Origin of the sequence: Dyella sp. 2YAF14, from assembly GCF_052114725.1 — a bacterium.
Lineage (GTDB): Bacteria > Pseudomonadota > Gammaproteobacteria > Xanthomonadales > Rhodanobacteraceae > Dyella.
Genome location: NZ_JBFRFH010000002.1, coordinates 229,934 through 286,110, shown reverse-complemented (window position 1 = coordinate 286,110; position 56,177 = coordinate 229,934). Strand labels below are relative to the sequence as shown.

Annotated in this window: 54 protein-coding genes and 1 tRNA gene (1 of these 55 cut by a window edge); 24 read left to right on the top strand and 31 right to left on the bottom strand. The window is 64.6% G+C overall.

The genetic code is table 11. The features are described 5' to 3' along the window. The 7 genes from AB4Y82_RS05920 to AB4Y82_RS05890 form a co-directional block, all read right to left on the bottom strand. On the bottom strand, window positions 1-515 hold the start of the coding sequence (locus AB4Y82_RS05920) for a tryptophan--tRNA ligase (protein WP_441604706.1). 853 nt of this gene lie to the left of the window's left edge; 515 of the gene's 1,368 nt are visible here — the first part of the coding sequence; the start codon lies at window positions 513-515; the stop codon falls past the left edge of the window. A gap of 34 nt (window positions 516-549) precedes the next feature. Further along, window positions 550-1,464, bottom strand: a complete 915-nt coding sequence (gene rocF / locus AB4Y82_RS05915) for an arginase (RefSeq protein ID WP_441604707.1) — start codon at window positions 1,462-1,464, stop codon at window positions 550-552. Window positions 1,465-1,500: 36 nt separating this feature from the next. Beyond that, complete coding sequence (locus tag AB4Y82_RS05910) at window positions 1,501-1,881, bottom strand: rhodanese-like domain-containing protein (RefSeq protein ID WP_441604708.1); 381 nt, start codon at window positions 1,879-1,881, stop codon at window positions 1,501-1,503. A 17-nt stretch (window positions 1,882-1,898) separates the two neighbouring features. Then, window positions 1,899-1,974: transfer RNA gene (locus tag AB4Y82_RS05905), tRNA-Thr, on the bottom strand. Window positions 1,975-2,020: 46 nt separating this feature from the next. Then, window positions 2,021-2,761, bottom strand: a complete 741-nt coding sequence (locus AB4Y82_RS05900; protein WP_441604709.1) for an SPOR domain-containing protein — start codon at window positions 2,759-2,761, stop codon at window positions 2,021-2,023. 38 nt (window positions 2,762-2,799) lie between these two features. Beyond that, window positions 2,800-3,558, bottom strand: a complete 759-nt coding sequence (locus AB4Y82_RS05895) for a type III pantothenate kinase (RefSeq protein ID WP_441604710.1) — start codon at window positions 3,556-3,558, stop codon at window positions 2,800-2,802. Further along, a complete protein-coding gene (locus AB4Y82_RS05890; RefSeq protein WP_441611158.1) occupies window positions 3,555-4,523 on the bottom strand; it encodes a biotin--[acetyl-CoA-carboxylase] ligase in 969 nt (322 codons plus the stop codon). The genes AB4Y82_RS05895 and AB4Y82_RS05890 overlap by 4 nt, the downstream gene beginning before the upstream one ends. A 247-nt stretch (window positions 4,524-4,770) precedes the next feature. On the opposite strand from AB4Y82_RS05890, the gene AB4Y82_RS05885 reads away from it, so the two are divergent. Together AB4Y82_RS05885 and AB4Y82_RS05880 are read left to right on the top strand one after the other, a co-directional pair. After that, window positions 4,771-5,079 carry a hypothetical protein gene (locus tag AB4Y82_RS05885; RefSeq protein WP_441604712.1) on the top strand — a complete coding sequence of 103 codons (309 nt, stop codon included), beginning with the start codon at window positions 4,771-4,773 and terminating at the stop codon, window positions 5,077-5,079. An 11-nt stretch (window positions 5,080-5,090) separates the two neighbouring features. Further along, window positions 5,091-5,858: a zinc-dependent peptidase gene (locus AB4Y82_RS05880; RefSeq protein ID WP_441604713.1), complete on the top strand. Its 768-nt coding sequence runs from the start codon at window positions 5,091-5,093 to the stop codon at window positions 5,856-5,858. 719 nt (window positions 5,859-6,577) lie between these two features. Here the strand turns inward: AB4Y82_RS05880 and AB4Y82_RS05875 are convergent. From AB4Y82_RS05875 to AB4Y82_RS05855, 5 genes are all read right to left on the bottom strand, one after another. Further along, window positions 6,578-7,942: an AMP-binding protein gene (locus AB4Y82_RS05875; protein ID WP_441601921.1), complete on the bottom strand. Its 1,365-nt coding sequence runs from the start codon at window positions 7,940-7,942 to the stop codon at window positions 6,578-6,580. Between the two features lie 187 nt (window positions 7,943-8,129). After that, complete coding sequence (locus tag AB4Y82_RS05870) at window positions 8,130-8,702, bottom strand: L-threonylcarbamoyladenylate synthase (RefSeq protein WP_441601920.1); 573 nt, start codon at window positions 8,700-8,702, stop codon at window positions 8,130-8,132. Continuing rightward, window positions 8,703-11,234, bottom strand: coding sequence for a DNA topoisomerase I (locus AB4Y82_RS05865; protein ID WP_441601919.1), 2,532 nt, complete (start codon window positions 11,232-11,234; stop codon window positions 8,703-8,705). It abuts the gene before it with no gap. A 124-nt stretch (window positions 11,235-11,358) separates the two neighbouring features. Then, window positions 11,359-12,486, bottom strand: coding sequence for a DNA-processing protein DprA (gene dprA, locus AB4Y82_RS05860; RefSeq protein ID WP_441601918.1), 1,128 nt, complete (start codon window positions 12,484-12,486; stop codon window positions 11,359-11,361). A gap of 81 nt (window positions 12,487-12,567) precedes the next feature. Further along, on the bottom strand, window positions 12,568-13,695 hold the full coding sequence (locus AB4Y82_RS05855; RefSeq protein WP_441601917.1) for a LysM peptidoglycan-binding domain-containing protein: 1,128 nt from the start codon (window positions 13,693-13,695) through the stop codon (window positions 12,568-12,570). 189 nt (window positions 13,696-13,884) lie between these two features. Here AB4Y82_RS05855 and def point away from each other — a divergent pair, with 189 nt between their 5' ends. The 4 genes from def to AB4Y82_RS05835 all read left to right on the top strand — a co-directional run bounded on the left by def (window position 13,885) and on the right by AB4Y82_RS05835 (window position 18,648). Next, a complete protein-coding gene (def, locus tag AB4Y82_RS05850) occupies window positions 13,885-14,394 on the top strand; it encodes a peptide deformylase (RefSeq protein WP_441601916.1) in 510 nt (169 codons plus the stop codon). Further along, window positions 14,391-15,311 (top strand): methionyl-tRNA formyltransferase, encoded by a 921-nt coding sequence (gene fmt, locus AB4Y82_RS05845; RefSeq protein ID WP_441601915.1) that lies wholly within the window; start codon window positions 14,391-14,393, stop codon window positions 15,309-15,311. The genes def and fmt overlap by 4 nt, the downstream gene beginning before the upstream one ends. A gap of 192 nt (window positions 15,312-15,503) precedes the next feature. Next, the gene (gene rsmB, locus AB4Y82_RS05840; protein WP_441602136.1) at window positions 15,504-16,802 is read left to right on the top strand and encodes a 16S rRNA (cytosine(967)-C(5))-methyltransferase RsmB; all 1,299 of its coding nucleotides are present in this window, start codon (window positions 15,504-15,506) and stop codon (window positions 16,800-16,802) included. Between the two features lie 115 nt (window positions 16,803-16,917). Beyond that, the gene (locus AB4Y82_RS05835) at window positions 16,918-18,648 is read left to right on the top strand and encodes an ArnT family glycosyltransferase (RefSeq protein WP_441611157.1); all 1,731 of its coding nucleotides are present in this window, start codon (window positions 16,918-16,920) and stop codon (window positions 18,646-18,648) included. A 721-nt stretch (window positions 18,649-19,369) separates the two neighbouring features. Here AB4Y82_RS05835 and AB4Y82_RS05830 read toward each other — a convergent pair. The 5 genes from AB4Y82_RS05830 to AB4Y82_RS05810 are packed head-to-tail and all read right to left on the bottom strand — an operon-like array spanning window position 19,370 to window position 24,475. Further along, window positions 19,370-20,491 carry a glycosyltransferase family 4 protein gene (locus tag AB4Y82_RS05830; protein ID WP_441601913.1) on the bottom strand — a complete coding sequence of 374 codons (1,122 nt, stop codon included), beginning with the start codon at window positions 20,489-20,491 and terminating at the stop codon, window positions 19,370-19,372. After that, complete coding sequence (locus AB4Y82_RS05825) at window positions 20,488-21,348, bottom strand: glycosyltransferase family 2 protein (protein ID WP_441601912.1); 861 nt, start codon at window positions 21,346-21,348, stop codon at window positions 20,488-20,490. Before AB4Y82_RS05825 ends, AB4Y82_RS05830 begins: the two co-directional genes overlap by 4 nt. Before the next feature lie 22 nt (window positions 21,349-21,370). Continuing rightward, window positions 21,371-22,300, bottom strand: a complete 930-nt coding sequence (locus AB4Y82_RS05820) for a glycosyltransferase family 2 protein (RefSeq protein ID WP_441601911.1) — start codon at window positions 22,298-22,300, stop codon at window positions 21,371-21,373. Beyond that, entirely contained in the window at window positions 22,297-23,247 is a 951-nt protein-coding gene (locus tag AB4Y82_RS05815; protein ID WP_441601910.1) for a UDP-glucuronic acid decarboxylase family protein, read from the bottom strand. The genes AB4Y82_RS05820 and AB4Y82_RS05815 overlap by 4 nt, the downstream gene beginning before the upstream one ends. Window positions 23,248-23,287: 40 nt before the next feature. Further along, window positions 23,288-24,475: an O-antigen ligase family protein gene (locus AB4Y82_RS05810; protein ID WP_441601909.1), complete on the bottom strand. Its 1,188-nt coding sequence runs from the start codon at window positions 24,473-24,475 to the stop codon at window positions 23,288-23,290. A 218-nt stretch (window positions 24,476-24,693) separates the two neighbouring features. Here AB4Y82_RS05810 and AB4Y82_RS05805 point away from each other — a divergent pair, with 218 nt between their 5' ends. The 4 genes from AB4Y82_RS05805 (at window position 24,694) to AB4Y82_RS05790 (ending at window position 28,671) form a co-directional block, all read left to right on the top strand. Next, window positions 24,694-25,509: a glycosyltransferase family 2 protein gene (locus tag AB4Y82_RS05805; protein WP_441601908.1), complete on the top strand. Its 816-nt coding sequence runs from the start codon at window positions 24,694-24,696 to the stop codon at window positions 25,507-25,509. Continuing rightward, window positions 25,506-26,555 (top strand): UDP-N-acetylglucosamine 2-epimerase, encoded by a 1,050-nt coding sequence (locus AB4Y82_RS05800; RefSeq protein WP_441601907.1) that lies wholly within the window; start codon window positions 25,506-25,508, stop codon window positions 26,553-26,555. The genes AB4Y82_RS05805 and AB4Y82_RS05800 overlap by 4 nt, the downstream gene beginning before the upstream one ends. Before the next feature lie 89 nt (window positions 26,556-26,644). Next, window positions 26,645-28,351 carry an ArnT family glycosyltransferase gene (locus AB4Y82_RS05795; protein WP_441601906.1) on the top strand — a complete coding sequence of 569 codons (1,707 nt, stop codon included), beginning with the start codon at window positions 26,645-26,647 and terminating at the stop codon, window positions 28,349-28,351. Then, window positions 28,348-28,671, top strand: a complete 324-nt coding sequence (locus AB4Y82_RS05790; RefSeq protein WP_441601905.1) for a hypothetical protein — start codon at window positions 28,348-28,350, stop codon at window positions 28,669-28,671. Before AB4Y82_RS05795 ends, AB4Y82_RS05790 begins: the two co-directional genes overlap by 4 nt. A gap of 139 nt (window positions 28,672-28,810) precedes the next feature. On the opposite strand, the gene AB4Y82_RS05785 is transcribed toward AB4Y82_RS05790, so the two are convergent. Then, window positions 28,811-29,692, bottom strand: a complete 882-nt coding sequence (locus AB4Y82_RS05785) for an LpxL/LpxP family acyltransferase (RefSeq protein WP_441601904.1) — start codon at window positions 29,690-29,692, stop codon at window positions 28,811-28,813. A 161-nt stretch (window positions 29,693-29,853) separates the two neighbouring features. Here AB4Y82_RS05785 and dtd point away from each other — a divergent pair, with 161 nt between their 5' ends. Both dtd and rpoD read left to right on the top strand, forming a co-directional pair. After that, window positions 29,854-30,294, top strand: a complete 441-nt coding sequence (dtd, locus tag AB4Y82_RS05780) for a D-aminoacyl-tRNA deacylase (protein WP_441601903.1) — start codon at window positions 29,854-29,856, stop codon at window positions 30,292-30,294. A gap of 163 nt (window positions 30,295-30,457) precedes the next feature. After that, the gene (rpoD, locus tag AB4Y82_RS05775) at window positions 30,458-32,317 is read left to right on the top strand and encodes an RNA polymerase sigma factor RpoD (RefSeq protein WP_441601902.1); all 1,860 of its coding nucleotides are present in this window, start codon (window positions 30,458-30,460) and stop codon (window positions 32,315-32,317) included. A 203-nt stretch (window positions 32,318-32,520) separates the two neighbouring features. On the opposite strand, the gene AB4Y82_RS05770 is transcribed toward rpoD, so the two are convergent. The 4 genes from AB4Y82_RS05770 to ftrA all read right to left on the bottom strand — a co-directional run bounded on the left by AB4Y82_RS05770 (window position 32,521) and on the right by ftrA (window position 37,196). Continuing rightward, the gene (locus AB4Y82_RS05770) at window positions 32,521-32,895 is read right to left on the bottom strand and encodes a SnoaL-like domain-containing protein (RefSeq protein WP_441601901.1); all 375 of its coding nucleotides are present in this window, start codon (window positions 32,893-32,895) and stop codon (window positions 32,521-32,523) included. 96 nt (window positions 32,896-32,991) lie between these two features. Then, window positions 32,992-34,596, bottom strand: coding sequence for a S10 family peptidase (locus tag AB4Y82_RS05765; RefSeq protein WP_441601900.1), 1,605 nt, complete (start codon window positions 34,594-34,596; stop codon window positions 32,992-32,994). A 656-nt stretch (window positions 34,597-35,252) separates the two neighbouring features. Continuing rightward, window positions 35,253-36,110: an EamA/RhaT family transporter gene (locus AB4Y82_RS05760; protein WP_441602135.1), complete on the bottom strand. Its 858-nt coding sequence runs from the start codon at window positions 36,108-36,110 to the stop codon at window positions 35,253-35,255. Between the two features lie 96 nt (window positions 36,111-36,206). After that, window positions 36,207-37,196, bottom strand: coding sequence for a transcriptional regulator FtrA (gene ftrA / locus AB4Y82_RS05755; RefSeq protein ID WP_441601899.1), 990 nt, complete (start codon window positions 37,194-37,196; stop codon window positions 36,207-36,209). Between the two features lie 78 nt (window positions 37,197-37,274). Here ftrA and AB4Y82_RS05750 point away from each other — a divergent pair, with 78 nt between their 5' ends. The 3 genes from AB4Y82_RS05750 (at window position 37,275) to AB4Y82_RS05740 (ending at window position 38,500) form a co-directional block, all read left to right on the top strand. Then, entirely contained in the window at window positions 37,275-37,667 is a 393-nt protein-coding gene (locus AB4Y82_RS05750; RefSeq protein ID WP_441601898.1) for a rhodanese-like domain-containing protein, read from the top strand. 1 nt (window position 37,668) lies between these two features. Beyond that, window positions 37,669-38,133, top strand: coding sequence for a GNAT family N-acetyltransferase (locus AB4Y82_RS05745; RefSeq protein ID WP_441611156.1), 465 nt, complete (start codon window positions 37,669-37,671; stop codon window positions 38,131-38,133). Window positions 38,134-38,194: 61 nt separating this feature from the next. Continuing rightward, window positions 38,195-38,500: a DUF1272 domain-containing protein gene (locus AB4Y82_RS05740; RefSeq protein WP_441601896.1), complete on the top strand. Its 306-nt coding sequence runs from the start codon at window positions 38,195-38,197 to the stop codon at window positions 38,498-38,500. Between the two features lie 25 nt (window positions 38,501-38,525). Here the strand turns inward: AB4Y82_RS05740 and AB4Y82_RS05735 are convergent, their stop codons facing one another. Continuing rightward, entirely contained in the window at window positions 38,526-39,857 is a 1,332-nt protein-coding gene (locus tag AB4Y82_RS05735; RefSeq protein WP_441611155.1) for an MFS transporter, read from the bottom strand. Window positions 39,858-39,994: 137 nt separating this feature from the next. Here AB4Y82_RS05735 and cyoA point away from each other — a divergent pair, with 137 nt between their 5' ends. From cyoA to AB4Y82_RS05710, 5 genes are read left to right on the top strand one after another with little or no spacing between them, the layout of a single operon-like run. Further along, the gene (gene cyoA, locus AB4Y82_RS05730) at window positions 39,995-40,978 is read left to right on the top strand and encodes a ubiquinol oxidase subunit II (protein WP_441601894.1); all 984 of its coding nucleotides are present in this window, start codon (window positions 39,995-39,997) and stop codon (window positions 40,976-40,978) included. A gap of 46 nt (window positions 40,979-41,024) precedes the next feature. Continuing rightward, complete coding sequence (gene cyoB / locus AB4Y82_RS05725) at window positions 41,025-42,998, top strand: cytochrome o ubiquinol oxidase subunit I (RefSeq protein WP_441602134.1); 1,974 nt, start codon at window positions 41,025-41,027, stop codon at window positions 42,996-42,998. Next, window positions 42,991-43,632, top strand: a complete 642-nt coding sequence (gene cyoC / locus AB4Y82_RS05720; RefSeq protein WP_441601893.1) for a cytochrome o ubiquinol oxidase subunit III — start codon at window positions 42,991-42,993, stop codon at window positions 43,630-43,632. The genes cyoB and cyoC overlap by 8 nt, the downstream gene beginning before the upstream one ends. Continuing rightward, window positions 43,629-44,018 carry a cytochrome o ubiquinol oxidase subunit IV gene (gene cyoD / locus AB4Y82_RS05715; protein ID WP_441601892.1) on the top strand — a complete coding sequence of 130 codons (390 nt, stop codon included), beginning with the start codon at window positions 43,629-43,631 and terminating at the stop codon, window positions 44,016-44,018. Before cyoC ends, cyoD begins: the two co-directional genes overlap by 4 nt. A gap of 34 nt (window positions 44,019-44,052) precedes the next feature. After that, window positions 44,053-44,820, top strand: coding sequence for an SURF1 family protein (locus AB4Y82_RS05710; RefSeq protein WP_441601891.1), 768 nt, complete (start codon window positions 44,053-44,055; stop codon window positions 44,818-44,820). 96 nt (window positions 44,821-44,916) lie between these two features. Here the strand turns inward: AB4Y82_RS05710 and AB4Y82_RS05705 are convergent, their stop codons facing one another. Beyond that, on the bottom strand, window positions 44,917-45,453 hold the full coding sequence (locus AB4Y82_RS05705; RefSeq protein WP_441601890.1) for a DUF2501 domain-containing protein: 537 nt from the start codon (window positions 45,451-45,453) through the stop codon (window positions 44,917-44,919). A 157-nt stretch (window positions 45,454-45,610) separates the two neighbouring features. On the opposite strand from AB4Y82_RS05705, the gene AB4Y82_RS05700 reads away from it, so the two are divergent. Continuing rightward, the gene (locus AB4Y82_RS05700; RefSeq protein WP_441601889.1) at window positions 45,611-45,976 is read left to right on the top strand and encodes a hypothetical protein; all 366 of its coding nucleotides are present in this window, start codon (window positions 45,611-45,613) and stop codon (window positions 45,974-45,976) included. Window positions 45,977-46,024: 48 nt separating this feature from the next. Here AB4Y82_RS05700 and AB4Y82_RS05695 read toward each other — a convergent pair whose 3' ends face one another. The 5 genes from AB4Y82_RS05695 to zwf all read right to left on the bottom strand — a co-directional run bounded on the left by AB4Y82_RS05695 (window position 46,025) and on the right by zwf (window position 51,506). Beyond that, entirely contained in the window at window positions 46,025-46,546 is a 522-nt protein-coding gene (locus AB4Y82_RS05695; RefSeq protein ID WP_441601888.1) for a hypothetical protein, read from the bottom strand. A gap of 84 nt (window positions 46,547-46,630) precedes the next feature. Beyond that, a complete protein-coding gene (eda, locus tag AB4Y82_RS05690) occupies window positions 46,631-47,272 on the bottom strand; it encodes a bifunctional 4-hydroxy-2-oxoglutarate aldolase/2-dehydro-3-deoxy-phosphogluconate aldolase (protein ID WP_441601887.1) in 642 nt (213 codons plus the stop codon). Window positions 47,273-47,309: 37 nt separating this feature from the next. Beyond that, window positions 47,310-49,127 (bottom strand): phosphogluconate dehydratase, encoded by a 1,818-nt coding sequence (gene edd, locus AB4Y82_RS05685; protein WP_441601886.1) that lies wholly within the window; start codon window positions 49,125-49,127, stop codon window positions 47,310-47,312. Between the two features lie 70 nt (window positions 49,128-49,197). Then, the gene (gene pgl / locus AB4Y82_RS05680; protein WP_441601885.1) at window positions 49,198-49,911 is read right to left on the bottom strand and encodes a 6-phosphogluconolactonase; all 714 of its coding nucleotides are present in this window, start codon (window positions 49,909-49,911) and stop codon (window positions 49,198-49,200) included. A gap of 134 nt (window positions 49,912-50,045) precedes the next feature. Beyond that, window positions 50,046-51,506: a glucose-6-phosphate dehydrogenase gene (gene zwf / locus AB4Y82_RS05675; protein WP_441601884.1), complete on the bottom strand. Its 1,461-nt coding sequence runs from the start codon at window positions 51,504-51,506 to the stop codon at window positions 50,046-50,048. Window positions 51,507-51,727: 221 nt separating this feature from the next. Between zwf and AB4Y82_RS05670 the strand changes: the two genes are divergently transcribed. Beyond that, window positions 51,728-52,480: a GntR family transcriptional regulator gene (locus tag AB4Y82_RS05670; RefSeq protein WP_121883188.1), complete on the top strand. Its 753-nt coding sequence runs from the start codon at window positions 51,728-51,730 to the stop codon at window positions 52,478-52,480. A gap of 182 nt (window positions 52,481-52,662) precedes the next feature. Here AB4Y82_RS05670 and AB4Y82_RS05665 read toward each other — a convergent pair whose 3' ends face one another. Beyond that, entirely contained in the window at window positions 52,663-54,762 is a 2,100-nt protein-coding gene (locus AB4Y82_RS05665; protein ID WP_441611154.1) for a hypothetical protein, read from the bottom strand. Between AB4Y82_RS05665 and AB4Y82_RS05660 the strand changes: the two genes are divergently transcribed. Then, complete coding sequence (locus AB4Y82_RS05660) at window positions 54,761-54,919, top strand: hypothetical protein (RefSeq protein ID WP_441611153.1); 159 nt, start codon at window positions 54,761-54,763, stop codon at window positions 54,917-54,919. The two genes, AB4Y82_RS05665 and AB4Y82_RS05660, sit on opposite strands and share 2 nt — an antisense overlap. Window positions 54,920-54,987: 68 nt before the next feature. Next, window positions 54,988-55,761 (top strand): class I SAM-dependent methyltransferase, encoded by a 774-nt coding sequence (locus AB4Y82_RS05655; RefSeq protein WP_441601882.1) that lies wholly within the window; start codon window positions 54,988-54,990, stop codon window positions 55,759-55,761. A 25-nt stretch (window positions 55,762-55,786) separates the two neighbouring features. Here the strand turns inward: AB4Y82_RS05655 and AB4Y82_RS05650 are convergent, their stop codons facing one another. After that, on the bottom strand, window positions 55,787-56,167 hold the full coding sequence (locus AB4Y82_RS05650) for a GtrA family protein (RefSeq protein WP_441601881.1): 381 nt from the start codon (window positions 56,165-56,167) through the stop codon (window positions 55,787-55,789). Window positions 56,168-56,177: the final 10 nt, after the last annotated feature.

The following is a 56,177-nucleotide window of genomic DNA, read 5'->3' as shown; positions in this document are numbered from 1 at the left end:
AAACGCTGAGCGATGTCGCGCGCCATTTCGATGTGCTGGATCTGGTCGCGGCCCACCGGCACCTTGTTCGCGTTGAACGCGAGGATGTCGGCCGCCATCAGCACCGGATACATGTACAGGCCGGCGGTGATGCCGGCATCGGCGTCCTCGCCGCTTTCCGTGTTCTTATCCACGGACGCCTTGTAAGCATGCGCGCGATTGAGCAAACCCTTCGCGGTGACGCAGGTGAGGAACCAGGTCAGCTCGGGTATTTCCGGAATATCGGACTGGCGATAAAACGTGACCTTCTGCGGATCCAGGCCCGCGGCCAGCCATGTGGCGGCAATTTCCAGGCGAGAACGCTCGATGCGCGCCGGATCGTCGCTCTTGATCAGCGCGTGGTAGTCGGCCATGAAGTAGAACGCATCCACGTCGTCGCGCCTGCTCGCGGCAACGGCCGGGCGGATCGCGCCGACGTAATTGCCCAGGTGGGGCGTGCCGGTGGTGGTGATGCCGGTGAGTACGCGGGTCTTCATGTGCTGGTTTCTTCGTATTGTTTGGTGTTGGCGATCAGCGGATCAGCGTGGACTTGCCGAACAGCGACTCCACCAGGTCCACGGCCAGGCGCGCGGTCTGGTTCTTCTTGTCGAAGGCGGGATTGAGTTCGACGATGTCCAACGAACTGACGCGGCCACTGTCCGCGATCATCTCCATGCACAGCTGTGCCTCGCGATAATTCGGGCCACCGCGCACGGTGGTGCCCACGCCCGGCGCGATGGTCGGGTCGAGGAAGTCCACGTCGAAGCTCACGTGCAGATGCGTGTTTTCGTCCACACCGGCGAGGGCTTCTTCCATCGTGCGCTTCATGCCCACTTCGTCGATGTGGCGCATGTCGAAGATGCTCACCTGCGACTCGCGCACGAGACGCTTTTCGCCCTCATCCACCGAACGGATGCCGATCTGGCGGAACGCCGCCGGAGAAGTAGCCGGCACATGGCCACCCATCTCGACCAATTCCTTCGGTCCATTGCCGCACAGGCAGGCCACCGGCATGCCGTGGATATTCCCCGACGGAGTGGCATCGGCCGTGTTGAAGTCGGCGTGCGCATCCAGCCACAGCACGCGCAGCGTCTTGCCCGTGTCGCGGCAATGACGCGCGATGGCGCTGATCGAACCGATCGCCAGGCAATGATCGCCACCCAGCATCACCGGCACGCGACCGGCGGTGAGTTCGGCGTAGATCGCCTCATGCACGGCCTGGTTCCAGGCCACCACTTCTGGCAGATGGCGATAGCCGTTCACCGGCGGCTGCCACGGATTGAGCGGTCCCTGCAGGTTGCCGCGATCGACCACTTCCAGCCCGCGCTTGGCCAGCCGGGCGGCGAGGTTTGCTACGCGCAGTGCTTCGGGTCCCATGGACGCGCCGCGATGCCCCGCGCCAATGTCCGTGGGAACGCCGATCAGGGAGAGTGCCTTGTTGACCATGAAAACCTGCAGTGTCAAAGCGGAATACGAGTCGTCCTAGTGTGCCAGAGGCAGACGACGTTGCCGCCATGTGTTCAAACTGCCGTCCAGCAGACGCACATGGGTATAGCCCAACGATGTAAGCGTTTCCTGCGCCCTGGCAGCGCGCTTCCCGGAGACGCAATACACCACGATCTCGCTGTCGCGGGGCACGCCGAGAACGCCGGCGCGGCTGGCCAACTGGTCGACGGGGATATTGAGTGCGCCTGCAATGTGGCCGTCGAGGTATTCGTCGGACCCGCGCACATCGACCAGCACCGGCGCCTGCCCGGCCTGCTGGCGTTGCAGCAGTTGCGAGGCGTTGATTGGCGCATCTGCCCCGATGGCGGTACCCATGCCCGCCAGCATCAGCAGTGCGGCCAGGTGGGCCTTGAGCATGCGGGAAACCCTCGATCTGGTGCCGGCAGCAGGAGTCGAACCCGCGACCTACTGATTACAAATCAGTTGCTCTACCAACTGAGCTATACCGGCGAAGAAGCGAAGTCTAACAGGCCCCCGCGGTGCAACGCCAAAGGCCTCAGAAGCAGCCGGTGCTATGCGAACCCACGCCGCGCACGCGATTGCGCCAGTCGGTGTGGCCGTTGTCGGCGATCACTACGTCCAGCCAGTACTCGGCCACGCTTTCGGTGCGTTCGGTCATCTGGGCCGGGAATCCGGCGGCGACCACTTGTTCGCGACGGCGGCGGGCGTTGGCGGGATCCTTGAACAGCCCCAGCGAAATCGTGTTGGACTGGTCACCGGCGCTGACCACGAAGTATTCGCCGACATTGGCCGCGGCCAGACGGCGGCCCAGCTCCAGCGCCTTGTCGCGGCTGCCACCGCCCGGCAGGTAGACCCACCACCCGGTGGTCTGCGTGGTTTGTTCCTGGCGCTGGCGCATGCGTGCCGCCTGACTGGTCAGCGCGCTGCGCGCGTTGCGCATGTCGGTTTGCGTGGCGAACGGGCCCAGGGCCATGCAGGTATAGGTGTTGGGTCGCGATGGCGGCGGCGGCGCGGGCGCGGGGGGCTGCGCCACCGGCGCGGCATTGGACGTCGGGCCTGCTGCGGTCGCCGCTGTCGCGGCGCCAATGGTCGTTGTCGGCGACGCCGGTGCCGGTGCGCTCGAGGGCGCCGGCGGGCGCTCGCTCAGCAGGTGCAGTTCGGGCACGCCGGCATCGGTGGCGCTGCGGCCGTGCACGTCGTCCTGGCCCAGCAACAGCCACGCGCCTACCGCAATATTGAGTGCGATCAGCAGGACAAAGAGCAGGCGCAGGAACATCGATGATCCGTCAGGCAAGCGGCGGGAGAGCTGGCATTCTAGGGAGCCTGCTCGATGGGTGAATGTGCGTCGGACCACACGGATAGTCCGCGCAGCACACTGTCCTGACTCAGCCGCGCCGGATGGGCGATCAATGGCGCCAGCGCCTCGGCATCGCCGCCCCCCAGGATCAGCTGCGGGGAACCGCCCAGCGATGCGGACATATGCGCGACGAAACGTTCCACCAGCGCCGCAGCAGCCTGCCAGCAACCCGATGCCACGGCATCGGGCGTGTTGTCGGCCACCTCCAGCACCTGGCCGGGGCGGTCGACCAGCACGCGCGCGGTCGCGCCCAGCAGCGACTGCTGCATCAACTGCGGTCCCGGCGCGATCAAGCCGCCGAGGTGGCGGCCATCGGCGTCGAGTGCATCGAGGGTCAGCGCGGTACCCACGCCAGCCATCACACACGGGGCCAACCCTTCGGCGCGAGCGGCCACCATGCCGAGGAAGCGGTCCACGCCCAAGCGGCCTGGTTCGGCATAGGCGTTGCGCACGCCACAGGCTTCCGCCGGCGTGCGCAGCCAGGTCGTGGTCCGCGCAAAACTGGTCGACACCACGGCGGCAATCTGCGCTTCGCGAGCGCCATCCACCACCGAAGCGCCGAATACATCGCCGGGTATCGACAGCTGCCGCCATGCCTCATGCAGCACCAGCGCAACGTCCTCGTTCCATGCGACGGCGCCCTGCTCGCGCCATTGCGTGCCCTCGCGCAGCGCCCACTTCAGGCGCGTGTTGCCCAGATCGAGCAGGAGCCTCATGCGCGACGCACCGTGACGTCGGCGCTGTCGATGCGATGCAGGCCATCCTCGGCCTGCAGCAGCAAGGCGCCGCGCGCATCCACGCCGGCGCCCACGCCTTCCAGCATGGCCTGCGGGCCTTGCACGCGCAGCGGCTTGCCACGCAGCAGGTCATGGCGTGCATATTCATCGACAAAGGCCGCAAAACCCTCTCGCTCGAACTGTTCGAGCCCTTCGGCCAACGCAGTCATCAGAGCCGCCGCCACGCGATTGCGATCCGGCGCCCGACCCGCCAGGGTGGCGAGATCATTCACGGGCTGACCCGCCTGTTCCTGCAGGGCCGCGGTGAGGCGCACGTTCAAACCCACGCCGACGATAGCCGCGCATGGCCCCTGATATTCGCCGCCGAGTTCGACCAGGATGCCGGCGAGCTTGCCGCCGTCGCTGAGCACATCGTTGGGCCATTTCAAGCCGGCGCCTTCGATGCCCAAGGAAGCGAGCGTACGCATCACGATGACGCCGACCGCCAGCGACAGTCCCGACAGCGCGGCAAAACCGCCATCGAAGCGCTTGAGGCAGGACAGATACACATTGAGGCCCGGCGGCGACAGCCATGACCGGCCGCGACGGCCGCGTCCGGCGGTCTGGGTTTCCGCCAGCACCATGCTCAGGTCGGGCAGATCGGCCTGGCGGCGCTGGATCTCACTGGAGGTCGAGTCGATCTCCCAATGCAGCTCCAGCGTGCCCAGGCGTTTGCCCAGCCTGGCAGGCAGCAAGTCACGCAGCGTGGGCAGGTTCAACAACTGCACCGGCCAGGGCAGGCAATAACCAGCCGTGCCGCGCGACTCCACCGGAACGCCGCGTGCACGCAACGCCTCGACCTGTTTCCAGATGGCTGCCCGGGTCACCCCTGTGCGCTCGGCCAGCTGGGCGCCCGACACCATGCCGCCGTCCGCCAAGGCCACGAGCAAGTCCTGTGGCTGCATCAGGCGGCATCCCGCGCCGATCGACCGCGTTGGCGGCGTCCGTGGCGAGCTGGGGACGGGATCAGGGAGCGTGACATCCAGCGATTCTAGCCTGCCGAGCCTGCCCTACGCCGCTCGCCACACCGCTCGGGGTCCGTGACTTCTGGGACTCGCAAGCCTTGCACGAGGGTTACGCAGGCACTGGTATCACCGCGATTTTTCTGCCAGCATCAAGCTCTTCGATTGCGGATCAAGGGGTTGAGCCGCCATGGGTGTCGCGAAGTTCTTGTTTGGCTGTGTTCTATGCGTCGGCGGCGTCAGTGCTGCATCGGCCATGGATGCGGACGGCCAGGATCTGAGCTCGATGCAGCGCACCGTGGACACCGGCTCCGGCAGTCACGACGGCGCGAGCGGCAGCGGGGGCGATGCCCTGGGTCTGTCGCGCGAGGCCAACACCGCCCCTGCCGCTTCTTCTTCGTCCAGCGACAACTGCCCCACCACGGCCCCGGCGCGTGCGCCGCGCAGCCGCCAGAACCACATCGGCTGGCAGTCCTTGTTGCCGGGCTCCATCCAGTAACGACCCAACTCGTGTCGGCTGCCTGGTGGCGGCGCTTACGCGCCTATGTCACGCCTCCCCCGCTTGCTGACGAACCCTGGCGCATCGCGCTGCAGGGTTGTCCGCTGGCTCAACGTCTCGATCACGCGCGTCAGAACGAATTGCGTCGACTCGTTGGTGTGTTCCTCGCACGCAAGCGCTTCCATCCTCTGGGCGGTGTCGAACTGTCTGACGCCGATTGCGCCTTGATCGCCATGCAAGCCTGCGTGCCCGTGCTACGCCAAGGCCCGCGCAACCTGCGCGGCTGGCGAGACATCCTGGTGTATCCCGGCGAGTTCCGCGTCAAGCGCAGCCATCACGACGACCGCAGTGGCGTGGTCACCGAAAGCGAGGACGTACTGATCGGCGAAGCCTGGGAACACGGCCCGCTGGTGTTGTCGCTCGCCGACGTGCAGCTCGACCTCGCCCATCCGTGGGACGGCTATAACGTGGTCGTGCACGAGATCGCCCACAAGCTCGACATGCTCGACGGGCCGCCTGATGGCGTGCCGCTGCTGCCTGCGAACATTCCACGACGACAATGGATTGTTGCGTTCCAGCGCGCGTTTGATTTGTTGTCAAATGACGTGGCGCGTGGACGGGACACCTTGATTGATCCGTACGCTGCCGAAAGTCCGGACGAATTTTTTGCCGTGGTGAGTGAGTTGCATTGGTCGCAGCCGTCGGTGCTGCGTCGGGCGGATGCTGCTGTCGCCGGATTGCTTGAGGCGTATTACGGGCCGTCGCCTGCGCCAGGTTGATGCTGCGTAAAAGCGGCCATCCGCAGCACATCACTGTGGGAGCGCACCCTGTGCGCGACTAGCCTACGGAGAGATACATCCCAGCGCTGCGGTCGCGCACAAGTGCGCTCCTACAAGGGTTACGCAGGTTCGTGGGTTGAGGATCAATCTTGCCGGTCGGCTCTTCTGTGGGAGCGCACCCTGTGCGCGACRAACCTACGGAGCGGTACACCCCWGCGTGGCCGTCGCGCACAGGGTGCGCTCCCACAGACAAGCCAAGCGCCAGGCGCGGCAYCAAGTGCGCCATCTGTGACCCACAGCCGATGCGCAGCGAGGCCCCGCTTTAAGTCCTCAGCGATTCTGGCGCGTTGCGCAGCGCTTGGAAGTATCCCCTGTGTACCCTCGGAGGTTGTCCCACAACAGCGCGCCTCAAGCGTTCGGGCTTATCCCAGCACGATGCTGCGGGCGTTATCAGGCCATTCTCTTTGGGTTACTTTCGACGCGAAGCTAGTCCCGAGGGATCTCTTGGGCCAGCAAGAGAAAAGTGACTCGGTCGGCGGCAGCCGATCGAAACGCCCGCCGCGTAGGCGGCACCCTTGCGGTAACGCGACAACCAGAAACCGAGGCTCTGGCTCCCGGCCTGCGCCGGGACGACGGCGAAGAAGAAACGTTCCCGCGAGCACCCGCCCCTCACCCCAGCCCTCTCCCCGCAGGGGAGACGGAGCAAAGCTAGAGCAAGGCTAGAGCAGCGCCAACAACGCGGCCCTCGGCAACTTCCCCGTCTCGTTGCGCGGCAACCCGGCCACCAACTTCAACGGCCGCGGCAAAAACACCGGATCCACCGACTGACGGAATGCGTCCAGGATGGTCTGCTCATCCATGTCCGGCGCCACCGCGAGCGCCGCAATGCGATGCACACCGAGCGCATCGCCGTTCTCCAGCTGGAACACCACGCCGTCCTTCACACCCGGGATCGCCTGCAGCCGACGGGTGAGATCACCGAGCGAAGCACGCTTGCCGGCAATCTCGAGCAAGTCCGAATGACGTCCGCACAAGCGGAAACGGCGTCCGCCGTCATGCAGCGTCACGATGTCGGCCAGCGTCATCGGCTCATCCAGCTGCGGTGCGCGCACCTGCGTGCCGTCGGGCTGGGGATGCAGCTGCACGTCGTCGTACAGCAGCCACGGCTCGTCATTGGCCGAACGGCGGCTGGCGAACACGCAGGTTTCCGTGGATCCGAACACTTCCAGCAGCGGCGCGCCGAAACGCGCCTCAGCCGCCTGCGCAAGCTCCACCGGCATCGGCGCGGTGGCGGACACCATGGCGTCGATCGGCGGCAACGTCACGCCCGATTCGATCAGCGCACGCAGATGCACCGGTGTGGTGATCAGCACGCGCGGCGCGGGTACCTCGGCCAACGCAGCCGCCACGTCCGCCGGCAGCAGCGGGCGGCCCGCATGGACGGCGATATGCCCGAGCAGGGGCAGCAGCACGGACATCTCCATGCCGTACATGTGCTGCGGCGGCACCGTCGCCACCACGTGGAACTGCGTGGCCACCGAGTCGTGCAGCATGCGCAGGTTGCCCGCATTGCTGGCGTTGAAGCTGCCCCAGGTCTTGGGGTTGCCCTTGGGCGTGCCGGTCGAGCCGGAGGTGTAGCCAATCGCCACGACCTGGTCGGCCGGCAGGGTCGGAATCGTCAGGTCTGCCTGCGACTCGGGGACGTCCATCAGGCTCGGCAGATGCCGGTAATGGCTCGGCGGCGCATCGAGTGCAAGTTCGCCCAGGGCATAGCTGCCGGGATGAGCGGCCATCACCTCGGCCACGGCCTGCGGTGCGCGCGAGGACGGCAGCAGGTTGGTCTGGCCACGCAGCGCAATGGCGCAGAAGGCCACCAGGAAGGCGTAGCGGTCTTCGCACAGGTTCACGGCGGCAGGGGCCACCGGCAGCTGCTCGGCGACCGCCAGCACGTGCACCAGGAAGCGCGCGGCGGTGACCGGCTCGCCATCGCGCCACACCAGCGGGCGATCCGGCGCGGTCGCTGCCAGCAACGGCAACTCGATGGCGGATCGTTCGAGCTGGACGTTTTCAAAAACGATGGCCAAGGTGTTCTCCGGCAACGGCAGTCTGCCCCTCGGTCCGGCCAGGCCGGTCCGACGTGCGGACGGAATAGAGAGCCCGCGATGATCCCCATCCTCGCGGTAGCCACTGAATCACTCCCTACTGAGAGCGCGTGGCATGCGGAAACCGTTCATCCTCGCTGACCCGGTCAGCAAGTCCTTGCGGCTTCACTCAGGCACGGATGATAGCGCCCGAGAGCGCATCGCGGATCACGGTGGGGCGTAGCTGATCGCCGGTCGGTGCGTCCAGCAGGCCGTCCAGCGCGGGTCCGAAGTAGCCGGCAGCTACGTCAGCGGTGCGCGCCGGCGGCTCGCCATGCGGATTGGCGCTGGTGGAAACCAGGGCGGCGCCATAGGCGCGGCATAGCGCAGCAGCAGGTTCGTGCGCCGTCACGCGCAGGGCGATGCCGGCGTGCGCGCCGGCCACCCAGGCCGGAACGTCCGCGGAGCGCGGAAAGATCCAGGTGTTGGGTCCGGGCCAGCTCTCGCGCACCTGCGCCAGCACGGCGGCGGGCACGGCGGACAGATCGATATAGCGCTCGACCTGGGCAAACTCCGACGCAATCAACAGCACGCCCTGGGTGGGTGGCCGTTGCTTGAGCGCAAACAGGCGCTCGAACGCGACGGGATTGTGCGGATCGCAACCGAGGCCGAACACGGCCTCGGTCGGATAGGCCAGCACACCGCCGCGGCGCAGCAGCGCGGCGGCGGCATCCAGGTCGGACAGGCTGAAGCGAGCCGTCACTCAGGCTTCCGTTGCCGCCTTCTTGGCGGCAGCTTTCTTGGTGGCGGTCTTGGCCGGAGCCTTTTTGGCCGCCGTCTTCTTCGTGGCGGTCTTCTTGCTCGCAGCCTTTTTGACGGTGGTCTTCTTCGCCGGGGCCTTCTTGGTGGCCGTCTTGCTGGCGGCCGCCTTCTTGGCCGCCGGCTTCTTCTCGGCGGCTGCCTTCTTGGCGGTCTTCTTGAACGCGCCGCGGCCCTTCTTGACCGGTGCGGCGGCGAGCAATTCGATGCACTGCGCTTCGGTCAGTTCCTTCGGCTCCTGGTCCTTGGGAATGCGCGCGTTCTTTTCGCCATCGGTGATGTACGCACCGAAGCGGCCGTTGAGCACCTGCACGCCGTTGCCGAAGTCCTGGATGATGCGGTTGGCGATCATCTCCAGTTTCTCCTGCACGATCTGCAGGGCGCGCGGCAATTCGATGGTGTACGGATCGTCTTCAGGCTTGAGCGAGGCGTACGTGCTGCCTTGCTTCACGAACGGACCGAAGCGGCCCACGCCCACCGACACTTCATCGCCGTTCTCAGCCTGGCCGAGCTTGCGCGGCAGCTTGAACAGCTCCAGCGCGTCGGCCAGCGTGATGGTGTGCATGCTCTGGCCCTGACGCAAGCTTGCGAACTGCAGCTTCTCGTCCGTGTCCTTGTCGCCGATCTGCGCATACGGCCCGTAGCGGCCCAGGCGCACCGACACCGGCTTGCCGCTCTTGGGATCGCTGCCCAGCTCGCGCGCGCCGGTCGCTTCGCTGCGATCGACGGTTTCGGTCTTCTCGTCCACCTGCTGCTTGAACGGCTGCCAGAAGCGCTCCATCAGCGGCACCCAGGCTTCTTCGCCACGGCTCACCGCGTCCAGCTCGTCTTCGAGCTTGGCGGTGAAGTCGTAGTCGACATAGCGGGTGAAATGCGCCGTGAGGAACTTGCTCACCGCGCGGCCCACGTCGGTCGGCTTGAAGCGGCGGCTGTCGAGGAACACGTATTCGCGGTTGAGCAGCACCTGGATGATGCTGGCATAGGTCGACGGACGGCCGATGCCGTGCTCTTCCAGCGTCTTGACCAGGCTCGCTTCGGAGTAGCGCGGCGGCGGCTCGGTGAAGTGCTGGTCGGCCAGGATGTCCTGCAGCGCCACTTTCTCGCCCACGTCGAGCTTGGGCAGGCGGCGGCCTTCGTCATCGTCGTCGGCGGTCTTCTGGTCGCGGCCTTCCTCGTATACGGCGAGGAAGCCCGGATCGACCACGGTGGTGCCGGTCGAACGGAACGAGGCATCGCCACCGTGCACGTGCGGCACGGCGAATTCCACCGACACGGTGTTGAGGGTGGCGTGGATCATCTGGCACGCAACCGTGCGCTTCCAGATCAGCTCGTAAAGCTTGCGCTGCTCATCGTTGAGATACGCCGACACGTCGCGCGGCGTGCGCATGGCCGAGGTCGGGCGAATCGCCTCATGCGCTTCCTGCGCGTTCTTGGATTTGGACTTGTAGGCCTGCGCATGATCCGGCAGCGCCTTGGTGCCGAAGTCGCGTGCGATCAACTCGCGCAACTCGACCACGGCGTCCTCGGACAGTGCCACCGAGTCGGTACGCATATAGCTGATCAGGCCAACGTTGCCCTCGCTGCCGATCGACACGCCTTCGTACAGACCCTGCGCGACCTTCATGGTGCGGCTGGTGGAGAAACCGAGCTTGCGCGCGGCCTCCTGCTGCAGCGTGGAGGTGGTGAACGGCGGGGCCGGGCGGCGCTTGCGCTCCTTGCTGCCAACCTCGCTGACGGTGAGGTGGCCGTGTGCCGCCTGCTTCAGCGCATGGCGAGCGGCCAGCGCATCGTGCTCGTTGGTGAGGTCGAACTGCTCGAACTTCTTGCCGTTGAGCTTGGTGAGGCGGGCGTTGAAATCACCCTCCGGGTGGCGCATCGCCGCTTCAATGGTCCAGTACTCGCGAGCGACGAAGGCTTCGATCTCTTCCTCGCGCTCCACGATCATGCGCAGCGCGGGCGACTGCACGCGGCCGGCGGAAAGACCGCGCTGCACCTTGCGCCACAGCACCGGCGAAAGATTGAAGCCCACCAGGTAGTCCAGCGCGCGGCGCGCCTGCTGCGCATCGACCATGTCCAGCGACAGCTGGCGCGGTGAGGCCACGGCGGCCTTGATCGCCTTGGGCGTGATCTCGGAGAACACCACGCGATGCAGCGTCTTGCCCTTGGTCAGGCCGCGCTCCTTGAGGATCTCGCTGATATGCCAGGAGATCGCCTCACCTTCGCGATCCAAGTCGGTCGCCAGATAGATGTCGTCGGCCAGCTTGGCCGCCTTGGCGATGGCGTCGACGTGTTTCTCGTTGCGGTCGATGACCTCGTAGGCCATGGCGAAGTTGTTGTCCGGGTCGACCGCCCCTTCCTTCGGGCGCAAGTCGCGCACGTGGCCATAGGAAGCCAGGACCTGGAAGTCCTTGCCGAGATATTTATTGATCGTCTTCGCCTTAGCCGGCGACTCGACGATAAGCAGGTTTTTTGCCATGAAGCTTGCTATCCGCCATCTATAGCCGACCTGTCCGGGCCGGCTTCCTATATTTAGTTAAAGGCATGGCGGCATCACGCCGTCAAGCTGAACCATGTGAAAGCGCGCTGCAGTTGGCCTTACGCTAGCCCGGCAAGCGTTGGTAGCGATTGCCTGGCAGCGCTTCGACCTGGCCGTCCAGCTCCAGCATCAACAACACAGATGTAAGGTCTGCGACAGTTTTGCCGGTGAAACCCGCCAGATCGTCGAGCGCGACCGGCCCGTAACCGAGCGCGTCGAGCAAGGCCCGGCGGGATGGATCGGCTTCGGACGCCGTCTCTTGAGGAGACGCGACGGCAAGGCCTTGTAACCGGCTTGCCAGCTCACGCCCCAGCGCGACAGCAACAGGAGCAAGCGCTTCCACGATTTCGGCAGCCGTTTCGACCAACCGCGCACCATCGCGAATCAGCCGATGGCAACCGTGAGCGAGGGGATTATGTATGGAACCGGGCAAAGCGAATACCTCGCGCCCCTGTTCGGCCGCCAGGCGGCCCGTGATCAGCGAGCCCGATTGCAGGCCGGCCTCGATCACCAGGGTGCCCAGCGACAAGCCGGCGATCAGGCGATTGCGGCGGGGAAAGTGATCCGCGCGGCCCGGCGTCCCCGGCGGAAACTCACTCACGAGCGCACCCTCGGCCGCCAGCCGCCGGGCCAGGGCCTGGTGCTTGTGCGGGTAGACGCGGTCCAGTCCGGTGCCCACCACGGCCACCGTAGGCAGCCCGGCCTCGAGCGCGGCCAGATGGGCAGCACCATCGATGCCCTCGGCCATGCCGCTGGTGATGGTGAAGCCGGCATGGCCCAGGTCCTGGGCGAAGGCGCGCGCGTCGGCGCAACCGCTCAGGGTCGCCGCGCGAGCGCCGACGATGGCCAACTGCGCGTGCAACAGCAGGCTGGCGTCGCCGGCGACAAACAGCACCGCCGGCGGCTGCGCAATCGCTTCGAGCTGCGGGGGGAAGTCCTCGTCGGTGTACAGCATCAGGCGATGGCCGGGCTGCGCCAGCCAGGCCAGATCGGCGTCGAGACGGCGCGGGTCGGGGCGCTGCAGCCAGCGGCGGGTGTCGGCGGGCAGGTCGGCCAGTCGTTGCTGGAGAGCCGCGAGCACGGCATCGACCTGGCCGTCATGGGCCGCCAGCTGTTCGCGCAGCGCGCCCGGCCCGAGGCGCGGCGTGCGCAGCAGGATCAGCCAGGTGCGTAGATGTTGAGGGTCGTTCATCGCCGTCCAGCCTAGGCACGGCGCAAAAAAAAACGGCGCGGTCGTGACCGCGCCGTTCTGTCGTCCTGTACCGCCGGGGTTTTAGTTCGGCAGTTCGAGCTTGTCGTGCCTGTGCACCGGGCGCAGGCCATCCATGATCAGGCCGTAGCTGACGCGGTCGAAGGTGCGGAACACCATCACGTGTCCCACGAACTCCTGGGGCAGCGTCACGTCCACGCCGGTGCCGCGATTCCAGCTGTTGTGGGCGACGTCGTCGTTGATGGTTTCGCCCGGCTGGTAGATCGAATAGGTCTGGCCGTTGTCCACGCCATCCTGCGAGCCGATATTCAACGCCACTACCTGATGCGGACCCACCGCATCGTAGGCATCGGCGAAGGCGATCACGCGCGCATTGCCCGGCAGCGACTTGGGCGCATGCGGGTAGTAGTAGGCGTCATACGGCTTGTCGTCGATCGGCAACAGGCGGTCGCCCTTGTTGATCTCCATGGTGCCGTTCAACAGCAGCAAGGTGGTCGGGTCGCCGGTGCGCAACACCTCGGCGGTGCCGATCACCATCACCTCGGTACCGATGTCCTCGCCATGGCCGTAGTGGCCGTCCGCGCGGAAATCTTCCTTCCACGGCGTCTGGACCAGCGACACATTGCTGTCCAGCGGATGGGCGACCAGATCCGAACCACTGTCGCGACCCTTCTTGCTGTCGAAGTCGCGGAAGGTCTGGGTGGGACGCACGATCGCAAAGCGCTGGCCCGGCTCGGACTGCAGGTTGCGGGCATAGACGTTCTTGCCCACCGTGCCGCGCAGATCCGCTTCCTCGAAGCCCACCACGTAAGGCAGTGCCTTGACCTGGTCGCTGTTGAGTACGCGCATTTCCTTGAGGAACGTCTGCAGCTGATCCAGCGGAATGGCCGGCACTGCATCGCCCTCGGCACGCACGCGGGGCTGCAAGCCCAGGCGCGGACCGTTGGCAAACGACAGATTCAGCACGTCACCCGGATAGATGAGATGTGGGTTCTGCACTTGCGGGTTGGCTTGCCAGATTTCCGGCCACAGCCACGGCTTGGACAGGAAACGTGCGGAAATCGCCCAAAGGGTGTCGCCCTTTCGAACCGTATAGGTATCCGGGTGATCGGCACGCAATTGCGCGCCCGCAGCGTAAACAGCCACCGTGACCAGCATGCCGGCCAGCAGCCCTATGGACTTTCTGATCATAAACGGGAATCCCCCATCCCCCGACGCTCGGGCGAGTGTAACCGAACAACTTGTTCACGCAACCGTGACCAGTTGGCAAAACAGCATGCCAGACGGGCGCTTGGCGGCGTACAATAAAGGTCATTCTAGATGCGCCCGGGGCTTGGTTTTCACCGATTCGCCCGCAGTTTCGGCGCTTGAGGTAAAGCCATGTCCGTACTGACCATCATCGAATTTCCCGATCCCCGCCTGCGTACCAAGGCCGAACCGGTGACCGTGTTCGACGCCGAACTCAAGCAGTTCGTGGCCGATATGTTCGAGACCATGTATGACGCCAATGGTGTCGGCCTGGCCGCTACCCAGGTGAATGTACACAAGCAGGTGCTGGTGGCCGACATGAGCGACGAGCGCAATGAGCCGCTGGCGCTGATCAATGCACGCATCATCGAGAAGGACGGCGCCCAGGTCTACCAGGAAGGCTGCCTGTCGTTCCCGGGCATTTACGCCGATGTCACCCGCGCCCTCAAGGTGAAGGTGAAAGCCAACGACGTGGACGGCAACGAGATCGAGCACGAGTTTGAAGGCCCGCTGGCCGTGTGCGTGCAGCACGAGATGGATCACCTCGCCGGCAAGGTGTTCGTGGACTATCTGTCGCCGCTCAAGCGCTCCATGTTGCTCAAGCGCCTGGAAAAGCAGCGCAAGCAGGCGGCCACCGCTTGAAGCTCCGCGTCGTCTTCGCGGGCACTCCCGAATTCTCCGTACCCTGCCTTGAAGCGTGCCGTGCGAGCGGTGCGCAGGTGGTGGCGGTCTACACCCAACCCGATCGCCCCGCCGGTCGCGGCCGCAAACTCACACCCAGCCCGGTCAAACAGGCGGCCCTGGCAGCCGACATTCCCGTCGAGCAACCCGAATCGCTGAAGTCCGACGAGGCACGGGCCACACTGGCCGCGTACGCGCCGGACCTGATGGTGGTGGTGGCTTACGGCTTGATTCTTCCGCGCAAGGTGCTGGCCATTCCGCGCCTGGGCTGCTGGAACGTGCACGCCAGCCTGCTGCCGCGCTGGCGCGGCGCGGCGCCGATCCAGCGCGCCATCCTGGCCGGCGACAGCGAAAGCGGCGTCGACCTGATGCAGATGGAAGCCGGCCTGGATACCGGCCCGGTACTGCTGGAGCGCCGCACGCCGATCAGCGGCGAGGACACCGGCGGCTCGCTGCATGATCGCCTCTCCATGTTGGGCGCCGACGTGCTCGCTGAGGGTCTGGCGCGTGTGATGGCCGGTGAAAGCTTGGCCCCCCAGGCCCAGCCGGACGAAGGCGTCACCTACGCGCACAAGTTGGACAAGGCCGAGGCGCGACTCGACTTCACGCGACCGGCGATTGAGTTGGAGCGCCAGGTGCGCGCCTTTGATCCGTGGCCGGTGGCTGAAGGTGAAGTCGCTGGCGAAATGCTGCGAATCTGGGCCGCGCGCGCCATCGAAGGCAGCGGTGCGCCGGGTTCGGTGCTTGGCATAAGCCGCGAGGGTATCGATATCGCCTGCGGTGAAGGCGTGCTGCGGGTAACCGCGTTGCAGCGTGCGGGTGGCAAGCGCATTACGGCGGCCGATTACTTCAACGCCATGAAGACTCGCGGCCTCTAAAGATCGGCATTCCGGCGCAGGCCGGAATCCAGTAGCGGGAACCATTGGCTTTCGCGACGCCAGTGGTAAGTCTCATGAGCGCCAGCGAAAACCGAGCACTGACGCTACTGGATTCCGGCCTGCGCCGGAATGACGAGCTAAAAAGCGCGCTTCCGTTTACCCCCGCTTCTCACCCACATCCACTACCTTCCCCTGATGACCGATACCCGCGCTCTAGCCGCCCAAGCCCTTGCCGACGTCGCCTTGCGCGGCACTTCACTGCGCGACGCGATGGAGCGTCATGCGCCCAAGCTGGCCGACGGTCGCGATCGCGCGCTGCTGATGGCCTTGCTGAGCGATGGTGCACGTTGGTGGCTGCGTTTTGACCCCGTGCTCGATCGCCTGATGGAGAAGTCGTTGCGCCAGAAGGAGCCCGTGGTGCATGCACTGCTGGTACTGGGACTGGTGCAACTGGAAATCCTGCAGCTGCCGGCGTATGCCGCCGTGGCCGCTACGGTGCAAGCCACGCGAGCGCTGCAACGCCCGCGCATGGCAGGACTGGTGAATGCGGTGCTGCGTCGCTGGCAACGCGAACGCGAGGCGCTGCTGGCCGAACTCGACGCCAAGCCGCAGACGCGACACGCGCATCCGCTGTGGCTGGCCAAGACGCTGACACGCGACTGGCCGGAGCAAGCCGATGCGGTGATGGCGGCGAACAATGTTGAGCCGCCGCTGATGCTGCGCGTCAACCATCGCCGCAGTGAACGCGACTCGCTGATCGAGCGCCTGCGTACGGACGGCTATACGGCCGATGCCCATGCGTGGCTCGCTGACGGCATCGTGCTTCCGCACAGCACCGACGTGACCCGCCTGCCCGGTTTCGCCACCGGCGAGTTCGCAGTGCAGGATGGCGCCGCGCAGATTGCCGCCGATCTTGCTGACGTGCGCGACGGCCAGCGCGTGCTCGATGCCTGCGCCGCGCCTGGCGGCAAGGCCTGCCATTTGCTGGAGCGCGCGGATCTCTCGCTCACGGCGCTGGAATTCGACGCCAGGCGCACCCAGCGCATCAGCCAGAACCTGGAACGTCTCGGCCTCAAGGCCGATATCGTCGTCGGCGATGCAGGCGAGCCTGAAGGCTGGTGGGACGGCAAGCCGTTCGATCGCATCCTGATCGATGCGCCCTGTTCGGCTGCTGGCGTGCTGCGCCGGCGGCCCGATGTACGCCTGCATCGCCGCGACAGCGACATCGCCCCGCTCGTAGCCCAGCAGAAGCGCATCCTGACGGCCCTGTGGCCGCTGCTGGCGCCGGGCGGCCGGCTGGTCTACATCACCTGTTCCATGCTGCGCGCCGAGAACGACGCCGTGGTCGGCGCCTGGCTCCAGGGCCGGTCCGATGTGCGGGTCGTGGAGTTCTCCCTGCCAGTGGGACAGGCGGCGAGTGTGGGCTGGCAGGTTCTGCCCGGGGATGGCGACCTGGACGGCATGTACTATGCCGTCCTCGAGAAGGCCTGAAGGCGCCCGCAGGCGCCGCCGCTAAGCCAGGAACCAGGCCAAGGCCGTTAAGCTCGGGCCACGGCATTAAGCTATGAGTTTGCGACGCGGCCCGCCGCAGCCCCGGAATCCACGCATGTCTGTCTTTTCTCAAGCCACTCCCCTGGAACGCCGCCGATTCTGGCTGTTGCTGCTGATTGCCCTGGTGGTGATCGGCGCCGGCATGGGCCTGCGTGATCCCTGGCCGTCGGACGAACCGCGCTTTGCGCTGGCTGCCAAGCACATGGTGGAGAGCGGCGACTGGCTGTTCCCACATCGCGGCAGCGAACTGTATTCGGACAAGCCGCCGATGCTGTTCTGGCTGGAAGCTGCCAGCTATACGGTGATCCGCAGCTGGCGCATCGCCTTCCTGCTGCCTTCGCTGCTGGCGGCACTGGGTTGCCTGGCGCTGGTCTATGACCTCGGCCGCCGCCTGTGGAATCGCCAGGTCGGCTTGTATGCCGCTTCGGCCCTGCTCATCACGTTCCAGTTCGTCTACCAGACCAAACGGGCGCAGATCGATCCACTGGTGATGTTTTACATCACGGCGGCGAACTGGGGCCTGCTGGTGCATATGCTGAAAGGGCCTAACTGGCGCGCGTTCTGGTTCGGCTGTTTCTGCGCGGGGCTGGGCGTGATCACCAAGGGCGTTGGCGTGCTCGCGCTCTTCATGTTTGTGCCGTATCTGGTGGCCGCGTTTGGCCAGTGGAATGGCGTGTCGCGCATGGGTGAGGGCGCCTGGTGGCGCTGGGCATTGGGTCTGGTTGCGCTGTTGCTGGCGATGGCATTGTGGCTGGTGCCGATGCTGTTGGGCGCGAAAGCGCACGCGGGCGATCCGGCCTATGCCGCTTACATCAACGACATCCTGTTCCACCAGACTGCCGGCCGTTACAGCAAGTCCTGGGATCACCACCACAACGCGCTGTACTACGTGCCCATCGTGCTGTTCACCTGGCTGCCGCTGTCGCTGACCTATCCGGGCACGCTGCCGCGCTGGTGGCAGTCGCTCAAGGCCAGGGACGCGCGCATCCTGTTGCCGCTGGGCTGGATCGTGCTGCTGCTGGTGTTCTTCTCGATTCCCAAGGGCAAGCGCGACGTCTACATCATGCCGGCGCTGCCGATGCTGGCGCTGGTCAGTGCGCCGTATCTGGACGAGCTGCTGCAGAAGCGCTGGCTGCGTGCGGCTGGGCTCGTCTTCATCGGCATCATGGGCGCCGCCATGCTCGGCGTGGGCGCCACGGCGCTGGTGGCGCATCCGAAGTTTGCGAGCGAGTTCGCTACGGCGCGCGGTCTTGATGATGGCGGCCATGCGCTGTGGTGGATGTTCGTCACCATCGGCGCCGTGCAACTGCTGCTGATCGCCACGCTGCGCATGCGTCGCGCCGTCGCCGCCGTCGCTGGCGGGATGGCGGCCATGTGGCTGGTGTGGAGCTTGTGGGCTTACCCCATCCTCAACGATTCCAGCTCGGCTGCCGGGCTGATGCAGGACGTGCGCGAGCGCCTGCCGGCGGGCGACCAGATCGGCATGGTGGCGTGGAAGGAACAGAACCTGCTGATGTTCAATCATCCCGCTACGGATTTCGGTTTTACGCGACCGTGGCATGAGCAGTACAGCGCTGCGGTGAAATGGCAGGCTGCCGATCCCGAGCATCGCTGGTTGTTTGCGCTGGATGGGGTGATGGCTCAGTGCGTGGATCGCAGCAAGGCGGTGAGCCTGGGGCATGCGAATCGGCGTGAGTGGTGGATGTTCAAGGCTGATGCCGTGGTGCCGGGGTGCATGCCTAGTGAGGATGTGGATCGGGTGCCGGCGGCGGCGCTGGAGGAGTGAGGGGGTTGGGTGGGTGGTGGTGGCTTCGCCCACTTGGATGCGCGCTTTTGATCGTCATCCAGGCGGAGGCCGGAGGCGCTCTTTAATAGCCGAAGGGCTGGTCTTCCAGAGCCTTGGTCTCCGTTGTCGCCACGAGGCCAGCGTGCCGCCTACGCGGCGGGCGTTTCGATCGGCTGCCGCCGACCGAGTCACTTTTCTCTTGCTGGCCCAAAAGATCCCACGGGACTAGCTTCGCGTCGAAAGTAACCCAAAGAGAATGGCCTGATAACGCCCGCAGCATCGTGTTGGGATAAGCCCGAACGCTTGAGGTGCGTCGTTGTGGGACAACCTCCGAGGGTACACAGCGGGTAGTTCAAAGCGCTGCGCAACGCGCCCGAATCGCTGAGGACTTAAGGCGGGGCCTCGCTGCGCATCGGCCTTGGGTCGCCTCCTTCCGTTTGCCCCGCCTGCTTGTCTGTGGGAGCGCACCCTGTGCGCGACAGCCACGCTGGGTGTATCGCTACGTAGGCTTGTCGCGCACAGGGTGCGCTCCCACAAAGAGCTGATCGGCACCGGGCTGCATGTCCCCTTGTAGGAGCGCACTTGTGCGCGACCGCAGCGCATGGGTGAACCGCTCCGTTAGATGGTCGCGCACAAGTGCGCTCCTACAGTTGCGTTGTGGCCAGGTTGTCGGCGCGATAGAAATGCGATGCACCTCACTTCGCCCTGTTCGTCCCGGCGATCAGGTCCGACGCATGTCCAGCAGATCCTGGTAAACCTGCTCCGTTCGACCCACAAACAGCGGCAGCCCAAACTCCTGCTCCGCATGCTGGCGCGCCGCTGCGCCCATCGCAGGCAGGGTGTCGCGTTGTTCGAGCAATCGCTGCACGGCGGCTGCAAGGGCGGCGCGATCACGCACCGGTACCAGCCAGCCGTCCTTTCCTTCGTGGATATTCTCTGGCAGCCCGGCATAGCGGGTGAGCAGCACCGGTTTGCCCATCGCCATCATTTCGCGGCAGGCGAAGGAGATGGTTTCCACGTCGTAGGACAACACGAAGCCCGCGTCGAGCGAGGCCACCATGGGGCGGGCGTCGGTCAACACGCCGGTGAAATGCACCTGATCGGACACACCAAGCGCGGCGACTCGCTCCAGTTCTGCCGTCTTGGGCGGCACGCCGGCAATCACCACGCGCAGTCGGCGGCGAATCTCCTCCGGCAGCATCGGCAATGCTTCCATGAGGTCCATCCAGCCTTTGTAACTCGCCGTTCCTGCGTTGCTACCGAGCACCAACACGCTTTCATCGCCACCTGTCCAATGTGCACGCTCAGCCCTGGCTTGGTCGATCGGCCACGGAGACCAACGCTCGATATCCACGCCGTTGTAGACCGTTTCCAACTTGCAGCGGCGATAGGCGGTCTGCAGCAATTCGCGACGCGTGTACTCGCACACGGCGATGACCATATCCGTGTGCCGTGCGCGCAGCGCGGCGCCCAGGCCACGGACCGGTTTGGAGTTGTGCTTGGTCCACACCAAGGCGGGACGCTTGGTCGGCATGGCCGAAAGCACCAGGCGATGATCGGCGGAGCCGTTGACGTGGATCAGATCAAACGCCTGCTCACGCAGATACGAGGCCAGTTGCGCTCGCGCGCGACGCCGGGCTTTCCATTTGTTCAAGCCGTTCGGAAACGGCTGGTCCAGCACGAACACGCCGGGCAAGGCGCGCGCCTCGCGATTGAGGCGGCTGTCTGGCGGCGCCGCCACATGTACCTCGTGCCGCGATGCCAGCGCCGCGGCAAGTTCGCGGATGTAGGTGGTGTGGCCGCCGCCGTCGCCGTGATGAAAATTCGTATAGAGCAGTTTCATCCCGCGTGATCGCTTTCACCGAGCAGGTCGATGTGCTGGCTGATCCCGCGCTCGCACCAGGTGATCCCTTGCGTGCGCGTTTCGTGGAAAAGCACGTTGTTGGGCAAGCTCATGTCGTCGACGTCCGGCGGGGAACGCGAGTTGTGCCACAGGTGCACGGCGAGCGCTGCCCATTTGAGCGCGCGCCGCTTGAGGCCGGTATTTTCCAGGCGTGCCGCCAGCTCACGGTCTTCCGCGCCGTAGCCTTCCATGCGCTCGTCGAAGCCATTGACCTTCAACAGATCGTCGCGCCAGAAACTCATGTTGCAGCTCATCACTCGCCCACCGTTGCGCGAGCGGGACTTCCATCGCGCCAGCCACGGTGCACGGAACGCGTAGAGCCGCTTTGTGCCATCGAACTCGTCGAAATGGGCGGTCGACCACGGCGCGAAAACGGGCGGCTTGCCTTGGAGCAGTCGCTGCGATTCCTCAGCCGTGGCCTTGATGCGCCCGCCTTGCAGGAAGTATCCACGCTCGGCCAGCATCAGATGATCAGCGATGAAGTGCGGCTCGATCAGCATGTCGCCGTCGAGCAGGATCACATAATCGCCCCGACTGGCGGCAATGCCGCGATTTCGCGCACGCGCCGCCCGAAACCCATGGTCTTCCTGCCACAGGTGGCGCAGCGGCACCGGGAACGTCGCCGCCATGCGCTTGACCAAGGCAGCGGTCTGTTCGCTCGAGCCATCATCGGCCACGATGACTTCGCAAGGCAGCTGGGTCTGGCGGGCCAGGCCTTCGAGCATGCGCTCAAGCGCCTGTGGCCAGTTGTAAGTCAGCAGGATCACGCTGACCTTGAGCTCCAGCCCGGCGCTCATATGCCAGCGGCCCCGCGAAACATCACGCGCCCGCCTTGCCGCTGTTGCGACGGCCGTGCCGGAGGATGGATACCGTGCGCTCCACCCGCTTGAGCCAGCCCGCCGTGCCGCGCCGGAACGCAATGCCGGCATAGCGCCAGGCCTCATCCATGCCTGCCGCCGGCTTGCTGCGGAACTCGGCCTTGGCCAGGTCCAGCGTATGGACGTCCATATGCATGCGCTCGGCGTAGTGATTGATCAGCGTGCGCGAGCGGAACAGGTTGGCGAACTGGTTCTCGCGATCGCGTGCGTGCCACCAGCCGTTGGCGCCATGGACGCGGTAATGGACCATGCCCGTGGGCAGGTAATACTTGTGCGCACCCAGCACGCTGGTGCCGAACACCAGGCAGTTATCGGCCGAAATGCGCCACGTCGTGAGAAACGTATGCGGCAGATCCAGCACCCGCTGCGCCCACATGCGCCGCATCGACAAGGCCGATGTGGCAGCGCCGTACCAGTAGGCCGTCACCCAGGTGCTGATGGCGGTATAGCCCAGATCGGTCGCGCGATCCGCGTAGCCGACGATGCCCTGCTCATTGCCGAACAAGTTGACATCGGTGAACACGAAATCGATATCCCGGCGACTGTCGTACACCTCGCCGATGCGCGCCAGGTAATCCTTGTCCCAATGATCATCGGCATCAAGAAAACACACGATGTCGCCAGTGACGCCCTCCATGCCTTTGACGAACGCCGACAGCTGACCGCCATTGCTCACGCAGCGCAGCGTCACGCGCTCGTCGTTGCCGTAGCGCTCGGCCAGCCAGGCGGCCGAACCATCGGTGGAGCCATCGTCCATCACGATGACCTGGGCGGCGGCGCGCGTCTGCGCGAGCACGCTGTCGATCGCCTCGCCGACGTAGTCGCGGTAGTTGTAGTTGGTGATGATGACGCTGAAGGTCAGAGCCTTCATGCAGCCACCTCTCCCTTCAGCAGCTGACGGAAGTAGGCAATGGTTTCGCGCAGGCCATCGTCCAGGCTCACGCGCGGCTCCCAGCCAAGTTTTTCCTTGGCCAGGGCGATGTCCGGCTGGCGCTGGCGCGGATCGTCCGAAGGCAGCGGGCGGAACACCAGCCTGGATTTGCCGCCGACCAGCGCAATCACACGCTCGGCCAGTTGCAGCATGGTGTGCTCGACCGGGTTGCCGATGTTCACCGGGCCGACGAAGCCGGCCTCGCTGTTCATCATGCGGGTGATCACTTCGATCAGGTCGTCGACATAGCAGAAGCTGCGCGTCTGGCTGCCATCGCCATAGATGGTGATGTCCTCGCCGCGCAGCGCCTGCACGATGAAGTTGCTGACCACGCGACCGTCGTTCGGATGCATGCGCGGGCCGTAGGTGTTGAAGATGCGTACCACCTTGATGTCCAGGTTGTGCTGGCGGTGGTAGTCGAAGAACAGCGTTTCGGCGCAGCGCTTGCCTTCGTCATAGCAGCTGCGGAAGCCGATGGGATTGACGCGGCCCCAATAGTCCTCGCGCTGCGGATGGACTTCCGGATCGCCATACACTTCGCTGGTCGAGGCCTGCAGGATGCGCGCGCCGGTGCGCTTGGCCAGGCCGAGCATATTGATCGCGCCGTGCACGCTGGTCTTGGTGGTCTGCACCGGATCGTGCTGGTAATGCACCGGCGAGGCAGGGCAGGCGAAATTGAAAATGCGGTCCACTTCCACGTAGAGCGGGAAGGTCACGTCGTGCCGCATCATCTCGAAGTACGGGTGGTCGAGCAGGTGCGCGATGTTCTGCTTGCTGCCGGTAAAGAAGTTGTCCACGCACAGCACGTCATGGCCGTCGCGCAGCAACCGGTCGCACAGATGGGAGCCCAGGAAGCCCGCACCGCCGGTAACCAACACCTTGTTCATCGAGATCCCCGAATCCCCAACACGTCGGGGTACTTTAGTTTCAATGGATGGAAATTGCCGGCTTGGCCCGGTCACCCGCGAGCAGGCCCACGACCAGACCCATCGGCAGCCAGATCAGCAGCCATGCCGGCCGCGGGCTGTCGAGCATCTGCGGCATATCGAACTGGAGTACGACCGAGGCGTAAACCCAGATGGTCAGGACCAGCCGACCCTGCAGGGTGCCGCGATGGCGCCAGCCTTGCCAGCCGAGCATGAGCCACATGGCGACGGTCAGCAGCAGGCCGGGCAGGCCCAGTTCCACCGTCACCTGGGTCAGCAGGTTGTGTGTATGCGTGTAGGCCGCACCGTTGACGATAAGGCTGATGGGGGCGCCCTGACCCAATCCCAGCAGAGGGTGCTGGGCGGCCAGATGCATCGCCTGCAGGGCCAGCTCCGGACGCAACGAGGTGCCACGCACGGTCAGCATGGTCGCTGGCCAGAGCAACATGATCGCCGCCAGTACGGCGATGGTCACCGCCACCCAGCGATGGACCCGGCCGGGCTGCCATAGCGGCATCAGCACGATGGCCAGCGCCAGGGCCAGCCACACGCTGCGCGTCTGGGTGAGCCCCACGAAGAGCAGCAGCACCGCCATCGCCGCATAGCGTGCGATCGACCAGCGACGGTCGTCGATATCGAGCTGGCTGAGCCAAAGCGCCACCACCCCCATCAGCGCCGCCGCGTAATTGGCGGTGGCGATCGTCCCCTCGCCGACGATACGGCCGTCTTCCATGGGAGCGCGCACAAAACTGATGCAGTAGTAGATCGCGCAAGCCCCGATGGCCAGGCCGGCGGCCAGCAGCAGATGGCGGATGCGCGACACGTCGTTGGCGGCATAGGCATGCCAGCCCAGCACGAATGCCAGCACGCTGATCAGGCGGCCGACCTCGTCCCCCGCATGGGGTATGTGGCCCCAGCTCAAGGAGAGCAGCGCCCAAGCCAGCAACGCCAGGAACACCCGGAACACCGGCAGCGGCCAAAGTTCGCGCCATACCCGCGCGCCCTGCGAGAAGGACAGCGCCAGGGCGGGCAGGTAGAGCAACACGATCAGGCTGGTCTGGTAGGGCTTGCCGGGATTGAACGACACGCCGGCCGGCATGATGACCATCCCCAGCATCATCCAGACGATGCCCACGCCAAGAATCGTGCGCGTAATGGCCCGGCTCTTCGGCTGAACGTCGGTTTTCAATGGGATCGCCCTGCTTCTCATACTGCCTGCTTGCCTGTTCGTTACTGCGGCCCGGGCGGACCCGAAACCGGTCTATTTTCGGCTTTGCTCCGCCCAAAGTCAGCAGAATAGTGCACGGTTCCAGCTGAAACTGAGCCGACCGCGACCCTGTCGGCTAACGCCGACCGGGGCCTCCCGGAGGACCAAGCCTGCCGGCGAATACCGGTAGAATTCACTTTATGCCTACCTTTTCCCTCACCCTCGTGGTCATGACGTACAACGAGGCGAAGCATATTGGCCGCTGTCTGGATAGCGTGCCCTTCGCCAGTGAAAAACTTGTGGTCGACAGCGGGAGTACCGATGACACGGTAGCCATCGCGCAGGCCCACGGCGCACGGGTGGTGCACCAGCCGTGGCTGGGCTTCGGGCCGCAGCGCAATTTCGCTACGACGCAGTGCAGCAATGACTGGGTGCTGGCGCTCGACGCCGACGAGTACCTCTCGCCCGAACTGGCGGCCGAACTGGAGCAGCGGCTGCCCAAGCTGATGGCCAGCAATCTTTGCGCGGCCTACCTGCGTCGCTCCACCATCTTCATGGGCGAGCGCATGCGCTGGTACCTGCCGGGCCGTGGCGAGAAAATGGCCCGCCTGTACCACCGCGACCGCGCGCGCTGGGCCGATGTGCGCGTGCACGAGTCGCTGCGTTTCGATGGACCTTCCGTGCTGCTGAAAGAAGTGTTCAACCACGAGAACAACCCGAGCCTGCCCGAGAAACAGATCAAGGTGCTGCGCTACGCCGAACTCAAATGCCGTGACTGGCTGCAGAAGAACAAGCCGGTGCGCATGTGGCAGACGCCCTTCGTGTATCTGCTGGCCTTCGTGAAGGATTACTTCCTGCGGCTGGCCTTCCTCGATGGCTGGCGTGGCTTTGTGATCGCGCAGACAGGCGCCTCGTATGCCGCTTACAAACGCATGCGTTACTACGAGATGCGCCGCAATCCCGCGTCGCTGCAGACGGCCACCGACGCCCTGATCCGCCATGGCATCGATCGATGAGTAAAGACCCCGCTCTGAGAGAGCATTACTTGCTGTATGGCTCCGAGCGCTATGCGCTGGCCATCCTGCGTCCGATCCAGGACGCGATCCGCGCCCGCGGCGACGAGGCCGCCTGGTTCTTCGACGGTCCCGGCGCCGAAGACCTGGTGGAAGGCGAGCGCGCGCTGACGGTGGAAGAAGTGCGCGCGTGGAAGCCGCGAGCCGTGATCACCTCCAGCAATGCGGTGCCGCATTTCTTTCCCGGCGTGAAGGTGGAAACCTTCCACGGCTTCGATGCGGGCAAGCCGCGACATATCTATATCCGCGGCTTCTTCGATCTGTACTGCACCACCGGTCCGCGCGACACGGCGCAGTTCCAGGCCATCGCCGATCGCGTCGGCCACTTCAGCGTGGTGGAGACCGGCTTTCCCAAGCTGGACCCCTTCATGCGCGAAATCACCGGACCGATCCCGCCGGTGCGCCAGCCGCCGGTGATCCTGTACCACTCCACCTTCTCGCCGTCCTGGAGCGCCGCCGAAACGCTGTATGAGGAAGTCAAACGCCTCTCGCGCGACGGGCGCTGGCGCTGGATCGTGACCTTCCATCCGAAGATGGATCCGGCCACGGTGGCCAAGTACAAGGCGCTGCAGAACGAGCACCTGACGTTCGCCGAGAACGACAACATCCTCGAGCTGTTTCCGCAGGTGGACATGATGTGCTCGGACACCTCCTCCGCACTCAATGAATTCCTGCTCACCGGCAAGCCCGTGGTGACCTTCAAGAACCGCCGGCCGGGTCCGCAGCTGATCGATATCGACCAGGTGTCGCAGTTCGAGCCGGCGATCGAGCGCGCGCTGTCGCGACCGGCCGAGCTGATGCAGGCCATCCATGAGTACGGCGAGGCCATCCATCCGTATCGCGATGGCCACTCGGCCGAGCGCATCCTCAAAGCGATTGACGGCTTCATTGCCGCCGGCGGCCGCAACCGTCGCCCTAAGCCTCGGAATTTCTGGCGAAAACTGAAAATCCGCCGGCGCATCGGCTATTGGGGACCGGCCCGCTACTGAGCCCAGCCCCGGCCGCGCGGCGGCCGGGTCAGCGTGGAGCAGGGGCAGCTCGGGCTAGAATTGTTTCAATCCCATAAAGAAGACTGCCCGTGGCATCCAGCAGCTATAGCCGCTCAGAACACCTGCGCTCCCTCTGGCCATGGCTGCCGCTGTGGACCCTGGCCGCGTTGTTGGCGATCTTCTCGCACGGCCCGATGCCGCTGTATTCCACCCGCACGCTCGCGGTGGCCTGGGAGATGTGGATTCACCACGACTGGCTGGTGCCGCACATCAATGGCTCGCCCTACAGCGAGAAGGTGCCGCTGCTGTTCTGGATGATCCACGCCGGCTGGCTGGTGACCGGCGTCAACGACATCTGGCCGCGCGTGCTTGAGGTGATCTTTGGCGGCACCCAGCTGGTGCTGGTGTCGGTGCTGGCGCAGCGCCTGTTTCCGAACCGCCCGTGGGTGGCCAAGGGCGCGCCGTGGATCCTGCTGGCGCTCGGTTATGCGTTCCTGTTCGGCCTGCAGATCATGTACGAGGTGCTGCTGGCGGTCTGGGTGCTGGCTGCGCTGCTTTGCCTGACGCCCAAGCGGGACCGCGCGGAGCCGCGCTGGCTGCTGTTTGGCCTGTGCGTGGGTGCGGGCCTGCTCACCAAGGGCCCGGTGATGTTTCTGCACGTGGCCTTCCCCTTCCTGCTCGGCCCGCTGTGGAGCGACTGGGCTCGCGACAACCGCATGCGCTGGTACGGCCGCGGCGTGCTGGCGCTGCTGCTGGGCGGTGCGATGCTATTGGCCTGGGCGCTGCCTGCCGGCTTCGCGGGCGGTGAGGCTTACCGCCAACGCCTGTTCTTCACCCAGACCGCCGGCCGCGTGGTGAACGCGTTCGATCACGCACGCCCGTTCTGGTGGTACGTGCCGATGATCCCGGCGCTGCTGTTCCCGTTCAGCGGATGGCCGCGCGCCTGGGTGGCGCTCGCCACGCTGCGCCGCCCGCTCGATAGCGGCCTGCGTTTTGCGCTGTGCTGGCTGGTGCCGGTGATCGTGGTGTTCTCCTTCATCAGCGGCAAGCAGCTGTATTACCCGCTGCCGGAATTCGCTGGCGCGGCCCTGCTCGTGGCCGGCGCCATCGCGGCCCTGCGCGATCAGCGTCCGAAGCTGGCCGACAACCCCTGGCTGGGTACCTGGCCGCTGGGCGTGGGCGGCATCCTGTTCGGCATCTTCCTGTTCGTGTTGCCGGTGCTGGTCTCGCACAACGACCTGCATGGCGAATGGTTCGACACGACCCAGCGCTACAGCCGCTTCTTCAGCGTGGTGTTTGTGCTGCTGGGCGTGCTGCTGTTGTTGCGCGGTCGCGGCGAGCTGCGGCGCCTGGCGTTTGCCGGCCTGGTCGGCACGCTGGCGCTCAATACGCTGTTCACCCTCACCATGTGGCAGAACTTCGACCTGCGGCCGTCGGCCCAGTTGCTCGGCGCGGCCGATGCGCAGAACCAGGCCCTGGGCTTGCTGGGCAATTACGAAGGCCAGTTCCATTTCGCCGGCCGCCTGACCCACAGCATCGAGCGCCTGTACGAAGGCAAGTCCCTGCAGACGTTCGCGCAGGAACACCCCGATGGGCTGATCGTGGAGCATCCGGACAAGCTCACCAACGATGCGCTGCGCTATGCGCTGCTGGTGCAGCCGTTCCGCTCCGGCTGGGTGGTGATCTGGCCGGCCAAATCGCTGGCCGAACTACGCGCCGGCCGCGTGCCGCCTGAGCCACCGCACCCGACCCGGGTCTACCAGGTCGACCCGTGGCGCTCCCGCGCCCTGCAATGAACGACGCTCTGATCGCCAACCTGCGCGCGCAGTGCGGCGGTCCGCGCGATGGCGCCTTGCTGCGCTTTTCGCTGGGAAATGCGCTGCTTGCGGCGGGCGATGCCGCGGGGGCGATTCCGGAATTTCGCCAGGCCTTGGCCTTTGACGCCCGCTATTCCGCCGCGTGGAAACTGCTGGGCAAGGCGTGTCTGGCCATGGATGACCAAGCCGGCGCCGCCGACGCGTGGCGCCAGGGCATCAGCGTCGCCCTGGCGCGCGGCGACAAGCAGGCCGAGAAGGAAATGACAGTGTTTTTGCGGCGGCTGGAAAAGCAGGGCTGAGCAACCGCCCGCATCTGCCGTGCGGCGAGATATTTGTGGGAGCGCACCCTGTGCGCGACAAGCCTGCGGAGCGGTAACGACCAGGCGCCCATGTCGCGCACAGGGTGCGCTCCCACAGGTGGGATGCCGCGCAAGTGATTCAGTCGTACGGGCTTTTCCAGGTGTCCGCCGAGAAACGCTTGTACTGCCACTGGTACTGCGAGAAGGCCAGCTCCGCGCACTGTTCCACGCCTTGATTTAGCGCCCGGCAACCGATCGCGAGGTCCGCATCGGCCAGACCTTCCGGCGCCGGCAGCAGATGGATGCGAAAACCTTCGCCCTTGGGCAAGCGCTCGGCAAAGGCGAACAGCACGGTCGCACCGGTGCGCGCGGCCAGCCGCGGCAACAACACCATGGTCAGCGCATCCTGGCCGAAGAACGGCGCCACTTCGCCTTCGCCGGCACGCGGCTTCTGGTCCGGCAGGATGCCCACCGTGCCACCGGCAGCCAGTCGCTTGTACAAGGTGCGCACGCCGGCGCCTTCGGCACGCACCTGCTCCGGCGCCAGCGCGCCGCGCACCTTGCGCAGCAGGCCTTCGATCGCGGCAATGCGCGGCGGGCGATACAGGATCGCCATCGGCGTCTTGCGGCACAGCCAATAGTTGAGCAACTCCCAGCAACCCAGGTGCGGCGCCGCGATGATCACGCCCTTGCCCGACGCCAGCGCGGCATCGAACAGCGCCTCGCCACGGACCTCGCGCACCAGGTCGAGCGCACGCTCGGCATCGTTGCCCCAGATCCAGGTGATCTCGGTGGCGGAGCGGCCGGCGTCCTCCATCACTTCGCGCAGCAAGGCGGCATGCGCGCGCTTGTCCAGGCCGGGCCGGGTCAGCTGCAAGTTCACCGAGGTGTTGTGCGCGGTGCGCGTGTGCAGGGCCAGCGAGAGGCGGCCGATGGCGGCGCCCAGGGCATGCAGCGTGCGCAGCGGCAGCCGTCCAAACAGGCGCAGGAGGAGATAGAGGAGGGTGATGTCGAATCGCATGAGCGACGCAGTGTAACCGCCCGCGTCGCCGGTTCACGGGTCAACGACATGCGGCCCGGTTACGTTCTTCGCCCCAGGGCATGCTCTACAACTTTCGCAGGCTATGCGTCGGCGATAGTCAGGCCCTAAGCTTCCGCCGTCTCCGGCCGTTACCACTTTCGATGATCGCCCTGATCCAGCGTGTCCTGTCAGCCCGTGTCGATGTCGAAAACACCACCGTCGGAGCCATTGGCCCCGGCCTGCTTGCGCTGGTCGCCGTGCAGCCCGGCGACGACGAACCGCGCACCAGGCGCATGCTCGAACGCCTGCTGGGTTACCGCGTATTTGCCGACGAGCAGGGCCGCATGAACCGCTCCCTGGCCGACACCGGCGGCGAGCTGCTGCTGGTCAGCCAGTTCACCCTGGCCGCCGACACCCGTTCGGGCATGCGCCCCAGCTTCACCAGCGCGGCGACGCCCGAGGAGGGCCGCCGCTGGTTCGACCGGCTGGTGGAACTGGCCCGCGGAACGCACCCCAGGGTGGAAATCGGGCAGTTCGGCGCCCATATGAAGGTACATCTGGTCAACGACGGCCCAGTCACCTTCTGGCTGGAGACCCCATGACGCCTGCACCCCGGCGATCTCGACCAAAGACGAAAAAATCCTCGGAAGATGCCGATTTGGCGCGATTTTTGCGTGTCGGCGCTACCGATTTTCTTCCTTGAAAACTGGTCAAAAAAGCATCACATGGGTATACTGATCGGTTCCTGCATACGCGGCGGTAGGTATGAATAGCAAAGCTCCCGAGCAACAGTCTGAAATCAAGGCGCTCATCTCCAAGGGTCTGGAGCAGGGCTACCTGACCTACGCCGAGATCAACGACCACCTGCCCGACGACATTGTCGATCCGGAGCAGATCGAAGACATCATGGCGGTGCTCAAGGGCGTCGGCATTGAAGTGCACGATGCCGCTCCCGATTCCGATCCGCTCTCGGACAACGCGCCCGGCGCGTCCACCGACGACGAAGCTGCCGCCGAAGAAGCGGTCGCGTTGCTGTCGGCGGTCGATTCCGAAGTGGGCCGCACCACCGACCCGGTGCGCATGTACATGCGCGAGATGGGTACGGTCGAGCTGCTGACCCGCGAGGGCGAAATCGCCATCGCCAAGCGCATCGAGGAAGGCCTGGGCCAGGTGCAGACCGCGCTTGCCAGCTTCCCGCTGACCATCGAGCTGCTGCTCGAGGAATACGACCAGCATCTGGACGGCAAGCGCCGCCTGAGCGAAATCCTGGCCGGCTTCGCCGACCTTGAAGAAGCCGCCGACGCGGCCCAGGCTGCTGCCGCCGACGCCGAGGTTGAAGAAGCCGACGCGGACGCCGAAGACGAAGAAGAAGAAGGCGCGGCCGAAGAAGAAGAAGCCGGCCCGACTGGTCCGGACCCGGAAGAGGTCAAGCGCCGCATGGAGTTGCTGCGCGACTACTACGGCAAGTTCCAGAAGGCGGCCCCCAAGGCCACCGACATCAACGACAAGAAGGTCACCAAGCTGCGCGACCAGATGGCTGAGGAATTCCTCAAGCTCAAGCTGCCGTCCGCGCTGATCGACAGCTTCGTGCGCAAGCTGCGCGAAGTGGTGAACGATATCCGTCACCACGAGCGCGTGCTGATGGAGATCTTCGTCAAGCACGTGAAGATGCCCAAGGCCGAGTTCCTCAAGACGTTCCCCAGCAACGAGGGCAACCTCGAGTGGGCGAACGAGCTGGGCCGCAAGCGCCAGAAGTGGTCGCCGAACATCAAGACCTACAAGGAAGCGATCGACGGCGAGCAGGAAAAGCTCGGCGCGATCGAGCACAAGCTGTTCCTGCCGCTGACCGACATCAAGGAAATCAACCGCACGATGTCGATCGGCGAGGCCAAGGCACGCCGCGCCAAGAAGGAAATGGTCGAGGCCAACCTGCGCCTGGTCATCTCCATCGCCAAGAAGTACACCAACCGCGGCCTGCAGTTCCTGGACCTGATCCAGGAAGGCAACATCGGCCTGATGAAGGCGGTGGACAAGTTCGAATACCGCCGCGGCTACAAGTTCTCCACGTACGCCACGTGGTGGATCCGCCAGGCCATCACCCGCTCGATCGCCGACCAGGCCCGCACCATCCGTATCCCGGTGCACATGATCGAGACGATCAACAAGTTGAACCGCATTTCCCGCCAGATGCTGCAGCAGTTCGGCCGCGAGCCGACGCCCGAAGAGCTGGCCAAGGAAATGGACATGCCTGAGGACAAGATCCGCAAGGTGCTGAAGATCGCGAAGGAACCGATCTCGATGGAAACCCCGATCGGCGACGACGAGGATTCCCATCTTGGCGATTTCATCGAGGACACCAACGCGTCCTCGCCGATCGAGTCAGCCACCGAAACGGGCCTGATGGAAACCGTGCGCGACGTGCTCGCCGGCCTTACGCCGCGCGAAGCCAAGGTACTGCGCATGCGCTTCGGCATCGACATGAACACGGATCACACGCTGGAAGAAGTCGGCAAGCAGTTCGACGTCACGCGTGAACGCATCCGCCAGATCGAGGCCAAGGCACTGCGCAAGCTGCGTCACCCGAGCCGCTCGGAACAGCTGCGCTCGTTCCTCGACATCGACTAAGCACACGCTGGTGCATTTGCAGAGAGCCCCGCGAAAGCGGGGCTTTTTGTTGGGGCCTCACGCGACCCGATGACCTGTGGGAGCGCACCCTGTGCGCGACAGCCGGCGAAGCCGGCATGGCCTCGCCGCAAGATCCCATTGCACGGTAAGCCGATAGACCGCGTCGCGCACAGGGTGCGCTCCCACAGGGGGCACGGTCGACTTCACCCACCCGCATCGTAAAAAAACTGCTCCTGCACGATCTTGTCGTCCTTCACGTGATAGACGCAGATCTCCTGCATGTTGACGCGGCCGTATTCCTTCATGGTCACATCCAGCGTCATCACGACGCTGAACCAGTTGCCGGCGATCAGCGGCTCGCTGACTTGTACGCCGTGCATCTCGGTGACACCCGCCTGGAAGCGCTTGCCCTTCTCGAGGATGGCGTCCAGGCCTTTGACGTTGCCGAGCGGGCCCTGCGCCATGCCCTCCGGCTCGATGCTCACGGCGTCCTTGGCATAAAGCTCGTGCTGCGCTTCCTCGAACTGGCCGTGGCGGCACATGGCCACCAGGCGCTTTGCTACGGATTCGGTACTCATCGTGGAACCTCCGGCTGGCGAGGCCCGCGAGCGTAACGCCGCCCGCGGTAGCCGGATGTGAAGGTGCGCCGTTCATGGCGCACCTTCACGCACACATCAATGCTTGCCGACGTTGTCGGTGTCGCCGATGAAGCGCGCCACGTTGTCGTGCAGCTGTTTGAGCGAATCCTCGTGGGCGTAGACCATGTGCCCCGACGGATACCACGCATAGGAGATGTTCTTCTCCAGGTTCGCCGGTATCGGCATGTGATGCATCTCGTAGTCGGCCGCGAAATAAGGCGTGGCCAGATCGTAGTAGCCGCCGTTGAGCGAAACGCGCAGGTTCGGATTGGTCTTCATCGCCGTGGCCAGATCAGGCATCACGTTGGTCGACTGCTGCAGCGATTCGGTCGAGCCCGGCGCCTTGTGCGAGAAGTCCCAGTTGTCGATGTTGGCGAACAAGCGATAGGTCTGGTTTTCGCCAAACTTGAGCTGGCGCCGCACGTAGTCGTTGAACGCCGCCACATAGGCCGAGCTGATCGCCGAGGACTGCGGATCGTAGTCGGACGACTTGCTCAGCGGGTCGATCGAGGGACCCGAGAAGCGGCTGTCCAGGCGGCCGGTGGTGATGTCGCCATCGGCCTGCAGCTCATGCTCGAACATGCCGCCGTCGACACGCAGGTTGGCCTTCATCAGGTAGGCAACCGGCAGGCCGGTGTACTGATGCAGCTTCTGCGCCACGGCCTGCTTGCGGCCCTGGTCCAGACGCGAGCCGGCCATCAGGGCTGAGGCGTAGTCGGTCATGGCGTACTGCTCCACTTCGCGCAGGAAGGGCTCCAGCGCGGCGGGCTGCTGCGGCAGCTTGTGGTGGTAGTACGCCGTGGCCGCGAAGGTCGGCAGGCCAACCACGTACGGCAGATCCACGCCCGGGTTGTTGGCCGGACCATCGATGCTGCTGTCGAAACTGAGGATCTGCGACAGCAGGATCACGCCGTTGAGGTCGACGCTGTTTTCATTTTCCAGAATATTGGCCACCACCGCCGAGCGCGTGGTGCCGTAGCTTTCGCCGAACAAGTACTTGGGCGAGTTCCAGCGGTTGTACTTGGACAGGAACTGGGTGATGAACTGCGCGAAGGCATGGCCGTCGCCATCGACGCTGTAGACCGTCTTCTTGCGGTCCTTCATCAACTCTTCGCGCTTGCCCTTGTCGGCGTCGTCGGCGATCAGGCGACTGAAGCCTGCGCCGGGCGCATCGATGAAGACCAGATCGGAGGCATCGAGCAAGCTGTAATCGTTGTTCACCAGGCCGTACGGCGCAGCCGGTGTATGCGCATCATCGCTGGTCACCACGCGCTTGGGCCCGAACGCGCCCATGTGCAGCCACACCGTGGCCGAACCCGGGCCGCCGTTGTAGACAAAGGTGATCGGCCGCTTGCCCGGCTCCGCGCCTTTCTTGAAGTACGCGGCGTAGAACATGCTGATCTGCGGCTCGCTCTCCTTGTCGCCGCTGCCATGCAACACCAACGTGCCCGCCACCGCCTTGTAGTCAATGCTCTTGCCCTCGACCTTCACCGTGCCCGAGGTCTCCGACGTCTGCGGTTTGAGCAGCACGGCATCGGGCTTGTCCTCCGGCTTGTCCTTGTTGTCTTTCTTGTCATCGGCATGAACCGCCGTACCGAGCAACAGCGTGGCCAGCGCCACGACGAGGGGAAGCTTGCGCATGAAAGTGAAACCTCTGAACGGACGCGGTAGCGCGACGCTCCAGCTTAGGTGCCGTGGCTGGGTGGTTTCATACGCCAGAAGTCATTGGCGGGGGAACTCTGCGACGGCTGCATAATCGCGAGATCTCGCGATGTTTCCCAAGCTTTCAATCGGGCCTGATGAAAGCGCGAGGCTAGATGGCCCCCTCGCCCCAACCCTCTCCCCGGAGGGGAGAGGGAGAAGTGTGGTGCACCGCTCCGTAGGTTTGTCGCGCACAGGGTGCGCTCCCACAGACAAGCAGCTGCGGCAGACGTAAGTAGGGATGTCTAAAGCCGACGCGCAGCGAGGCCCCGCTCTAAGTCCTCAGCGATTCGGGCGCGTTGCGCAGCGCATTGAGGTACCCGCTGTGTACCCTCGGAGGTTGTCCCGCAACGACGCGCCTCGAGCGTTCGGGCTTATCCCAGCACGATGCTGCGGGCGTTATCAGGCCATTTTCTTTGGGTTACTTTTCTTTTGGGCCAGCAAAAGAAAAGTGACTCGAGCGCCGGCAGGCGATCGAAACGCCCGCCGCGTAGGCGGCACGCTGGCGGCAGCGCGACAATAGTGGCGCACCGCTACTGGATGACTAGCCATTCGGCTGTTGAAGAGCGCCTCCGGCCTACGCCGGAATGACGACTTCACCCCCAGGCGATCACTCCAATCGCCCCCAACGCCAACACCACACCCCCCGCATTAACCCAACTCAAGCGCTCACGGAATGCCACCGTGCCAACCACTGCCCCCAACGCCACCACCCCCAGATTCATACTGGCAAACACCAGCGACGGATGATCCGGCAACGCCTGATGCCCCCGCACGTAAAACACGATATTGCCAAAGTTGGCCAACCCCAACAGCAACCCCGCCACCGCATCGCGCAACGTGAAAAACGTGCGGTCATGCCAGCGACGCCACAACAGGATCGCCAGCGACACCACCAGCGCCAGAGCGAACATCGCCTGCAATGAAGCTGCAAACGGCGTACCCGCAGCCGCCACACGCTTGAACAGAATATCGATCGCGCCAAAACCCGCGAACACCACCAGCGGCCAAAGCCAGCTACGTTCACCCTCGCCGTGAGTGGCAGCCGATCCGCGCCACACCATGCACGCAAGCGCGACCAAACCTATCGCGATGCCAAAACCTTTGCCCATACTCAGCGTTTCGCCGAACAGCAGGAACGCCGCCAGCAGGGAAATCAGCAGCGACAGGCGCTGCGCTGCGTCCGTGCGCACGATGCCGGCGCTGCTCACCGAGGCGGCAAGCGCCAGAAAGATCAACGGCAACAGCAGGCCCAACCCGACAAAGCCCAGCCAGGGCGCCTGCGCGCTGGACAACACGGTTAACGAAGGGCGAAACACCAACATCGTGAGCGCACTGGTGGCGACGTAGTTCCAGGCGATCGCCTGTCCGACATCCACGGACAGTCGGCGGGAGAGCTTCAGCAAGACCGACACCAGTACGCTGCAGACCACGCTCAGCAACACGTAAACCATGAAGATTCCTTGTGGGCGACACGGCGGTTCCGCTCCGCCGATATACCCGGTGTAGATGTCAACTTTCCTGCGGTGCGCCAGCCGCACCGGCGACGCTCACCGTTGCAGGGCGAATCGCTCGCGGTAGCGTGCCGGGCTCAGCTGCAGGTGCTGTCGGAAATGGTGACGTAGGGTATCCGCACTGCCGAATCCGCACACCTCGGCCACGCGGTCCACGCCCATCTCGCTGCCCTCCAGCAGCTCACGCGCGCGCCCGAGGCGCTCATGCGTCAACCACTGCTTGGGCGAGCATCCGGTGGCTTCCTCGAAGCGCCGCAAGAGCGTGCGCTCGCTCATGCGGGCGCGCTCGGCCAACACTGCCACAGGCTGTGGCTGGTCGAGGTGGCGACGCATCCACTCCAGCAGTTTGCCCAGTCCCGCGCCCTGCGCCGGCATGGGCGACTGGATGAACTGTGCCTGCCCGCCATCGCGATGCGCCGGCACCACCGCACGACGCGCGACGCTATTGGCCACTTCCGCGCCATAGTCCCGGCGAATCAGGTGCAGCGAAAGATCCAGCGCCGCCGCGCTGCCTGCCGAGGTGAGCAGCTGACCCTCGTCGACATAGAGCACATCCGGCTCGATGCGGATGCGCGGATAGCGCTCGGCCAGGGCCTCGGCATAGCGCCAATGCGTGGTCGCGCGACGATCATCGAGCAGTCCCGTGGCGGCAAGCACGAACACGCCCGAGCAATACGACAGCAAGCGCGCGCCGCGCGCATGCGCCGCACGCAGAGCCTCAAGCAGCGGCTCGGGTGGCGCCGCGTCGATGCCTCGCCAACCCGGCACGATGATGGTGCCGGCGCCAGCGAGCGCCTCGAGGCCACCATCGGCCAGCACGCGCAAGCCGCCGGCCGCGCGCATCGGGCCGCGGTCCACCGCGCACAGCCGAAAGTCGTACCAGTCGGCCAGTTCGGGGCGCGGCAGGCCGAACATCTCCACGGCGATGCCGAACTCGAAGGTGCACAGCCCGTCGTAGACCAGGGCCGCCACCTGCCGGTTGGGCGGACCGGACAGGCGTCCGGATCGTTTTGGCGGTTTCTTCATGGTGACTGGCATTCTTGCCAATGTCGGCGTAGCGCGCCAGTGCCGATACTGACGCTGTCTTTCCACTGGAGTGATTCCATGAGCAGCGTGGTGCAACGTGTCTCCCCCGCCGCCAGCGATGAAGCGCTGGCGCATTTCCAGGCCCGGCTCGGCTTCGAGACCGATTGTGCCGACGTCTATTACGCGACCCACCATGAAGCGAAGGATTTCGTGCTGCTGGACGTGCGCACGCCAACGCTCTACGCCGCCGGTCACGTGCCGGGTGCGCTCAACCTGCCCACCCGCATGATCAGCGAGCAGCGCCTGGCGGAATACTCGCCCGACACGCTGTTCGTCGTGTACTGCGCCGGCCCGCACTGCAACGGCGCCAACAAGGCGGCGGTGAAGCTCGCGCAACTTGGCCGTCCGGTGAAGGAGATGATCGGCGGGCTCACCGGGTGGATCGATGAAGGCTTCGGCCTCGAGCGTTGAGATGCAGCACGACGTCAGAATTCGCCGGGCGCATGCTCCGGATGTGCCCGAGCTCATGGCGATCTGCGCCGAGCACGCGGATTTCGAACGGCTGCCACATGTTCCCGGCGAGCGCGCCGCAGCGCTTGCCGACGCCCTCGATGGCGATACGCCTCGGCTGATGGCGTGGCTCGCTTGCATCGGCGACGCCGTGGTGGGTTATGCCAGTGCGACGGTCGATTTCTCCACGCTTGATCGTGTCAGTTATCTGCACATGGATTGCCTCTATGTGCGCGCGCCATGGCGCAACCATGCGATCGGACGCCAGCTATGGGAGCACGTGATCGCCCACGCATCAGCGCAGCGATGCGCATCCGTGCAATGGCAGACGCCCGCCTGGAACGATGGAGCAGCGCGTTTTTACCGAAGGCTGGGCGCCAACGAACATGCCAAGCTGCGCTACGTGTTGCCGCTGGACGGCGCATGACGTCGCGGAGCTGCCGCAAGCTACTCTGGCATCATCGGCAATATTGCGAAGTGGAGTTCCCATGCTGGATCTACGACCGACCTGCGAGCATTGCAACAAAGCGCTGCCACCGGCATCGACGGAGGCCATGATCTGCTCGTTCGAATGCACCTACTGCAGCGACTGTGTCGAGCTGTTGCAGAATGTCTGTCCGAACTGCGGCGGTGGATTCACGCCGCGGCCGGTGCGCCCCGCGCGGGACTGGAAGAACGGCAATTCGCTGTCACGCTACCCCGCAACAACGCAGGTGACGCATAAGCCCGTGGACCTGGCCAGGCATGCCGTGCTGGTGGCCCAAGTGAACCACCGCGCACCCGCGCAACGCTGATAGATCCGGTTCCGGCCAGCGACGCCTATTCGCGTGCAGCCAGCGCGCGATTCACGCGCAGCGCCAGCAAGGTGCACACCACACCCGAGAGCAGATAGGCACTGACCGCCGCCAGGCCGAAGCGCATCGACAAACCCAGCGCCACCAGCGGTGCAAAGGCCGCACCGATCAACCATGCCACGTCGGTGGTCAGCGCGGCGCCCGCATAGCGCAGACGCACCTCGAAATTCGACGTCACGCTGCCGGCCGCCTGCCCATACGAGAAGCCAAGCAGGAGGAAGCCCACGATGATGAAGGCGTCCTGCAATTCCTTGCCGCCGTCCAGCATCCACGGCGTGGCCAAGGCGAACAGACCGATAAGGCCCGCCGCCACACCAAGCGTGGTGCGCCGGCCGATGTGATCGGCCACGTAGCCCGACATCACGATGCCGAAGATGCCCGCCACACCGCCGAAAATCTGGATCAACAGCACGGAATCCACCGCCTGCGAGTTTTTGAGCACGATCCATGACAACGGGAAGATCGTCACCAGGTGGAACAGCGCGTAGCTGGCCAGCGCCGCGAACGCGCCGATGAAGATGTTGTAACCCTGCGTACGCAGGATTTCACCGATGCCCACGGGTTCAAGTTCACGCTCTTCCATGGCCACCGTGTATTCCTCGGTCACCACCAGGCGCAGGCGCGCAAACAGCGCCACCACATTGATGGCGAACGCCACGAAGAACGGATAGCGCCAGCCCCAGTCGATGAAGTCGCCCTCATCCAGGCTGGCATGCAGGAACAGGAACAAGGCGCTGGCCACGATGAAGCCGATCGGTGCGCTCAACTGACCGAGCATGGCGTACCAGCCGCGTCGCTCCGGCGGCGTGTTGAGCGCCAGCAGCGAGGGCAGGCCATCCCACGATCCGCCTTGCGCAATGCCTTGCAGCAGACGGAACAGGATCAGCAGTCCAATCGCCCAGTTGCCGATCTGCTTGTAGCCCGGCAGGAAGGCAATGCCCGCGGTCGCGCTGCCCAACAGGAACAACGCGATAGTGAGCTTGGTGCCGCGACTCCAGCGCCGCTGGAAACCCATGAACAACGCGGTGCCGAACGGTCGCGCGATGAAGGCCAGTGAAAAGACCGTGAAGGCGTAAAGAATGCCATCCAGGTGACTGGCGAAGGGGAACAGCACCGAGGGAAACACCAGCACGCAAGAAATACCGAACACGAAGAAGTCGAACTGTTCGGAGGTGCGGCCGATGATCACGCCAATGGCGATCTCGCCTGGCGCCACCTTGGCACGTGCATGCAGCCGCCCGATGTCTTCCGCCGTGGTAGCCGGGGCGCCGCCGTGATCAGGGAAGGTGCTTGACATAGTCATTACTCACAAAGAAGGAATATGTCGCGGCCACACTATGGCACCGCCACGCCTCTCGCGTCACTGGGAATATGGCCTGTTCCTGTTTCGCGCCGAACGGCGTACCGTTTTCCACACTGGTTGCGCCGTCGGTCATGTCTATGAAGCTGCTGCGTGGACTGCTTGTCTCCGTCGTCTTCCTGCTTGCGGGTTGCCAGACCGTATTGATGGCGCCGTCCGGCGACCTCGCCGTGCAGCAGCGCGATCTGATCATCACGTCGACATTGTTGATGCTGTTGATCATCGTGCCGGTCATCGTGCTGACGCTGTTTTTCGCCTGGCATTTCCGCGCATCCAACAAGAAGGCTCACTACGATCCCGAATGGGATCACTCCACCATTCTCGAGCTGCTGATCTGGGCCGCACCGCTGCTCATCATCATTGCGCTTGGCGCGATCACCTGGGTGAGCACGCACAAGCTCGATCCCTATCGCCAGCTCGAACGCATCAGCGCCAATCGCCCGGTACCGGCCAATGTACGGCCCTTGCAGGTGAACGTGGTCGCGCTCGACTGGAAGTGGCTGTTCATATACCCGGAGCAAGGCATTGCCACCGTGAACGAACTGGCCGCGCCGGTGGATCGTCCGATCCAGTTCAAGATTACGGCGTCCACGGTGATGAACTCGTTCTTCATACCCGCGCTCGCCGGCCAGATCTACGCCATGCCCGGCATGGAAACGCAGCTGCAGGCGGTGATCAACGCGCCGGGCGAATTCAAGGGATTCTCCGCCAACTACAGCGGCAACGGTTTCTCGGGCATGCAATTCGTCTTCCACGGCGTGACGGAGGAAGGCTTTGCGCAGTGGGTGGCGAAGGCGAAGGCCAGCGGCGGCGATCTCAATCGTGATGCCTATGTGAAGCTCGCGGCGCCCAGCGAGTACGACCCGGTGAAGTATTACGCCACGGTGGAGCCCGGCCTTTACCGCGCCATCCTCACGCACTGCGTGGACCCGGAGAATCCCTCGTGCATGACGCGCATCGACCTGAGCCCGCACGAGACCAGTGAAGGCGCTGCCGTGTCTCCCCCCGGCCAGGCCAGCGGCATGGCCGCCATGGCAACCCATCCCCACTCCGACTGATCCGGTGGTGTCCACGATGCTTTCCCATCCCGACCTAGCCAAGCTGATCTTCGGACGACTGTCGATCGATTCGTTGCCGCTGCACGTGCCCATCGTGATGTGGACGTTCGTGGTGGTAGCCATCGGCGCGCTCGCGCTGCTCGGCGCCATCACGTACTACAAGCTGTGGGGCTACCTGTGGCACGAATGGTTCACCAGCATCGACCACAAGAAGATCGGGATCATGTACATGATCCTCGGCTTCGTGATGCTGCTGCGCGGCTTTTCGGACGCGATCATGATGCGTGGCCAGCAGGCCGTGTCGTTCGGCGCATCGCACGGGTACCTGCCGCCGGAACACTACGATCAGGTATTCACCGCGCACGGCGTGATCATGATCTTCTTCGTCGCGATGCCGATGGTGACGGGGCTGATGAACTTCGTGATGCCGCTGCAGATCGGTGCGCGCGACGTGGCGTTTCCCTTCCTCAACAACTTCAGTTTCTGGATGACGGTGGCCGGCGCGATGCTGGTGATGAGTTCGCTGTTCATCGGCGAATTCGCGCGCACGGGCTGGCTGGCCTATCCACCGCTGTCCGATATCGTGTCCAGCCCTGACGCAGGTGTCGACTACTACATCTGGGCGCTGCAGATAGCCGGCGTCGGGACCTTGTTATCGGGCATCAACCTGCTTGTGACCATCGTGAAGATGCGCGCGCCAGGCATGACGCTGATGAAGATGCCGGTATTCACGTGGACGGCGCTGTGCACCAATGTGCTGATTGTCGCCGCCTTCCCCGTGCTTACCGCCGTGTTGGCCATGCTTGCGCTGGACCGCTATGCGGGCACCAACTTCTTCACTACCGAGCTTGGCGGCAACGCCATGATGTACGTGAACCTGATCTGGATCTGGGGCCATCCGGAGGTCTACATCCTGATCCTGCCGGCCTTCGGCATTTTCTCGGAAGTCACCGCCACCTTCAGCCGCAAGCCGCTGTTCGGCTATGCATCGATGGTGTACGCCACGGTGGTGATCACCGTGTTGTCGTACCTGGTATGGCTGCATCACTTCTTCACCATGGGTTCGGGTGCGAGCGTCAATTCGTTCTTTGGCATCACCACCATGATCATCTCGATCCCCACGGGCGCGAAGATCTTCAACTGGCTGTTCACCATGTATCGCGGCCGGGTGGAGTTCGAGTTGCCGATGATGTGGACGGTGGCCTTCATGGTCACCTTTGTGATCGGCGGCATGACCGGCGTGCTGCTGGCGGTGCCACCGGCGGATTTCTCGCTGCACAACAGCCTGTTCCTGATCGCGCATTTTCATAACGTGATCATCGGCGGCGTGCTGTTCGGCCTGTTTGCCGGCATCACGTATTGGTTCCCCAAGGCGTTCGGCTTCAAGCTCGATCCGTTCTGGGGCAAGTGCTCGTTCTGGTTCTGGGTCTCGGGTTTCTACTTCGCCTTCATGCCGCTCTATATGCTCGGCCTGATGGGCGTGACGCGCCGCCTGAGCCACTTCGACGATCCGTCCCTGCAGATCTGGTTCCTGGTCGCCGCGTTCGGCGCCTTCCTGATCGCGCTGGGCATTGCCTGCAACATCATCCAGTTCGTCGTGAGCTTCAAGCATCGCGAAGCGCTGCGCGACGTCACCGGCGATCCATGGGGCGGACGTACGCTGGAATGGTCCACCTCTTCGCCGCCGCCGAAGTACAACTTCGCCTTTACGCCACGCATCCATGACCACGATGCGTGGTGGATGATGAAGAAGTATCGCTGGCAGCGTCCGCTGAGCGGCTACCTGCCGATCCATATGCCGCACAACACCGGCGCCGGCTTCATGATGGCCGCGCTGAGCTTCGTGTTCGGCTTCGCCATGATCTGGTACATGTGGCTGCTGGCGATCGTGGCGTTCGTGGCACTGCTGCTGGTGGCGATCGGCCACACGTTCAATTACGACCGCGAGTACTACATCCCGGCTGACGAAGTCAGCCGCATCGAACAGTCCCGCACGGATCTATTGGCCAGCCATGTCTGATATGACCTCTTCCATGACACCGGGCAGCGGCGGCCGCACGGAGCAGCTGCTGTTCCACGAGTCGGCCGATGTCCATCCGGCCAACGGCACGCTCCTGGGTTTCTGGATCTACCTGATGAGCGACTGCCTGGTCTTCGCCTGCCTGTTCGCCGCCTATGGCGTGCTCGGGCGCGAGTACGCGGGCGGACCGACTGCGCAGGAAGTGCTGGAGCTGCCCGCAGTCGCCGTGAACACCACGCTGCTGCTGCTTTCGTCCATCACCTACGGTTTTGCCGTGCTGGCCATGCAGCGCAACCGGCAGAACCCGATGCTGGTGTGGCTGGTCATCACCGGTTTGCTGGGCGCGGGATTCATCACGCTGGAGCTGCGCGAGTTTGCGCATCTGATCTCCATCGGTGCGGGGCCGCAGCGCAGCGCGTTTCTTTCCTCGTTCTTCACCCTGGTGGGGACGCACGGCCTGCACGTGACCTGCGGCCTGATCTGGATGGTGGTGTTGATCACGCAGGTACTGCGCAAGGGCTTGATCACTGCCAACAAACGACGCCTGTTGTGCCTGTCGATGTTCTGGCACTTCCTGGACGTGGTGTGGGTCGGCGTCTTCAGCTTCGTCTATCTGATGGGAGTGCTGCCATGAGCGCGCATGACGAACTGCACGCCCACGACGACGGTCACGGTCACGACGACGACCTGGGCATCCATGCCACTTTCAGCGGCTACATGACGGGCTTCGTGCTGGCAGTGATCCTCACCGTCATTCCGTTCTGGCTGGTGATGGCGCATGTGATCACCAAGTCGAGTACGGCGGCGGTGATCATTCTTAGCCTGGCAGCCGTGCAGATCGTGGTGCACATGATCTACTTCCTGCACATGAACGCGAAATCGGAAGGCGGCTGGAACATGCTGGCGCTGGTGTTTACCATCGTACTGGTGGTTATCACGCTGAGCGGGTCGATCTGGATCATGTATCACCTCAACAGCAATATGATGCCCTCGATGATGGATCCGTCGAACCTGCCCTGACGATCCGCACCTCACATCCGATACGTGAATCCCGATGAGTGTTGTTGAAGAACCGGGCCGCCGACCGCGCGGCCCCGTGGCTCTGGCTTTGCTGACCCTCTTGGGCGTGTTGCTGTTTGCCAGCTTCGTGGCCCTGGGCACCTGGCAGGTGTATCGGCTGGGCTGGAAGCGCGACCTGATCGCGCGGGTGGATGCACGCGTGCACGCCGCACCCGTGGCCGCGCCCGGGCCCGCGCAGTGGGGTGAGGTGAATGCGCAGTCGTCGGAATATCGCCATGTCCAACTGCACGGCAGGTTTCTGCATGACCGCCAGACCCTGGTGTGGGCAGCCACCGATCTGGGCAGCGGCTACTGGCTGGTCACCCCGTTGCAACAAGCCGACGGCTCAGTGGTGTTGGTCAATCGTGGCTTTGTACCGGCGGACTGGTGCGGGCTCAAAGGCAGCTGCGCGGCAGCGCCCGACGGCGACGCCAGCGTAACGGGACTGCTGCGCATCAGCGAAGCGCCGCGGCCGTTCCGCCACAACGATCCGGCACGCAACAACTGGTATACGCGCGATGTGGCGGCGATCGCCGAGGCGCGCGGACTCCAGGATGTGGCGCCGTATTTTGTGGATCAGGACGCTGCGCCGGGCACGCTCGATGTTGGCAAGCCCGCGTGGCCGCAGGGTGGGCTCACGGTGATCTCCTTCCCCAACAACCACCTGAGCTACCTGATCACCTGGTATGTGCTGGCGTTGATGGTGCTGGGGGCGGGGATTTTTGTGGCGCGGGATGAGAGGCGCCTGCGTGAACGCGGATGATGTGTGGGAGCGCACCCTGTGCGCGGCGGCCGTGCGTCGCAGGACGGCGCAGCGCCTGTCGCGCACAGGGTGCGCTCCCACAACACACGGACCCGCCTACATCTTCAGGAACGACTTGCCCTGCTTGAGCACGGTGTCGCACACCTTGGTGGTTATCTGCGATTTCAGATCGCTGGAACCCCCACCCACGCTGTTCAAGTCCATGCTCTGGCCGTTGCTGCCCTGCAGGATGCCCTTGGCGCCGCTGAGGTAACCGGGGTCATTCGTTGCGCTGCCCGTGCTGGCGGTACTGGTATCGGAGGATTTCTTCTTGCTGCCAGTGAGCTGGCCGAGCATGTCGCTGGGGTTCGAACCGGTGTTGGTGCTGGTCGCCTGGGTACTCGAACCGCCGCCGAGCTTGCCCATCAGCTGGTTCTGGATGCCCGCGGCGCCGGAATCGCCGCCCAGGAAGTTGTTCTTCATGCAGTATTGAAGGAGGCCGGCCACGTTGCCCATGCTGCCGGACGTCATGGAGCCGCCGCCGGGAATCATGCCGCCGAGTTTGCCCAGATCCTGCGCGCCGCCCGTGCTGCAAACCAGGCTCAGGCCGATGGCCACGCAGACTGTTCCGATGCTGCCGATGCGCTTGTTCATGTGTATCCCTCCGTCAGGTGCCGGCATTCAACACCCCGCGCCGTTACGACCGCGTAAGCGGAACGCAGGGATCGTACGTTTCCTACAAGAACGCGCGCCGCGATGTAGGCCCACGTACCATGGGCATGCGCCCCAACCCAACGATGGAAGACGTTTGATGAAACGACATGTAGTCCTTGCCTTGACGATCACGCTGCTCGCCGGTTGCGCCAGCTCGGGCAGCCTGCGCAATTCAAAGCCTACGGCGTCCTATGCGGGCCCGGGCAGCGCGGCGGACATCGCCTCATGTATCTCGGGCGCCTGGGCCAGCAAACCCGTGCACCTGGAGTCGTACGTGCTCTATACCGGCACGACCATCGAAATCCACAAGACCGAGAACAGTCCCACCATCGCCTTGGTGGATATCAAGCCGGTAAGCGACCACACCGTGGCCACCTACTACTCGAACTTCGATGAAGACGACACCTGGTACTTCCAGCAGGTGCAAGATTGCGTGGACCACACGCCGGCGCCGGCGCCGTAAGCACCTGGGCGGCGATCCACGTCCCGGCCGCGGATCGCCGCCGTTCAGTCAGAGGCGGCGAAACACCAGGGACATGGACGCCCCCAGTCCGTCGCGCGGTGTACGCACTACGGTGAGCGAGTAGCCGGCCCCGTCGGCGAGTGCACGGTCGATCTTCATGCCGCCATCGACGTGGCTGACCGGCGCATCAGCCTTCAGCGATGCGCTGACCTGGGCGAAAGCCGCCGGCGCCAGCACCAGCTCGGTCACCGAGCGTGCGCGTTCCAGCCACAAGGCATCGGACATGGCGTCGTCGCCGGCCACCCACAGGCGGGCGGAGAGCATCGAGGTCACGCATCCCGTGCTGGCCACGCGCAGCACGTCGCCGTTGTCATACATCACCGTGGCGCGGGTAGCGGTGGGGTCGAGCACCACCGACTGCACGCCGGCCGTCGCCTTCAGATGGGCGATATCGATAGTGAGCGGACGAATCGGGCAACCCACCGACGCATCGTCTGCGCTTGCCGGGCCGGACAGGCCCAACCCCAGCGTTGCCAACAGCAACGCACCAACCAGCACCACCCTGCGCATCGAGACTCCCCCCCGGAGATCGGTGAAGGGCCCACTTTGACATGATGGGGCAGGAGCCGCCAACGGCTCCTGCCTCGCGATGGTTCAGCGCAGGGCAGCGGCTTCGCGGGCCAGTGCTTCGATGCCGGCCCAGTCGCCGCCGTGCAGCTTGTCGGCAGGTGTAAGCCATGAACCGCCCACGCAGACCACGTTCGGCAAGGACAGGAAGTCCGGCGCACTGCTCAGGCTGATGCCGCCCGTGGGACAGAACTTCACCTGCGGCAGCGGGCTCGCCCAGGCGGCCAGCAGTTTATGGCCGCCGGCCGGCACGGCCGGGAACAGTTTCAGAAAGCGATAGCCGCGCTCGAGCAGGGTCATCACTTCGCTCGCCGTGGCAGCGCCTGGCAGCAGCGGCAACTCGCTGTCGTCCGCCGCGTCCAGCAGACCCGGTGATACGCCCGGCGACACCGCAAAGGTCGCGCCGGCCTTGTGCGCCGCACGCAGATCCTTGGCGCTGAGCACCGTACCCACGCCGACGACGGCGCCTTCCACTTCGTTGGCGATCGCCTTGATCGCGTCGAGCGCCGCAGGCGTGCGCAGCGTGACTTCAATCGCCGGAATACCGCCCGCCACCAAGGCGCGGGCCATGGGCACGGCATGACGCGCGTCTTCGATGATCACCACGGGTACCACTGGCGCGAGACGCAGCGTGGATTCGACCTGCTTTTGCTTGTTTTCGATGCTCATGGCGTTCCGTGAATGCAAGAAAGAAGATGACCGCGGATCAGAACACGCCCGCGCCGAGGTCGGCCGTGGTGGCGTTGCGGCGGAACATGCCGAACAGTTCGCGACCCAGGCCGAACTGATGCGCCGACAGGTCGGCCGTGGCCGGCACGCGTGCAGCGAACTCGGCCGCATCCACCAGCACATCCAGCAAGCCATGCACGGCATCAAGGCGCACGATGTCGCCGTCGCGGATGCGCGCGATGGCGCCCTGGTCCTGCGCTTCGGGCGTCACGTGGATGGCCGCCGGCACGCGGCCGGAGGCGCCCGACATGCGGCCGTCGGTCAGCAGGGCTAGGCGATGGCCGCGATCCTGCAGTACCGACAACGTGGGCGTGAGTTTGTGCAGCTCCGGCATGCCGTTCGCCTGCGGTCCCTGGAAGCGCACCACGGCGACAAAGTCGCGATTGAGGTCGCCGCGCTCGAAGGCCTTGCGCACGTCGTCCTGGTCGTGGAACACGATGGCCGGCGCTTCGATGACGAGGCGATCATCCGGCACCGAAGACACCTTGATCACCGCGCGACCAAGATTGCCGGTCAGCATGCGCAGGCCGCCGTCGGCGCGGAACGGCTCGTCCGCGCCACGCAGCACGCCGCGATTGCCGCTTTCCTTGGACACCGGCGTCCACGCCAGCGCGCCGTGCTCGTCAACATGCGGCACCTGGGTATAGCCGTCCATACCGGTGCCGAACACCGTGCGCACGTCGGCATGCATCAAGCCGTGGCTCAGCAGCTGGTCGATCAGGAAGGCCATGCCGCCGGCTTCGTGGAACTGGTTCACATCGGCGTAGCCGTTCGGATAGACGCGCGCCAGCAGCGGGATCACCGAGGACAGCGCGTCGAAATCATCCCAGCGCAGTTCGATGCCTGCAGCACGAGCGATGGCCACCAGGTGCAGCAGGTGATTGGTCGAGCCACCGGTGGCATGCAGGCCGATCACGCCGTTGATGATGGCGCGCTCGTCGATGATGTGACCCAGCGGCAGATACGACGAACCCGGCGCGCTCAACTCGGCCACGCGATGCACGGCTTCGCGGGTGAGCGCGTCGCGCAGCGGCGTATCCGGGGCGACGAAGCTGGAGCCGGGCAAATGCAGGCCCATGATCTCCATCAGCATCTGGTTGGAGTTGGCGGTGCCGTAGAAGGTGCAGGTGCCGGCCGCGTGATACGAGGCGGCTTCGGCTTCCAGCAGCTCGGCCTTGGTGGCCTTGCCCTCGGCATAGGCCTGGCGCACCTTGGATTTCTGCTCGTTGCTGATGCCGCTCGGCATCGGCCCGCTCGGCACGAAGATGCCGGGCAGGTGGCCAAAGCTCAGCGCACCGATCAGCAGGCCGGGCACGATCTTGTCGCAGATGCCCAGGTACATCGCGCCGTCGAACATGTCGTGGGAGAGCGAGATGGCCGTGGCCATGGCGATCAGGTCGCGCGAAAACAGCGACATCTCCATGCCCGCGCGGCCCTGCGTGATGCCATCGCACATCGCCGGCACGCCGCCGGCCATCTGGGCGGTGATGCCCGCTTCGCGCGCCACGTTGCGGATCAGCTCCGGATAGCGCTCATACGGCTGATGCGCCGAGAGCATGTCGTTATACGAATTGACGATGGCCAGATTGGGCGTGTGGCCTTCGCGCAGGCGTTCCTTGTCGGTGGTGCCGCAGGCGGCGAAACCGTGGGCCAGGTTGCCGCACGACAGCCGCTCGCGATGCACGCCGTTGCCGCGCGCCGCATCGATGCGACGCAGGTACTCGGCGCGCGACTCGCGGCTGCGCTCGCGCAAGCGTTCGGTGACTTCGACAAGAACGGGGTGCAGCACACTCATTTCGAACTCCGGTAGCAGCAGGCGACGCGCTGATCAGCGCATCGATTCGTCGGGCAACGCCGTGGATGCCTCAGGGGCACCAATAAACGGCGACCGGCACACGTTGCTGGGTCAGCACCGAGCGCACGGGGAAATTCGCGGCCTCGCCAAGGCCAAGTCGCGCGTCAGCCAGCAGCTGGCGCTTGGTGTCGCCTTCGATATGCAGGTACAACGCGCGCGTATCGAGCAGGGCGGACAGCGTGAAGGTAATGCGTGGTTCGCCGGCGCCCGCTGCGCGCATCGGCAGCACGCGTGTGGCGTTGTTCAGATCCAGCGCTTCGGGGAGGCGGTCGCCGCCCGGAAAGAACGAGGCCGTGTGGCCGTCATTGCCCATGCCCAGGATCACCGCATCGAAGGGCAGCTCCAGCGAGGCCATGCGTGCGCGCACCGCGGCAAGGCCCGCTTCGGGCGTTGGTGCATCGGTGTACAGCGGCACGAACTGCGCACTGCTGGCCGCGTGCTGCAGCAGCATGCCCTTCACCATCGCCGCGTTGGAGCGCTCGTTGCTCTCAGGCACCCAGCGCTCGTCGACGAGGGTCACGCTGACCTTCGACCAATCCAGCGTCTGGCGCGAAAGCTTCTCGAAGAAATGTCTGGGCGTGCTGCCGCCGGAGACCGCGAGCAGCGCGTGTCCGCGTTCGGCGATACCGTCGCGCAGGCGATCGGCGATGCGTTCGGCCAGCGCGGTAGCCAGTGCGTGGCAGTCGGTGAAACTATGGGTGGTGACGTCGAGAGTGTCAGGCATGATCGATGAAGGATGCGAGCTGCGCGGGAGCACACGCGCGGCGAAAAGAAGAGGCGGACGGCAAGTCTAAAAACCGCTCCGCGATGCACAGGTGAAGTGCCCGTGCATCGCGCGCGTTCAAGCGAAACGCCGACTTATTCACCGTCCTCGTACCAGGTACGGCCATCGCGCTCGATCAGCGCTACGGCCGCGCTCGGGCCCCAGGTGCCCGACGTGTAGGGGCGCGGCGCCTCGCCGCTGTCCGCCCACGCGGCGAGAATGGGATCGGCCCAGCGCCATGCCGCTTCCACCTCGTCGCGTCGCATGAACAGCGTGGGATTGCCGCGCACCACGTCGAGCAGCAGGCGCTCGTAGGCATCGGGCTGCTGCACGCCGAACGCTTCGGCAAAGCTCATGTCCATCGGCACGTGACGCAGGCGCAGGCCGCCCGGTCCCGGATGCTTGATGGTGAGCCACAGCTTGATGTCTTCGTCCGGCTGCAGCCGCAACACCAGGCGGTTCTGCACCAGCGGACCGGCGGACGGATCGAAGATCGAATGCGGCACGGCCTTGAAGACCACCGTGATCTCGGAGACGCGCTCCGGCAGGCGCTTGCCCGTGCGCAGGTAGAACGGCACGCCGGCCCAGCGCCAGTTGGCGATCTCGGCCTTCACCGCGACAAAGGTCTCGGTGTTGGACTTGTGGTCCTTCAATTCGTCCAGATAGCCCGGCACCGCCTGGCCTTCGGCCGAACCTGCGCGGTACTGGCCGCGCACGGTGAGCTGGGCCGCATTGCCTTCGTTGATCGGCTTGAGCGAACGCAGCACCTTGAGCTTTTCGTCGCGCACCGCGTCGGGCGCCAGCGAGGAGGGCGGCTCCATCGCCAGCATGCACAGCAGCTGCAGGATATGGTTCTGCACCATGTCGCGCAGCGCGCCGGCATGGTCGTAGTAGCCCGCGCGCTGGCCGACGCCGAGGGTTTCAGCCACGGTGATCTGCACATGGTCGATGTGCTCGGCATTCCACAGCGGCTCGAACAGCGCGTTGCCGAAGCGCAACGCCAGCAGGTTCTGCACCGTTTCCTTGCCGAGGTAGTGATCGATGCGGAAGGTCTGCGATTCGTCGAAGAAGCGGCCGACGTCGTCATTGATCTGGTTGGCGCTCTTCAAGTCGTGGCCGATGGGCTTTTCCAGCACCACGCGCGACTTGCCCTTGTTGAGGTCGTACTTGCCCAGCCGGTTGCAGATATCGACGAACAGGTCCGGCGAGGTGGACAGGTAGAACACGCGGATGCGCTCGGCGTCCTTGCCCATCAGCTTGGCGAAATCGTCCCAGCCATCGTCCTTGCGGGCATCGAGCGAGCGATAGCCAACCAGCTTGAGGAAGTCTTCGACCTTGCCGCTGCCGTTGTTCTTCAGCACGGCGCGCAGATTGTCGCGATAACCCTCGTCGTCCAGCCCTTCGCGGGCGATGCCGATGATGCGGCTGTCGTCGGGAATCTGACCGTCCACGTAGCGGTGGTAGAGCGCTGGCAGGAGCTTGCGCAGGGCAAGGTCGCCGGTGCCGCCGAAAATCACCAGGTCAAAAGTCTCGACCGGCTGGGGAGAAGCAGTCACTTCAGTCACCTCAAGGCGATGCGGGGAGCGGGAGCGTGGCATGCATACCACGTCGATTGCCCGCTGATCGTACCAGTGACATACCAGACAACACCAGTTCCCCTGAGACACCTCGGGAAGCTGCGCTGGGCAAGGATTCGCCAGCGAAATTGGTACCACCCGCAAGGCCGCGAAAAAACAACTGATTGCCAGATTGGTATGGTCATTGGTATCGTTCCGGTATGGAAACCGCCCTCGTCAACGAATACCGCCGGCTCAGCCGCGACCCCGCCACCAGCCAGCCGCTGGCGTATCTGCGTCTGCGCCGGGCCATTCGCAACGTGGTCGAGCACCGCGATATCGAACCCGGCCAGGCGCTGCCGAGCGAGCGCGATCTCTCCCGCCTGCTGCAGCTGTCGCGCGTGACCGTGCGCAAGGCGATCTCCGGCCTGGTCGAAGAAGGCCTGCTCAACCAGCGCCACGGCGCGGGCACCTTCGTGGCCGAGCGCATCATCAAGCCAATGTCGCGGCTCACCAGCTTCACCGAAGACTTGCGTGCGCGTGGTCTCAATCCGCGCTCGGAATTTTCCGAACGCATCATTGGCGAAGTGACGCCTGAAGAATCGATGGCGCTCAATCTGTCGCCGGGCGTGCTGGTGGCCCGCCTGCATCGCGTGCGCTACGCCAAGGAAGAGCCGCTGGCGATCGAGCGCAGCGTGGTGCCGGCCAGCATTCTGCCGGACCCGACCATCGTGCAGGACTCGCTGTACGAGATCCTCGAAACGCTGGGCGCCCGGCCGCGTCGTGCGCTGCAACGCCTGCGCGCCGTGTCGCTCGGCGCGCAGCAGGCCCGCCTGCTGCATGTACCGGCAGGCAGCGCCGGCCTCAACATTGAACGCCGCAGCTTTCTCGATGACGGCCGCGTGGTGGAATTCACCACCTCGTGGTATCGCGGCGACATCTACGACTTCGTGGCGGAATTGCAGACGGATTGACGGGGCCGATCGACGACTGCTGTGCCAGCCATTCGGGCCAGCCGTCCAATGAGCGCGTGGCGCGAGCACTCAACGAACGCCACCGCTATCTCATCGCCTGTCGAAAGCAGGCGTGGGGCGCTCGATAAGAAGACTCTGCGGGTGGTCGCCGTGCAAGCCATCCCATGCGACGGCCATGATGATTATCGACTGTCCTGGGTAGCTCGAACCGCCGGCCGCTCGCAGCGACTTTGCGCTTTCGTACCCGCGTCGTAGACACCAAAGTCTCCGGCCTTGAGGACGGCTTGCGCTCTGCCGATATCCCACCTGGGCAGGCCTGGTTGGTTTTCGACGTACCAGCGGACACCGATGGATCGTAGTTGTCCACAAGCTTCAGCCCACGAGCCGGCCGCCTCGACCTGGCCCATGTCTGCACTTCGCTGGGCTGCTATCGCGGCATAGTTGCCGCCTTGCTTTTCAAGCAGCTCCACGCGACCGATGTAAGCGGCGATATCGGAAACGCTGACCAGCTCGGTCTGCCGGCTCATGACGTAGCCTCGCATGGCCTGGCCACCCATGATCAATAGATCACCGGGTTCGGCATGGCCGTGCAGATACGCGCCGGCTCGCGCGAGACCTGGTTCGTTGGGCGACTGGTAGAACTTGCTGGCCCAGGGTATGTATCGCCCGTCAGGGCGCCCCGGCTCGGCCTCGCGCCCTAGCACCATCACCAGTGCGATGACGATGGCGAACACGGCGAGTGCGATGCGCTCGACGCCTACATGAGTCCAACGAACGTAGGTGACCAGCTGCAACGCGCGCGCGACACTCCATCCGCCGACGGCGGCGTACAGAAGCAGGAAGTGTCGATGCTTCAATTCAGATGCGTCCGTGTTGAGCCACGTGGGCGCCAGCAGGATCAATAGCGCGTAGGAGCCACATAGCGCCCACGGAAACCAGTCGAATATCTCCCACCTGTGGGCGCGGGTCCATAGCACCGAGACGACCGGCAGCATGACGCTGAATCCAGCCAGGCCCAGCATCAGAGCGAGCACGACCACGAGCACCAACTGCAATGCCGTGGGCATCCACGATTCCTGTTGGTGATAGAAATCCAGGAATCGCGGGGGGCCGAATCCAAGCGCTTCTTTGACGTAGCGCAGGGAATGCAAGAGTTCACGCAAGTCCGCTCGCCAGGCCAGAAGTGCGACGGCGCCGAAAAACAGCAGCCCGAAACACCCCAACACCACCGGCCAATCCCTGCCACTTGGCGATCGTCGTATGGCCAGCAACCACATGCCGGCCATCGCAGGCGCAAGGAGCACAAACATGTGAAGCCGGATCATCGACACCGACGCCAACAGGAAGAGCGCAAGCACGTGCGGCGCCCAGCGCCGCGTGTTGACGCCCTCACGCAGGCACAAGGCCGACAACATGCCTGCGCCGATGGCATATCCCGATCCCGGCGCGGCATAAAGCAGCCAATGGAATCCATAGAATCCGTTGTGCATCCAGTAGCGCGATGGATCGGGGAGACATGCGATACAGAGCAAGGCGATCAACGCAATGGCCCGCCCGGATAATTGGGCGACCAGCGCATAGAGGCCCAGGCCACCCACCAGCAAGCTGAGTGGCTGCATGGTTGCCAGCGCCAACCCCAGTCCGGGCAGCCCCGAAGAAGGCTGCAGGCCCGCGGCCAGCATGTATGAGCCGTAGTGGTAAGGCGGCCTGTGTACGTTGGCCAGCAAGATGTTGCCCTGCCCGATCGCCAGCGGATCGCCGAAGGAGGCGATCGTGGTGCCATGGACGAAATAGTCGCTCCAAGCCGGCATCGAGGCGTCCTGGAGCGCGGCTGGCAGGAATGCCGCCATATCCTTGCCGAAGTATGCAATCAACAGGGACAAGCCTGCCGTCGCGCCCACATCGATCCAGGCCACCGATGCCGGTTCGAAACGACGCAGCCGAGGAAACGCCAGCCAGATGGCCACCAGGCATGCGGCCCATATCAGGAACGCCTGCTGGGCCACGACATTGAACAACTCGGCGATTGCCAGCATGGCCAACATCGCCGCTGACGCGCCCACAACGAATGCCGCGGGGATCGCGGCAACGGCTGTTACACCAGCCAGGCCAAGCAACCACAGGCCGGACGCCGTCACCACGGCGATCCCGAACAGCGGCGCGGCCATCTGGTAGATGCCGGGATGCGTGCCGGCAAGCACCAGCAAGACGTCCACCAGCAGCGTGACGGTGAGGACGAAGACAAATCCAGATTGCCAGCCTGACGAACGAGAGCGATTCATGGACAAACGTAAGCTTCCCAATGGTGGCAACCGGCGCGTGCAGGCGTTGAACGATTCCGACGTGCCGCAACTCATTTTAAGGCAGTCCAGCCTATATTCTGAGTATGGCGCGGCGGAAAAGAAGGTCGGGGCTGTTGCGGCCCAGCTGTTTGGTTGACTATACGAGCCCGCAAGCAGACACCGACGGGTGCCCTGCCACTCGATCAGAACCTATGCAGTTCGCACTTGGAACACGCATCCATGCAGGTGGAAAAATTCAAACCGATCGCGGTGGCCCCACCGTCTGCCCGCCCATGGCTTTTCAGGCTGAGGTGTATCGTCGACCTTCAGCTAGGCACGATCGTCGCCCATCTGCGCCCATTGATGAGCCATTTGCACGGCCGCGTACTGGATGTGGGGGCCGGGGAATCACCGTGGAAGGAGTGGCTGCCGACAAGCGCCACCTATCAGGGCATCGATATTGGCAACGCATCGGAGTTCGGCATGCACCCGAACCGCCAAGACATCGTCTACTACGATGGCGGAGTGATGCCCTTTGACGACGCCACGTACGACAGCGCCCTGTGCATCGAGGTATTGGAACACACGGATGATCCGGACCTGTGTCTGGCCGAGATCGCACGCGTGCTTCGTGACAACGGCTCGCTGCTGTTGAGCGTTCCGTGGTCCGCAAGGCGGCACCATATTCCCCATGATCATCACCGCTTTACCCGAGAGCGCCTGGGCATCTTGCTGGAGCGACATGGCTTTGAAGCGATTTCCATCGACGAGCGCGGCAACGACATTGGCGCCATCGCGAGCAAGCTGATTGTTCTCACCCTGCGCCTTGTCCCTAGGCGACTTGCATGGGATGCGCTTTGGACGACACCGCTCGCGCTGTTGTGCGCACCGCTGTCGGCGATCTTCCTCGTGGCAGCGCACGTTTCCGACGCGCTAGGCCTGGGCTCGAAAGAAGACCCGTTGGGTTACTTTGCACAGGCGCGCCGCGCGCCGCGCTGACGCCCTCAAACATCGCGGGGCAACGCTAGGCCGTCATGCCTGGCTTGTTTCTAAACACCAGCCTGGACAACAGCAGATAGGACAGCGCCGCCATGAAGGGCGCCAGGCAGGCCTGGCTCAAGATGAGGTTCTTGATGAAGTGGTTCACCCAACCTATGAGCTCGAGATTGGTGTAATAGGTGAACACGTAAACCGCTACAAAGCCTGGCAGCCTCGCGGTCGACAGGTCGAGAAAGACAAAGCGACCCGTCGTGAAAAAATTGAACAGCACGCCCGCGACGTTGCCGCCCAGCAACGCCAGCCACGCCGGACTATGCAAGAGCACGAATGCCGTATACACGGCGAATCCGAACAAAGTGTTCAAGCCGCCAACCAGCAGGAATTTGCCGAAACGCTTCCACTCCATCACACCGGTG

Coding starts and splice junctions, on each gene's coding strand:
- rocF (WP_441604707.1), bottom strand. CDS start 1,464: ATGGTCAACAAGGCACTCTCCCTGATCGGCGTTCCCACGGACATTGGC.
- AB4Y82_RS05910 (WP_441604708.1), bottom strand. CDS start 1,881: ATGCTCAAGGCCCACCTGGCCGCACTGCTGATGCTGGCGGGCATGGGT.
- AB4Y82_RS05900 (WP_441604709.1), bottom strand. CDS start 2,761: ATGTTCCTGCGCCTGCTCTTTGTCCTGCTGATCGCACTCAATATTGCG.
- AB4Y82_RS05895 (WP_441604710.1), bottom strand. CDS start 3,558: ATGAGGCTCCTGCTCGATCTGGGCAACACGCGCCTGAAGTGGGCGCTG.
- AB4Y82_RS05890 (WP_441611158.1), bottom strand. CDS start 4,523: ATGCAGCCACAGGACTTGCTCGTGGCCTTGGCGGACGGCGGCATGGTG.
- AB4Y82_RS05885 (WP_441604712.1), top strand. CDS start 4,771: ATGGGTGTCGCGAAGTTCTTGTTTGGCTGTGTTCTATGCGTCGGCGGC.
- AB4Y82_RS05865 (WP_441601919.1), bottom strand. CDS start 11,234: ATGGCAAAAAACCTGCTTATCGTCGAGTCGCCGGCTAAGGCGAAGACG.
- dprA (WP_441601918.1), bottom strand. CDS start 12,486: ATGAACGACCCTCAACATCTACGCACCTGGCTGATCCTGCTGCGCACG.
- AB4Y82_RS05855 (WP_441601917.1), bottom strand. CDS start 13,695: ATGATCAGAAAGTCCATAGGGCTGCTGGCCGGCATGCTGGTCACGGTG.
- def (WP_441601916.1), top strand. CDS start 13,885: ATGTCCGTACTGACCATCATCGAATTTCCCGATCCCCGCCTGCGTACC.
- AB4Y82_RS05835 (WP_441611157.1), top strand. CDS start 16,918: ATGTCTGTCTTTTCTCAAGCCACTCCCCTGGAACGCCGCCGATTCTGG.
- AB4Y82_RS05830 (WP_441601913.1), bottom strand. CDS start 20,491: ATGAAACTGCTCTATACGAATTTTCATCACGGCGACGGCGGCGGCCAC.
- AB4Y82_RS05825 (WP_441601912.1), bottom strand. CDS start 21,348: ATGAGCGCCGGGCTGGAGCTCAAGGTCAGCGTGATCCTGCTGACTTAC.
- AB4Y82_RS05820 (WP_441601911.1), bottom strand. CDS start 22,300: ATGAAGGCTCTGACCTTCAGCGTCATCATCACCAACTACAACTACCGC.
- AB4Y82_RS05815 (WP_441601910.1), bottom strand. CDS start 23,247: ATGAACAAGGTGTTGGTTACCGGCGGTGCGGGCTTCCTGGGCTCCCAT.
- AB4Y82_RS05805 (WP_441601908.1), top strand. CDS start 24,694: ATGCCTACCTTTTCCCTCACCCTCGTGGTCATGACGTACAACGAGGCG.
- AB4Y82_RS05800 (WP_441601907.1), top strand. CDS start 25,506: ATGAGTAAAGACCCCGCTCTGAGAGAGCATTACTTGCTGTATGGCTCC.
- AB4Y82_RS05790 (WP_441601905.1), top strand. CDS start 28,348: ATGAACGACGCTCTGATCGCCAACCTGCGCGCGCAGTGCGGCGGTCCG.
- AB4Y82_RS05785 (WP_441601904.1), bottom strand. CDS start 29,692: ATGCGATTCGACATCACCCTCCTCTATCTCCTCCTGCGCCTGTTTGGA.
- dtd (WP_441601903.1), top strand. CDS start 29,854: ATGATCGCCCTGATCCAGCGTGTCCTGTCAGCCCGTGTCGATGTCGAA.
- rpoD (WP_441601902.1), top strand. CDS start 30,458: ATGAATAGCAAAGCTCCCGAGCAACAGTCTGAAATCAAGGCGCTCATC.
- AB4Y82_RS05770 (WP_441601901.1), bottom strand. CDS start 32,895: ATGAGTACCGAATCCGTAGCAAAGCGCCTGGTGGCCATGTGCCGCCAC.
- AB4Y82_RS05765 (WP_441601900.1), bottom strand. CDS start 34,596: ATGCGCAAGCTTCCCCTCGTCGTGGCGCTGGCCACGCTGTTGCTCGGT.
- AB4Y82_RS05760 (WP_441602135.1), bottom strand. CDS start 36,110: ATGGTTTACGTGTTGCTGAGCGTGGTCTGCAGCGTACTGGTGTCGGTC.
- ftrA (WP_441601899.1), bottom strand. CDS start 37,196: ATGAAGAAACCGCCAAAACGATCCGGACGCCTGTCCGGTCCGCCCAAC.
- AB4Y82_RS05750 (WP_441601898.1), top strand. CDS start 37,275: ATGAGCAGCGTGGTGCAACGTGTCTCCCCCGCCGCCAGCGATGAAGCG.
- AB4Y82_RS05745 (WP_441611156.1), top strand. CDS start 37,669: ATGCAGCACGACGTCAGAATTCGCCGGGCGCATGCTCCGGATGTGCCC.
- AB4Y82_RS05740 (WP_441601896.1), top strand. CDS start 38,195: ATGCTGGATCTACGACCGACCTGCGAGCATTGCAACAAAGCGCTGCCA.
- AB4Y82_RS05735 (WP_441611155.1), bottom strand. CDS start 39,857: ATGTCAAGCACCTTCCCTGATCACGGCGGCGCCCCGGCTACCACGGCG.
- cyoA (WP_441601894.1), top strand. CDS start 39,995: ATGTCTATGAAGCTGCTGCGTGGACTGCTTGTCTCCGTCGTCTTCCTG.
- cyoC (WP_441601893.1), top strand. CDS start 42,991: ATGTCTGATATGACCTCTTCCATGACACCGGGCAGCGGCGGCCGCACG.
- cyoD (WP_441601892.1), top strand. CDS start 43,629: ATGAGCGCGCATGACGAACTGCACGCCCACGACGACGGTCACGGTCAC.
- AB4Y82_RS05710 (WP_441601891.1), top strand. CDS start 44,053: ATGAGTGTTGTTGAAGAACCGGGCCGCCGACCGCGCGGCCCCGTGGCT.
- AB4Y82_RS05705 (WP_441601890.1), bottom strand. CDS start 45,453: ATGAACAAGCGCATCGGCAGCATCGGAACAGTCTGCGTGGCCATCGGC.
- AB4Y82_RS05700 (WP_441601889.1), top strand. CDS start 45,611: ATGAAACGACATGTAGTCCTTGCCTTGACGATCACGCTGCTCGCCGGT.
- AB4Y82_RS05695 (WP_441601888.1), bottom strand. CDS start 46,546: ATGCGCAGGGTGGTGCTGGTTGGTGCGTTGCTGTTGGCAACGCTGGGG.
- eda (WP_441601887.1), bottom strand. CDS start 47,272: ATGAGCATCGAAAACAAGCAAAAGCAGGTCGAATCCACGCTGCGTCTC.
- edd (WP_441601886.1), bottom strand. CDS start 49,127: ATGAGTGTGCTGCACCCCGTTCTTGTCGAAGTCACCGAACGCTTGCGC.
- pgl (WP_441601885.1), bottom strand. CDS start 49,911: ATGCCTGACACTCTCGACGTCACCACCCATAGTTTCACCGACTGCCAC.
- AB4Y82_RS05670 (WP_121883188.1), top strand. CDS start 51,728: ATGGAAACCGCCCTCGTCAACGAATACCGCCGGCTCAGCCGCGACCCC.
- AB4Y82_RS05660 (WP_441611153.1), top strand. CDS start 54,761: ATGGACAAACGTAAGCTTCCCAATGGTGGCAACCGGCGCGTGCAGGCG.
- AB4Y82_RS05665 (WP_441611154.1), bottom strand. CDS start 54,762: ATGAATCGCTCTCGTTCGTCAGGCTGGCAATCTGGATTTGTCTTCGTC.
- AB4Y82_RS05650 (WP_441601881.1), bottom strand. CDS start 56,167: ATGGAGTGGAAGCGTTTCGGCAAATTCCTGCTGGTTGGCGGCTTGAAC.